Annotated in this window: 52 protein-coding genes and 6 pseudogenes (2 of these 58 running past the window's edge); 33 read left to right on the top strand and 25 right to left on the bottom strand. The window is 70.9% G+C overall.

Annotated elements, in window-relative coordinates; translation table 11 throughout:
- The 12 genes from OG390_RS05745 to OG390_RS05690 all read left to right on the top strand — a co-directional run.
- Positions 1–956, top strand: the 3' portion of a protein-coding gene (locus OG390_RS05745) for an SMP-30/gluconolactonase/LRE family protein (protein ID WP_406165505.1). Its footprint begins 25 nt before the window's first position; only the last 956 of its 981 coding nucleotides appear in the window; its start codon lies beyond the left edge, outside the window; its stop codon occupies positions 954–956.
- 658 nt (positions 957–1,614) lie between these two features.
- Complete coding sequence (crcB, locus tag OG390_RS05740) at positions 1,615–2,100, top strand: fluoride efflux transporter CrcB (protein ID WP_406165503.1); 486 nt, start codon at positions 1,615–1,617, stop codon at positions 2,098–2,100.
- A complete protein-coding gene (locus OG390_RS05735) occupies positions 2,097–2,498 on the top strand; it encodes a DUF190 domain-containing protein (RefSeq protein ID WP_406165501.1) in 402 nt (133 codons plus the stop codon). Before crcB (OG390_RS05740) ends, OG390_RS05735 begins: the two co-directional genes overlap by 4 nt.
- Positions 2,495–2,869: a fluoride efflux transporter CrcB gene (gene crcB / locus OG390_RS05730; RefSeq protein WP_406165499.1), complete on the top strand. Its 375-nt coding sequence runs from the start codon at positions 2,495–2,497 to the stop codon at positions 2,867–2,869. Before OG390_RS05735 ends, crcB (OG390_RS05730) begins: the two co-directional genes overlap by 4 nt.
- A gap of 84 nt (positions 2,870–2,953) precedes the next feature.
- Entirely contained in the window at positions 2,954–3,790 is an 837-nt protein-coding gene (locus OG390_RS05725; protein WP_406165497.1) for an undecaprenyl-diphosphate phosphatase, read from the top strand.
- A gap of 212 nt (positions 3,791–4,002) precedes the next feature.
- Positions 4,003–4,680, top strand: a complete 678-nt coding sequence (locus OG390_RS05720; protein WP_399089646.1) for a FadR/GntR family transcriptional regulator — start codon at positions 4,003–4,005, stop codon at positions 4,678–4,680.
- Positions 4,677–6,125, top strand: a complete 1,449-nt coding sequence (locus OG390_RS05715; protein WP_406165495.1) for an amino acid permease — start codon at positions 4,677–4,679, stop codon at positions 6,123–6,125. Before OG390_RS05720 ends, OG390_RS05715 begins: the two co-directional genes overlap by 4 nt.
- An 8-nt stretch (positions 6,126–6,133) precedes the next feature.
- On the top strand, positions 6,134–7,153 hold the full coding sequence (locus tag OG390_RS05710) for an asparaginase (protein ID WP_406177515.1): 1,020 nt from the start codon (positions 6,134–6,136) through the stop codon (positions 7,151–7,153).
- Positions 7,154–7,186: 33 nt separating this feature from the next.
- Positions 7,187–8,599, top strand: coding sequence for an aspartate ammonia-lyase (gene aspA / locus OG390_RS05705; RefSeq protein WP_406165494.1), 1,413 nt, complete (start codon positions 7,187–7,189; stop codon positions 8,597–8,599).
- A gap of 135 nt (positions 8,600–8,734) precedes the next feature.
- On the top strand, positions 8,735–9,676 hold the full coding sequence (locus OG390_RS05700) for a glutaminase (protein ID WP_399089452.1): 942 nt from the start codon (positions 8,735–8,737) through the stop codon (positions 9,674–9,676).
- Between the two features lie 214 nt (positions 9,677–9,890).
- Positions 9,891–11,279 carry a polyprenol phosphomannose-dependent alpha 1,6 mannosyltransferase MptB gene (gene mptB / locus OG390_RS05695; RefSeq protein ID WP_406165491.1) on the top strand — a complete coding sequence of 463 codons (1,389 nt, stop codon included), beginning with the start codon at positions 9,891–9,893 and terminating at the stop codon, positions 11,277–11,279.
- Between the two features lie 68 nt (positions 11,280–11,347).
- Positions 11,348–12,709: a glycosyltransferase 87 family protein gene (locus OG390_RS05690; protein WP_406177513.1), complete on the top strand. Its 1,362-nt coding sequence runs from the start codon at positions 11,348–11,350 to the stop codon at positions 12,707–12,709.
- A 35-nt stretch (positions 12,710–12,744) separates the two neighbouring features.
- On the opposite strand, the pseudogene OG390_RS05685 reads toward OG390_RS05690, so the two are convergent.
- Positions 12,745–13,659, bottom strand: a pseudogene (locus OG390_RS05685) (D-alanyl-D-alanine carboxypeptidase family protein); the annotation flags it as partial.
- Between the two features lie 89 nt (positions 13,660–13,748).
- Positions 13,749–14,897, bottom strand: coding sequence for a transcription termination factor Rho (gene rho, locus OG390_RS05680; RefSeq protein WP_406165489.1), 1,149 nt, complete (start codon positions 14,895–14,897; stop codon positions 13,749–13,751).
- 342 nt (positions 14,898–15,239) lie between these two features.
- Between rho and OG390_RS05675 the strand changes: the two genes are divergently transcribed.
- The 5 genes and pseudogenes from OG390_RS05675 to OG390_RS05655 all read left to right on the top strand — a co-directional run bounded on the left by OG390_RS05675 (position 15,240) and on the right by OG390_RS05655 (position 18,293).
- A complete protein-coding gene (locus OG390_RS05675; protein ID WP_406165487.1) occupies positions 15,240–15,404 on the top strand; it encodes a hypothetical protein in 165 nt (54 codons plus the stop codon).
- Positions 15,405–15,489: 85 nt separating this feature from the next.
- Positions 15,490–16,713 (top strand): cytochrome P450, encoded by a 1,224-nt coding sequence (locus tag OG390_RS05670; RefSeq protein ID WP_406177511.1) that lies wholly within the window; start codon positions 15,490–15,492, stop codon positions 16,711–16,713.
- Positions 16,714–16,781: 68 nt separating this feature from the next.
- Positions 16,782–17,641: pseudogene (locus OG390_RS05665) on the top strand (SDR family NAD(P)-dependent oxidoreductase).
- 6 nt (positions 17,642–17,647) lie between these two features.
- Positions 17,648–18,070, top strand: a complete 423-nt coding sequence (locus OG390_RS05660) for a VOC family protein (RefSeq protein WP_406165485.1) — start codon at positions 17,648–17,650, stop codon at positions 18,068–18,070.
- A gap of 13 nt (positions 18,071–18,083) precedes the next feature.
- Entirely contained in the window at positions 18,084–18,293 is a 210-nt protein-coding gene (locus OG390_RS05655; RefSeq protein ID WP_406165483.1) for a hypothetical protein, read from the top strand.
- Positions 18,294–18,970: 677 nt separating this feature from the next.
- Here the strand turns inward: OG390_RS05655 and OG390_RS05650 are convergent.
- From OG390_RS05650 to OG390_RS05640, 3 genes and pseudogenes are all read right to left on the bottom strand, one after another.
- Positions 18,971–19,195: pseudogene (locus OG390_RS05650) on the bottom strand (hypothetical protein); the annotation flags it as partial.
- 35 nt (positions 19,196–19,230) lie between these two features.
- Positions 19,231–19,548, bottom strand: coding sequence for a PadR family transcriptional regulator (locus tag OG390_RS05645; RefSeq protein ID WP_406165482.1), 318 nt, complete (start codon positions 19,546–19,548; stop codon positions 19,231–19,233).
- A 49-nt stretch (positions 19,549–19,597) separates the two neighbouring features.
- Positions 19,598–21,200: pseudogene (locus OG390_RS05640) on the bottom strand (alpha-amylase family glycosyl hydrolase).
- Between the two features lie 54 nt (positions 21,201–21,254).
- On the opposite strand from OG390_RS05640, the gene OG390_RS05635 reads away from it, so the two are divergent.
- Positions 21,255–22,025, top strand: coding sequence for a class I SAM-dependent methyltransferase (locus tag OG390_RS05635; RefSeq protein WP_406165480.1), 771 nt, complete (start codon positions 21,255–21,257; stop codon positions 22,023–22,025).
- A gap of 97 nt (positions 22,026–22,122) precedes the next feature.
- Here OG390_RS05635 and OG390_RS05630 read toward each other — a convergent pair whose 3' ends face one another.
- Positions 22,123–23,562 (bottom strand): sensor histidine kinase, encoded by a 1,440-nt coding sequence (locus OG390_RS05630; RefSeq protein ID WP_406165478.1) that lies wholly within the window; start codon positions 23,560–23,562, stop codon positions 22,123–22,125.
- Positions 23,559–24,245: a response regulator transcription factor gene (locus OG390_RS05625; RefSeq protein ID WP_406165476.1), complete on the bottom strand. Its 687-nt coding sequence runs from the start codon at positions 24,243–24,245 to the stop codon at positions 23,559–23,561. The genes OG390_RS05630 and OG390_RS05625 overlap by 4 nt, the downstream gene beginning before the upstream one ends.
- Before the next feature lie 155 nt (positions 24,246–24,400).
- Between OG390_RS05625 and OG390_RS05620 the strand changes: the two genes are divergently transcribed.
- The 5 genes from OG390_RS05620 (at position 24,401) to OG390_RS05600 (ending at position 29,417) form a co-directional block, all read left to right on the top strand.
- Positions 24,401–26,650, top strand: coding sequence for an MMPL family transporter (locus tag OG390_RS05620; protein ID WP_406165474.1), 2,250 nt, complete (start codon positions 24,401–24,403; stop codon positions 26,648–26,650).
- A complete protein-coding gene (locus OG390_RS05615; RefSeq protein ID WP_406165473.1) occupies positions 26,647–27,342 on the top strand; it encodes an LmeA family phospholipid-binding protein in 696 nt (231 codons plus the stop codon). Before OG390_RS05620 ends, OG390_RS05615 begins: the two co-directional genes overlap by 4 nt.
- A 118-nt stretch (positions 27,343–27,460) precedes the next feature.
- Positions 27,461–27,652 carry a hypothetical protein gene (locus OG390_RS05610; protein WP_406165471.1) on the top strand — a complete coding sequence of 64 codons (192 nt, stop codon included), beginning with the start codon at positions 27,461–27,463 and terminating at the stop codon, positions 27,650–27,652.
- Complete coding sequence (locus tag OG390_RS05605) at positions 27,642–29,105, top strand: MFS transporter (RefSeq protein WP_406165469.1); 1,464 nt, start codon at positions 27,642–27,644, stop codon at positions 29,103–29,105. The genes OG390_RS05610 and OG390_RS05605 overlap by 11 nt, the downstream gene beginning before the upstream one ends.
- A 138-nt stretch (positions 29,106–29,243) precedes the next feature.
- Positions 29,244–29,417, top strand: a complete 174-nt coding sequence (locus tag OG390_RS05600) for a hypothetical protein (protein WP_406165467.1) — start codon at positions 29,244–29,246, stop codon at positions 29,415–29,417.
- Here the strand turns inward: OG390_RS05600 and OG390_RS05595 are convergent.
- The 7 genes and pseudogenes from OG390_RS05595 to OG390_RS05565 form a co-directional block, all read right to left on the bottom strand.
- Positions 29,395–30,120, bottom strand: a complete 726-nt coding sequence (locus OG390_RS05595; protein WP_406165465.1) for a GntR family transcriptional regulator — start codon at positions 30,118–30,120, stop codon at positions 29,395–29,397. The two genes, OG390_RS05600 and OG390_RS05595, sit on opposite strands and share 23 nt — an antisense overlap.
- A gap of 144 nt (positions 30,121–30,264) precedes the next feature.
- The gene (locus OG390_RS05590; protein WP_406165463.1) at positions 30,265–31,431 is read right to left on the bottom strand and encodes a serine hydrolase domain-containing protein; all 1,167 of its coding nucleotides are present in this window, start codon (positions 31,429–31,431) and stop codon (positions 30,265–30,267) included.
- A 432-nt stretch (positions 31,432–31,863) separates the two neighbouring features.
- Positions 31,864–32,139: a hypothetical protein gene (locus OG390_RS05585; RefSeq protein WP_406165461.1), complete on the bottom strand. Its 276-nt coding sequence runs from the start codon at positions 32,137–32,139 to the stop codon at positions 31,864–31,866.
- A 134-nt stretch (positions 32,140–32,273) separates the two neighbouring features.
- The gene (locus tag OG390_RS05580; RefSeq protein WP_406165459.1) at positions 32,274–33,491 is read right to left on the bottom strand and encodes an RHS repeat-associated core domain-containing protein; all 1,218 of its coding nucleotides are present in this window, start codon (positions 33,489–33,491) and stop codon (positions 32,274–32,276) included.
- A gap of 568 nt (positions 33,492–34,059) precedes the next feature.
- Positions 34,060–34,461: a nuclear transport factor 2 family protein gene (locus tag OG390_RS05575; protein ID WP_406165457.1), complete on the bottom strand. Its 402-nt coding sequence runs from the start codon at positions 34,459–34,461 to the stop codon at positions 34,060–34,062.
- 8 nt (positions 34,462–34,469) lie between these two features.
- Positions 34,470–35,435 carry an acetylxylan esterase gene (locus OG390_RS05570; RefSeq protein ID WP_406165455.1) on the bottom strand — a complete coding sequence of 322 codons (966 nt, stop codon included), beginning with the start codon at positions 35,433–35,435 and terminating at the stop codon, positions 34,470–34,472.
- 112 nt (positions 35,436–35,547) lie between these two features.
- Positions 35,548–35,811 (bottom strand): annotated as a pseudogene (locus OG390_RS05565) (response regulator transcription factor); the annotation flags it as partial.
- 445 nt (positions 35,812–36,256) lie between these two features.
- On the opposite strand from OG390_RS05565, the gene OG390_RS05560 reads away from it, so the two are divergent.
- Positions 36,257–37,150, top strand: coding sequence for a universal stress protein (locus tag OG390_RS05560; RefSeq protein WP_406165453.1), 894 nt, complete (start codon positions 36,257–36,259; stop codon positions 37,148–37,150).
- A 21-nt stretch (positions 37,151–37,171) separates the two neighbouring features.
- On the opposite strand, the gene OG390_RS05555 is transcribed toward OG390_RS05560, so the two are convergent.
- Together OG390_RS05555 and OG390_RS05550 are read right to left on the bottom strand one after the other, a co-directional pair.
- Complete coding sequence (locus OG390_RS05555) at positions 37,172–37,927, bottom strand: ferredoxin reductase (protein ID WP_406165451.1); 756 nt, start codon at positions 37,925–37,927, stop codon at positions 37,172–37,174.
- 16 nt (positions 37,928–37,943) lie between these two features.
- Positions 37,944–38,549: a sulfite oxidase-like oxidoreductase gene (locus OG390_RS05550; protein WP_406165449.1), complete on the bottom strand. Its 606-nt coding sequence runs from the start codon at positions 38,547–38,549 to the stop codon at positions 37,944–37,946.
- A 260-nt stretch (positions 38,550–38,809) separates the two neighbouring features.
- On the opposite strand from OG390_RS05550, the gene OG390_RS05545 reads away from it, so the two are divergent.
- A complete protein-coding gene (locus tag OG390_RS05545) occupies positions 38,810–39,730 on the top strand; it encodes an NADP-dependent oxidoreductase (protein WP_406165447.1) in 921 nt (306 codons plus the stop codon).
- A 16-nt stretch (positions 39,731–39,746) separates the two neighbouring features.
- Here the strand turns inward: OG390_RS05545 and OG390_RS05540 are convergent.
- Both OG390_RS05540 and OG390_RS05535 read right to left on the bottom strand, forming a co-directional pair.
- Positions 39,747–39,887 (bottom strand): annotated as a pseudogene (locus tag OG390_RS05540) (GNAT family N-acetyltransferase); the annotation flags it as partial.
- A 160-nt stretch (positions 39,888–40,047) separates the two neighbouring features.
- Complete coding sequence (locus tag OG390_RS05535) at positions 40,048–40,530, bottom strand: MarR family winged helix-turn-helix transcriptional regulator (protein WP_406177510.1); 483 nt, start codon at positions 40,528–40,530, stop codon at positions 40,048–40,050.
- 174 nt (positions 40,531–40,704) lie between these two features.
- On the opposite strand from OG390_RS05535, the gene OG390_RS05530 reads away from it, so the two are divergent.
- The 5 genes from OG390_RS05530 (at position 40,705) to OG390_RS05510 (ending at position 45,789) form a co-directional block, all read left to right on the top strand.
- Positions 40,705–41,739, top strand: coding sequence for a hypothetical protein (locus tag OG390_RS05530; RefSeq protein WP_406177508.1), 1,035 nt, complete (start codon positions 40,705–40,707; stop codon positions 41,737–41,739).
- 176 nt (positions 41,740–41,915) lie between these two features.
- Positions 41,916–42,689 (top strand): putative protein N(5)-glutamine methyltransferase, encoded by a 774-nt coding sequence (locus OG390_RS05525; protein WP_406165445.1) that lies wholly within the window; start codon positions 41,916–41,918, stop codon positions 42,687–42,689.
- A gap of 65 nt (positions 42,690–42,754) precedes the next feature.
- Positions 42,755–43,081, top strand: coding sequence for a hypothetical protein (locus OG390_RS05520; RefSeq protein ID WP_406165443.1), 327 nt, complete (start codon positions 42,755–42,757; stop codon positions 43,079–43,081).
- Between the two features lie 52 nt (positions 43,082–43,133).
- Positions 43,134–45,149 (top strand): FAD-dependent oxidoreductase, encoded by a 2,016-nt coding sequence (locus OG390_RS05515; protein ID WP_406165441.1) that lies wholly within the window; start codon positions 43,134–43,136, stop codon positions 45,147–45,149.
- Positions 45,150–45,237: 88 nt separating this feature from the next.
- Positions 45,238–45,789: a PadR family transcriptional regulator gene (locus OG390_RS05510; RefSeq protein ID WP_399089600.1), complete on the top strand. Its 552-nt coding sequence runs from the start codon at positions 45,238–45,240 to the stop codon at positions 45,787–45,789.
- A 73-nt stretch (positions 45,790–45,862) separates the two neighbouring features.
- On the opposite strand, the gene OG390_RS05505 is transcribed toward OG390_RS05510, so the two are convergent.
- The 7 genes from OG390_RS05505 to OG390_RS05475 form a co-directional block, all read right to left on the bottom strand.
- A complete protein-coding gene (locus OG390_RS05505; RefSeq protein WP_406165440.1) occupies positions 45,863–46,420 on the bottom strand; it encodes a hypothetical protein in 558 nt (185 codons plus the stop codon).
- A 189-nt stretch (positions 46,421–46,609) separates the two neighbouring features.
- Complete coding sequence (locus OG390_RS05500; RefSeq protein WP_406165438.1) at positions 46,610–47,539, bottom strand: LysR family transcriptional regulator; 930 nt, start codon at positions 47,537–47,539, stop codon at positions 46,610–46,612.
- 21 nt (positions 47,540–47,560) lie between these two features.
- Complete coding sequence (locus tag OG390_RS05495; protein WP_406165436.1) at positions 47,561–48,550, bottom strand: fibronectin type III domain-containing protein; 990 nt, start codon at positions 48,548–48,550, stop codon at positions 47,561–47,563.
- Positions 48,551–49,028: 478 nt separating this feature from the next.
- Positions 49,029–49,445, bottom strand: coding sequence for a PTS-dependent dihydroxyacetone kinase phosphotransferase subunit DhaM (locus OG390_RS05490; protein WP_406165434.1), 417 nt, complete (start codon positions 49,443–49,445; stop codon positions 49,029–49,031).
- Positions 49,438–50,037: a dihydroxyacetone kinase subunit DhaL gene (gene dhaL / locus OG390_RS05485; RefSeq protein WP_406165432.1), complete on the bottom strand. Its 600-nt coding sequence runs from the start codon at positions 50,035–50,037 to the stop codon at positions 49,438–49,440. The genes OG390_RS05490 and dhaL overlap by 8 nt, the downstream gene beginning before the upstream one ends.
- A gap of 175 nt (positions 50,038–50,212) precedes the next feature.
- Entirely contained in the window at positions 50,213–51,205 is a 993-nt protein-coding gene (gene dhaK, locus OG390_RS05480; protein ID WP_406165430.1) for a dihydroxyacetone kinase subunit DhaK, read from the bottom strand.
- 454 nt (positions 51,206–51,659) lie between these two features.
- Complete coding sequence (locus OG390_RS05475; RefSeq protein ID WP_406165429.1) at positions 51,660–52,124, bottom strand: cyclic nucleotide-binding domain-containing protein; 465 nt, start codon at positions 52,122–52,124, stop codon at positions 51,660–51,662.
- A gap of 418 nt (positions 52,125–52,542) precedes the next feature.
- On the opposite strand from OG390_RS05475, the gene OG390_RS05470 reads away from it, so the two are divergent.
- The 3 genes from OG390_RS05470 to OG390_RS05460 all read left to right on the top strand — a co-directional run.
- Entirely contained in the window at positions 52,543–52,845 is a 303-nt protein-coding gene (locus tag OG390_RS05470) for a hypothetical protein (RefSeq protein ID WP_406165427.1), read from the top strand.
- A gap of 5 nt (positions 52,846–52,850) precedes the next feature.
- Complete coding sequence (locus OG390_RS05465) at positions 52,851–53,726, top strand: universal stress protein (RefSeq protein WP_406165425.1); 876 nt, start codon at positions 52,851–52,853, stop codon at positions 53,724–53,726.
- Between the two features lie 272 nt (positions 53,727–53,998).
- On the top strand, positions 53,999–55,621 hold the 5' portion of the coding sequence (locus tag OG390_RS05460) for a phosphoketolase (protein WP_406165423.1). The gene runs 762 nt beyond the window's last position; 1,623 of the gene's 2,385 nt are visible here — the first part of the coding sequence; it begins with the start codon at positions 53,999–54,001; its stop codon lies beyond the right edge, outside the window.

The following is a 55,621-nucleotide window of genomic DNA, read 5'->3' as shown; positions in this document are numbered from 1 at the left end:
GCCCCACCCCGCTCGTAGCCCGGCGCCTCGTCCCGCTCGACGGCCGCGGCCCGGAGGACGTGGTGGCCGACTCCCGGGGCCGGGTGCTGACCGGCCTGGAGGACGGCCGCATCGTGCGCGTGGAGGGAATCGGCGATCCTGACCGCACCCGCGTCCGGGTGCTCGCGGAGACGGGCGGCCGGCCCCTGGGCCTCGAACTCCTTCCGGACGAGGGCCTGTTGGTCTGCGACGCCCGGCGTGGACTGCTGCGGATCGGGCTCGACGACGGCATCGTGCGCGTCCTCGCCGACACGGTGGCCGGCGAACCCCTGCGTTTTTGCAGCAACGTGGTCGCACTGTCGGACGGCACGCTCTACTTCACCGTCTCCAGCCGGAGTTACCCCCTGGAGCAGTGGATCGGCGACCTCGTCGAGCACACCGGAACCGGCCGCCTGCTGCGCCTCACGCCGGGGGAGAAGGAACCCGAAGTGCTCCTGGAAGGGCTGCAGTTCGCCAACGGACTCGCACCCGCCGCGGACGAGTCCTTCCTCGTCGTCGCGGAGACGGGCGAGCGGCGCCTCACCCGTTACTGGCTCGCCGGGCCGAAGCAGGGCCGCGGCGAGACCTTCGTGGACGATCTGCCCGGTCAGCCCGACAACCTCTGGCGCGCTCCCGGCGGACCGATCTGGGTCGCGCTGGCCGGACCGCGCGTCGCCGCCCTGGAACTTCTCCACCGCCGGGGCCCCGCGCTGCGGCACACCGCCGCCCGCCTCGCGGTGCGCGCGCCGTTCCGTCCCCCGGGCGCGGCCGGGGTCGTCGCGGTCGACGACGAGGGCTGCGTCCTCCATCACCTCGAACGCCGCCGCGCACGGTTCCGCATGGTCACCAGCGCCTGCGAGGCCGACGGCCGACTCGTCCTGGGGAGCATCTGGGAACGGGGGATCGCCGTGTGCGACCTGCCCGCTGCCGCGGACTGAACCGATAATGCGGTCGGCCGGTCCTCGCGGAGGGAGCCGGTGCGCCCGGTGCACCCGGCCGGTCCTCGCGGAGGGAGCCGTTGCCTCTGATCGGTGGTTGGGGAGGGAGCTGCTGCCTCTGATCGGTGGTTGGGGAGGGAGCCGTTGCCTCTGATCGGTGGTTGGGGAGGGAGCTGCTGCCTCTGATCGGTGGTTGGGGAGGGAGCCGTTGCCTCTGATCGGTGGTTGGGGAGGGAGCTGCTGCCTCTGATCGGTGGTTGGGGAGGGAGCTGCTGCCTCTGATCGGTGGTTGGGGAGGGAGCTGCTGCCTCTGATCGGTGGTTGGGGAGGGAGCTGCTGCCTCTGATCGGTGGTCGGGGAGGGAGCCGTTGCCTCTGATCGGTGGTCGGGGAGGGAGCTGCTGCCTCCGATCGGTGGTCGGGGAGGGAGCCGCTGCCTCCGACCGGTCGTCGGGGAGGGAGCCGGTGGCCACGGGCTGAGCCGAATGTGCGCGGCCGGGACCCCCGGCGTTACCCTGTTCACCGGCCGCGATCTTGTGTCGCGGCGCGGCGGTGGGGCCCGCCGTACCCGAACCGCGGCAAGGCTGCCGCCAACGGTCCCTACTTGCGATGAGGTGCGCCCCGGCGCCCGGGGCCCGGCGAGTAGGAGAAGTACGTACATGACAGTCCCGCACCCCGAGCGGGTCGACGAACCCGACACCCCGGCGCCCGTCTGGCTGCCCAGGCGGAAGGCGGCGTCCCCCTGGCACGGCCAGGTATCCGTCGTCGCGGTGGTCGCGCTCGGCGGCGCCGTCGGCGCCACGGCACGTTACGCAGCGGCGCAGCTGTGGCCGGTGCAGCCGGGCGGATTTCCCTGGGCCACGTTCTGGGTCAATGTCGTCGGCTGTGCCGTGATCGGCGCCTTCATGGTCGTCATCACCGATGTGTGGGCGGCCCACCGGCTGGTCCGGCCCTTCTTCGGCACCGGCGTGCTCGGCGGATTCACCACCTTCTCGACGTACGCCGTCGACATCCAGAAACTTCTCGACGCGGGCCACCCCGGGACCGGGCTCGGCTACCTCGCCGCGACCCTCTTCGCGGCGCTCGCGGCAGTGTGGCTCGCGGTGACGGCGCTACGCCGTGCCCTGGCATGGAGGAAGCGATGACGAGGCTGACAGGCAGCGCCCTGCGGGTGACGATCTTCATCGGCGAGAACGACACCTGGCACCGCAAGCCGCTCTACACGGAGATCGTGCACCGCGCCCACGCGGCCGGCCTCGCGGGCGCCAGTGTCTTCCGGGGCATCGAGGGCTTCGGCGCCTCCTCCCTGATCCACACCTCGCGGCTGCTCTCGCTGAGTGAGGACCTCCCGGTGGCCATCGTGATCGTGGACACCGAGGAGCGCGTACGGGCCTTCCTGCCGAAGCTCGACGAGCTCGTCACCGAGGGGCTGGTGATCCTCGACGACTGCGAGGTCATCCGGTACGTCGGTCGGGGCGGCGCCTCCGAGGAAACCGGCCACAACCCCGACGCCGCGGCCGGAAAAGGTGAGAAGTCGTTGTGAACTGGCTGCTGGTGATCATCGGCGCCGCGGTCGGCGCGCCCCTGCGCTATCTGACCGACCGGGCGGTGCAGATGAAACACGACACGGTCTTCCCCTGGGGCACCCTCGTCGTCAATGTGACAGGCTCTCTGGTCCTGGGGCTCCTCACCGGCGCGGCCTCGGCGGGCCACGCCTCCCCGCACCTGCAGCTGCTGATCGGCACAGGCCTGTGCGGGGCGCTGACCACGTACTCGACGTTCTCGTACGAGACACTGCGGCTGACCGAGACCGGCGCGGCGTTCTACGCCACCGTCAACGTGATCCTCAGCGTGACGGCCGGCCTGGGCGCGGCATTCGCCGGGGTCTCGTTTGCGCAAGCTTTGGGGACCTAGGCGCCGGGCGCCCGCGCGCATAGGTAAGACTGTCCCCCAGCACCGTCTACAGCACTGTCGACCAACTCCTCAGAACTGGATCCCATGAGCGTCATCAACGTCGGTCAGGCCGTCGTCCTCGGAGCCGTCGAGGGGGTGACCGAGTTCCTCCCCGTCTCCTCCACCGGCCATCTCAAGATCACCGAAGGGCTGATGGGCATCCCCGTCGACGACAACGCCGTCGTCGGCTTCTCCGCGGTCATCCAGGTCGGCGCGATCGCCGCCGTGCTCGTGTACTTCTTCAAGGACATCGTGCGGATCGTCTCCGCCTGGGGGCGCGGCCTGCGCGACAAGGAGGAGCGTCACCACCACGACTACAAGTTCGCCTGGTGGGTCATCTACGCGACCATCCCGATCGTGGTCGTGGGCCTGGCGGCGAAACCGCTCATCGAGGGCCCGCTCGCCTCGCTGTGGGTGGTCGCGGCTTCGCTGATCGTCGGCAGTGGTGTGATGTGGGCGGCGGACCAGATGGGCCGGCACAAGCGCGGTGAGGACGACACCTCGTTCAAGGACGCGATGCTGGTCGGCAGCTCCCAGATCCTCGCCCTGCTCTTCCCGGGCTTCTCGCGCTCCGGCGCCACCATGTCCACGGCGCTCATCCTCGACCTGGACCGGGTCGCGGCCACCCGGTTGTCCTTCTTCCTCGGCATCCCCGCGCTGACCGGCGCCGGTCTGTACGAACTGAAGGATGCCCTGGGTACGGGCGTGGGCGCCGCGCCGCTGGCCGTCGGCACCCTCGTCTCCTTCGTGGTCGCGTACGGCTCGATCGCCTGGCTGCTGAAGTTCGTCGCCAAGCACTCCTTCAATGCGTTCGTGATCTACCGGGTCGTCATCGGCGTGGCGCTGTTCGGGCTGCTGGCCACCGGAGCCCTCGACAGCTGAGACGGTCGACTGATCGCGGACACGGCTGAAGCGGTCGGCCGGGCATAGAAACCGCTGATCACGGGGGGCGTAAAGCCGGTTTTCAGGCTTCACGCCCCCTGAATTTTTCTTTTCGCCGCCCTTGACAGCCCCCGCCGGTCACCCGGAGGATCACCTCCGTGAACCTGTCAGACAGCCAGACAGGTGGCTCGGTACCGCGGCGCGTCAGTGCCATGGAAGCGGTACTCACCCACCTCCGCGGCGCCATCGAGCGCGGCGAGTACGCCATCGGCGACAAGCTCCCCTCCGAGGCGGAGCTCTGCCGCCGACTCGAAGTCAGCCGCCCCGTGCTCCGCGAGGCGCTGCGGGCCCTGCAGGTCATGGGCCTGACCGTGTCCCGTACCGGCAAGGGCACCTTCGTGATCGCCAACACGGTCGAGGACCCCACCTTCGGCGACTACGCGGCGAGCGACCTGCTCGAAGTGCGCCGCCACGTCGAGATCCCCGTCGCCGGGTACGCGGCGGTGCGCCGCAGCCCGGAGAACCTCGACCAGCTGGCCCATCTGCTGGAGCGGATGGAGCGGGAGACCGACACCACGGCGTGGGTCGCGATGGACACGGTCTTCCACATCGCTGTGGCCGAGGCGTCCCAGAACCCGGTCTTCCGCCGGGTCATCGAGGAGATCCGGGACGCGCTGGCCCGCCAGTCGGCATTCCTGAACGAACTCGGCGGCCGGCGCGAGCAGTCCAACCGCGAGCACCGGGCGATCGTCGAGGCGCTGATCGACGGCAGTGAACACGACGCGGTGGAGGCGATGTCCCATCACCTCGACCGCGTGGAGACCACCCTCACCGACATCGTGCGCCCCGCGCACACGGACACCCCCACGGAAGGCGGACCCGAGGCGTGAGCGAGCAGTCCCTCCAGCAAGAGGCCCCATCGTCCGCGAAGCCGGCCGCGCACATCGACGCCGGCGACGCCGGCTACAGCAAGTCGCTGAAGTCCCGGCATGTCAACATGATCGCCATCGGCGGTGCCATCGGCACCGGCCTCTTCCTCGGCGCCGGCGGCCGCCTCGCCGACGCCGGGCCCTCCCTCTTCGTCGCCTACGCGGTCTGCGGCCTGTTCGCCTTCCTGGTCGTCCGCGCGCTCGGCGAACTCGTCCTGTACCGGCCCTCGTCCGGCGCCTTCGTGTCGTACGCCCGTGAGTTCCTGGGCGAGAAGGGCGCGTACGTCGCAGGCTGGATGTACTTCCTGAACTGGGCCACCACCGGGATCGCCGACATCACCGCCGTGGCCGTCTACACCCACTACTGGGGCATGTTCTCCGACATCCCGCAGTGGGTGATCGCGCTCATCGCGCTCGCGGTCGTCCTCACGGTGAACCTGATATCCGTGCGCATGTTCGGCGAACTGGAGTTCTGGTTCGCGATCATCAAGGTCAGCGCCCTCGTCGTCTTCATGCTCATCGGCATCTTCCTGCTGGTCACCCAGCACCCCGTCGACGGCCACAACCCGGGCCCGTCCCTGATCACCGACAACGGCGGCATCTTCCCCAACGGTCTGCTGCCGATGCTGCTGATCATCCAGGGCGTCGTCTTCGCCTACGCCTCCGTCGAGCTGGTCGGCGTCGCGGCGGGCGAGACCGCGAACCCCGAGAAGATCATGCCGAAGGCCATCAACTCGATCATGTGGCGCGTCGGCCTGTTCTACGTCGGCTCCGTGGTCCTCCTGTCGATGCTGCTGCCCTGGAGCAAGTACAGCGCGGACCAGAGCCCCTTCGTCACCGTGCTGTCCCACATCGGCATCCCCGCCGCGGGCGGCGTCATGAACCTCGTCGTCCTCACCGCCGCCATGTCGTCCCTCAACTCCGGCCTGTACTCCACCGGCCGCATCCTGCGCTCGATGGCGATGTCGGGCTCAGCGCCGAAGTTCACCGGGGTGATGAGCCGCAGCCAGGTCCCGTACGGCGGCATCCTGCTCACCAGCGGCATCTGCGTCCTCGGTGTCGGCCTCAACTTCGTGGTGCCCGCAGACGCCTTCGAGATCGTGCTCAACTTCGCGGCGATCGGCATCCTCGCCACCTGGGGCATGATCATGCTCTGTCACCTGCTGTTCTGGCGGAAGACCCAGAACGGCGAGCTGTCCAGGCCGAGTTACCGCCTGCCCGGCTCGCCCTGGACCGAGATCGTCACCATCGGCTTCCTCGTCTCCGTGCTCGCGCTGATGTACGCCGACGGGGGAGCGGGCCGCACGACCGTGCTGTGCCTCCCGCTGATCGTGGCCGCGCTCGTCGCGGGCTGGTACGGGGTGCGCCGCCGGGTCGCCGGGATACGCGACGGAGCAGACGCGTGAACCCGACCATGACCTACGGCAGTTCGCTCACCGCGGCCCCGGTGATCCGCGAACCCCTGCACGCGCCCGTCGCCCGGCTCGTACGCGGCGGCGTCGTCGAAGGCATCCACTACGGCTCGGTGGTCGTGCTGGCCGCCGACGGCACCGTAGAGCTGCAGATCGGGGACATCGAGGCGGCCTTCTACCCGCGCTCGGCGCTCAAGCCCGTCCAGGCCGTGGCCATGCTGCGGGCCGGGCTGCCGCTGGAGGGCGAACTGCTCTCGCTGACCGCGGCCAGCCACTCCGGCGAGGAACGGCATCTCGCCGGGACGCGGCGGATCCTGGAGCTGGCGGGACTGCCGGAGGACCGGCTGCGCAATGTCGCCGACCTGCCGTTCGACCCGGTCGTACGCGAGGCCTGGGTGCGCGACGGACGCATGCCCTCCCAACTCGCCCAGAACTGCTCGGGCAAGCACGCGGCCATGCTGTACACGGCCCACCTCAACGGGTGGTCGCTCGACGACTACCTCGACCCGGCGCACCCGCTCCAACAGGCCATCGCGGAGATCGTCGAGGACTTCACCGGACAGGCCATCGCCCGGGTGACCGTCGACGGTTGCGGCGCGCCCCTGTTCTCCGTCTCGCTGCACGGGCTCGCCCGCGCCGCCGCCCGGATCACCACCGCCGCGCCGGGCACCCCCGAGGCGCGGGTCGCCGACGCGATGCGCGAGCACGCCGAGATGGCCTCCGGGTCCGGCCGCGACGTCGCCGCGCTGATGCGGGCCGTGCCGGGGCTGCTCACCAAGGACGGCTTCGAAGGCGTGCAGGTCGCCGCGTTGCCGGACGGCCGGGCCGTCGCTGTGAAGATCGCGGACGGTGCCGACCGGGCGCGCGTCCCGGTGGCCGCGGCCGCCCTCGCTCGCTGCGGGGTCGATCCGGCGGCGCTCGCCGAGTTCGCGGGCGTGCCGCTCCTCGGGGGCGGCGCGGTGGTCGGGCACATCCGGCCGACCCGAGCCCTCGATCCCCTCACCCACCCCACGTACGCCTGACTCACCCCCTTCCGAAAGAAGACCCTCACCGATATGACCGCCGCAGCCCACCGCAGCGAACACGACCTGCTCGGAGACCGCGACGTCCCCGCCGACGCGTACTGGGGCATCCACACCCTGCGCGCCACGGAGAACTTCCCCATCACGGGCACCCCGATCTCCGCCTACCCGCACCTGATCGACGCCCTCGCCGCCGTCAAGGAGGCCGCCGCCCGCGCGAATGAGGAACTCGGGCTCCTCGAACCCCGCAAGGCGGCCGCCATCGTCGAGGCCTGCCGGGAGATCCGGGACGGCAAACTGCACGAGCAGTTCGTCGTCGACGTCATCCAGGGCGGTGCCGGCACCTCGACGAACATGAACGCCAACGAGGTCGTTGCCAACCGGGCGTTGGAGCTCCTCGGCCAGGGCAAGGGCGACTACCCGCACCTTCACCCCAACGAGGACGTCAACCTCGGCCAGTCCACCAACGACGTCTACCCGACCGCCGTCAAGGTCGCCACCGTCTTCGCGGTGCGCGGGCTGCTCAAGGCGATGGCCGTGCTCCAGGACGCGTTCGCGGCCAAGGCCGTCGAGTTCCGCGACGTACTGAAAATGGGGCGTACGCAGCTCCAGGACGCGGTGCCGATGACGCTGGGGCAGGAGTTCTCGGCGTTCGCGGTCATGCTGGACGAGGATCGCAGCCGGCTCGCCGAGGCCGTCGAGCTGATCCACGAGATCAACCTCGGTGCCACCGCCATCGGGACCGGGCTCAACGCCCCCGCCGGATACGCCGAGTCGGCGCGCCGGCACCTCGCGGACATCACGGGGCTGCCGCTGGTCACCGCCGCCAACCTGGTCGAGGCGACTCAGGACTGCGGTGCTTTCGTCCAGATGTCGGGTGTGCTCAAGCGGATCGCGGTCAAGCTCTCCAAGAGCTGCAACGACCTGCGGCTGCTGTCCTCCGGGCCGCGCGCGGGCCTCAACGAGATCAACCTGCCGCCGGTGCAGGCGGGTTCGAGCATCATGCCCGGCAAGGTCAACCCGGTCATCCCCGAGGTGGTCAACCAGGTCGCCTTCGAGGTGATCGGCAACGACGTCACCATCACCATGGCCGCGGAAGCCGGTCAACTCCAGCTCAACGCCTTCGAGCCCATCATCCTGCACTCCCTGTCCAAGTCCATCACCCACCTGCGGACCGCCTGTCTGACCCTCGCCGAGCGGTGCGTCGCGGGCATCACGGCGAACACCGAGGAACTGCGTGCCGCCGTGGAGAACTCCATCGGGCTGGTGACCGCACTCAACCCGCACATCGGGTACACGGCGGCCACCGACATCGCGAAGGAAGCCCTCGCCGGCGGCCGCGGAGTGGCCGAACTCGTCCTGGAGAAGGGGCTGTTGCCCGCCGAGCGGCTCGCCGAGCTGCTGCGGCCCGAGGTGGTCGCGGGCAGTGCCCCGGTACCTTCCTGATCGGCCGATGGGTGGCGCGACCACGCCGATCGATCGGGCGACGAGCAGCGGGTCCACATCGGCCGAACGGCCGGTGAGCAGCGCTACCACGTTGCCCGGGCAGTCATTGGGCAGCGCGACCGGCCTGGCGGCAGAATGGTGATCATGTCCGCCTCTCCGTCGTCCTTCACCTTCCAGCCGGTCCTGGAGCGCATCGCCACCGAGATCGCGCAGACGCCGGGGCGCGGGCGGCCCGCCGACTACATCCCGGCGCTCGCCGCCTGCGACCCGCGCCGCTTCGGCATGGCCGTCGCGGAGCTCGACGGCACGGTGTACGGCGTGGGGGACTGGCGGCAGCCGTTCTCCACGCAGTCCATCACCAAGGTCTTCACCCTCGCCCTCGACCTGGCCCGCGAGGGCGACGAACTCTGGGAGCACGTCGGCCGCGAGCCCTCCGGCAACCCCTTCAACTCCCTGGTCCAGCTGGAGTACGAGAACGGTATTCCGCGCAACCCCTTCATCAACGCGGGCGCCCTCGTCGTCACCGACCGGCTGCAGACCCGGACGGGTGACGCGGCGGGCACGCTCCTGGAGTTCCTGCGCGCCGAGAGCGGCAATCCGCAGCTCACCTTCGACAGGGACGTCGCCGCCTCCGAGGCCGCGCACGGCGACCGCAACGCCGCGCTCGGCCACTTCATGGCGTCGTACGGCAACATCGACAACCCGGTACCGGTGCTCCTCGACCAGTATTTCCGGCAGTGCTCGATCGAGGCGTCCTGCGCCGACCTGGCACTCGCCACCGGTTTCCTGGCCCGGCACGGTATCCGCGCCGACGGCTCCCGGCTGCTCACCCAGAGCCAGGCCAAGCAGGTCAACGCGGTCATGCTCACCTGCGGGACGTACGACGCGGCCGGCGACTTCGCATACCGCGTGGGTCTGCCCGGCAAGAGCGGGGTGGGCGGCGGCATCATCGCGGTGGTGCCCGGCCGCTGCACGCTGTGTGTCTGGAGTCCCGGCCTGGACCAGCGGGGCAACTCGGTGGCGGGGGTGGCGGCCCTGGACCGCTTCACGACACTGACGGGGGTGTCGGTGTTCTGAGGGGCTCTTTTGCCCCACGAGGCAGGGCGGCGCCCCGAAGGGGCGCCGGGAACTGTGCGACGAGCCACCACGGGCCGACAGCCAACGAACCACCGGCGGCATTCCGGCGAACCCGGCGGAGCGCCCACGCGGAGGTCACACGAAGGCCCCCACGCGGAGGGCCGCACGTCGCCTTGCGGCCACCCGGCGTTGACACGCTTTCCGAGTGTTGGCCATGGCTTTCCCCGTCGATCTCCGCCGCTGCCAGGCTCTGGGCCTGGCCGGTACCGCCTTCCTCGCGCTGGGAGGTGAAACGGCCGGGGCGCTGCCCGCGAGGGATCTCCTCGCCCCCGAGTCGGGGCGTGCCGTGCTCGGCCTGGTCGGCGTCTACTTCGGCGTCGTGCTGCTGATCGCCGCCTGGGCGCTCCTCGGCACCGTTGTACGCGGTCCCGAGCCGCCGACCCCGCGTTCCCTGCTGCTCGTTCTGGCCGTGTGGGCGACCCCGCTGCTGCTCGCGCCGCCCCTGTTCAGCCGGGACGTGTACAGCTATCTCGCGCAGGGCGCGATGGTCGACGCGCACATCGACGTCTACGCGCACGGACCGGCGCAGCTGGGCGGCCCGCTCGCCGACGAGGTCGCGCCGGTGTGGCAGCAGACCACGACGCCGTACGGCCCGGTCTTCCTCGCTGTCGCCTCGGCACTGTCCGGCCTGACGCGCGGGGAGATACCGGCAGGACTGCTCGGTATGCGCCTGGTCGCCCTGCTCGGCGTCGCCCTGATGGCGGCGGCGCTGCCCCGTCTCGCCCGGCACAGCGGCGCCGATCCGGCCGCCGCGCTGTGGCTGGGGGCGCTCAACCCCCTCGTCCTGCTCCACCTGGTGGCCGGCGCGCACAACGACGCCATCATGCTCGGCCTGCTCGGCGTCGGACTCGTGGCCGCACGCGGCCGGTGGCATGTCCTGGGCGTCGTCCTCATCACCCTCGCCGCGCTGGTCAAGGCGCCCGCCGCGCTCGGCCTGCTGGCGGTCGTCGCGCTGCGCGGACGCCGGGGCATGGTGAAGTCCGCCCTGACCACCACCGTGGTCGCCCTCGCCACCACGGTCGCCGCGACCGCCGCGACCGGTACGGGATACGGCTGGATCGCGGCCCTGACGACCCCTGTCTCGCCGCACAACTGGTCGCCCACCAGCGTTCTCGGCCGCGCCACCGGCGCCCTGCTGGAAAGGCTCGGCAGCGGCCTCGCACCGCTGGCCATGCCCGTCTGGCACGCGGCCGGACTCGCGCTGACCGTGATCGTGGTCCTGTTCATATGGCTGCGCCTACGGCCCGGCCCGATCTACGCGTTGGGCCTGAGCCTGGCCGCGGTGGCCGTGTTCGGCCCGGCGATCCGGCCCTGGTACGCGCTGTGGGGACTGTTCCTCATCGCCGCGGCGGCGCCCAGTGCCTCGGTGCGCCACCGTGTCGCGGCCGCCAGCGCGGTGCTCGCGCTCGCCGTGCTGCCGAGCGGGGGACCGCCGGACGGCGAACAGGTGATCCTGGCCGTCTCCGGCGGAGTGCTCGCGCTCGTCGTGCTCTGGCAGGCCCACCAGGCGGCGCAGACACCGGCGATCGGGCGGACGGCATGAGAGGCAGGGACGGCAAGAGAGGGCTGGACGGTGAGCGAGAGCGGGGCGGTACGCGGGTGTCGGCGGGCATGAGAGCGCTGAGCACCGATCGCCGGCGGTTGCTCCTCGTGCTCGGACTCGCCGCCGCCGTCGGCGCGTTCACCGCCACGGTGCCGCTGCTGCGCGACTGGTTCGACCTGCGCGTCTACTACGGGACGGTCGACGCCTGGGTCCACCACGGCGGCCGGATCTACGACTACCACGTGCCGGGGACGACGTACGGCTTCACCTATCCGCCCTTCGCGGCCCTCGGCATGCTGCCGATGGCGCTGGTCGGGCTGCGCACGGCCATCGCGGTCGAACTGCTGCTCAACCTTGCCGCCATCGCCGTCATCGTGTGGATCCTGGTGGGGCCCGCGCTGCGCCGCTACGGCTGGTTCGGCTACACCCTGACGGGCTGTCTGCTGGCCCTGTTCGAACCGGTCCGCGACACCCTCAGCTTCGGCCAGGTGAACCTCCTGCTCCTCGCCCTCGTGCTCAGCGACGCCTGGCTGCTGTCCACCGGACGGGGACGCCGGGCGGGCGTCGGCATCGGCCTGGCCGCGGCGGTCAAACTCACCCCCGCGCTCTTCATCGGCCTGTTGCTGCTTGCCCGTCGCTGGCGCGCGGCCGGCGTCGCCACGGCCGTCGCCGCGGCTGCCACCGCCCTTGCCGCCTGGGCGGCCCCGGACGCCTCACGCTTCTACTGGACCGACGCGTTGTGGGACACGACCCGCATCGGACGTCTCGCCTATGTCTCCAACCAGTCGTTGCAGGGCGTCCTGGCACGGCTCGTGGCACCGGACGAACCGAGCAGGGCCGCCTGGGCGACGGCTGCTCTGCTGGTCCTGTGCGTATGGGCGTGGCGGACCTCCCGCGCGCTGGCCGACGAGGACTGGACGGCCGCGTTCGCCCTCACCGGGCTCGCGGCCTGCCTCGTCAGCCCGATCACCTGGGTGCACCATCTCGTCTGGCTGCTGCCGTCGTTCGCCGTGCTGCTGCACCGGCGCCGGCTGCGGGTCGCGGGCGCCCTGTACGTGGTGCTGTGCAGCAGCGTGGTGTGGCTCTGGTTCGACGACGCGTCGGGCCTCGACGGATTCCTCGGCAGCAACACGTATACGTGGATCACACTGGGGCTGCTGCTGTGGCTGCCGGTCGGTCAGCCCCGTGTGGGCCGCCCGTTCTTGAGCCACAGGGCGAGGGCCACGCCGCCGGCGCCCAGTCCCACGGCGCCCGTGATACCGGCGACTTCGGGCCAGTCGGCCTCCGCGCTGTCCGGGAGCGCCGCAGGAGCGGGCCGGGCGGCGGGTCCGGCTGCTGGAACGCCACGCGTGTCGAGCAGCGATCCGACGGGATCGACGTGCCCGGCTGCCTTGAAGCCCCAGTCGAGCAGCGAGCGCGCCTCCTCGTAGACGGCGAACCCGCCGCCCGCCTGAGGGTTCATCACGGTGACGACGAGCGTGCGCCCGCCGCGTCGCGCCGCGGCGACGAGCGTGTTGCCCGCCTCGCTGGTGTAGCCGTTCTTGATGCCGATCAGGCCCGGGTACGGCTCCACCCCGTCGGCGCCGGTCAGCAGCCGGTTGGTGTTCTCGATCTCGTATGCGCCGTCTTCGCCGGGGAACATGGCCTCGACGGTGGAGCAGTACCGCGCGAAGTCCGCGTTGCGCAGCCCGGCCCGCCCGAAGACCGCCAGGTCGTACGCCGACGAGACCTGACCGGGTGTGTCGTACCCGTCGGGTGAGACGACGTGGGTATCGAGAGCGCCCAGCGAACGGGCCTTGGCCTGCATCCGGGCGGCCGTCGTCTTCCAGCCGCCGTTCATCGCGGCCAGCACATGTACGGCGTCGTTGCCGGAGTTGAGGAAGACACCGCGCCACAGGTCGGCCACGCGGTAGCTGTGGCCCTCGGAGACGCCCACCAGGCTGCTCCCGGCCCCCACGTCCGCCAGCTCCGCCGCCTTGACGGTGTGCCGGATGCCGCCGGGCAGCACCGGGAGCACCGTGAGGGCGAACAGGGTCTTCAAGGTGCTGGCGGGCGGCAGCTTGACGTGAGCGTCGTGGGCCGCGAGCACGTCGCCGGTGCGGGCGTCGGCCACCAGCCAGGACAGGGCGGAAACGTCCTCGGGGACCTCGGGCGCCCCGGCCCGCGGCCGCACCTGCGTTCCGGGTCTGTACAACGGCGGCTGCGACGCCGTGGGCCGGGGCGCGCCGGGGTCCGCGGCCGTCCGGGCGACGGCCGCACTCGGCGCGAGGGCCAGCGCGCCGACCACGCAGACGGCGGAACAGGAGACGGCGGCGCGAGCGAGGCGGGCGCGGGAGGCGGCGCGGGGGGTGGCAGTGCGGGATGAGAATCCGATAGTCATTCCGCCAACGTAGGAACGGAGTCGCCGTCCGCCGGGCTGCCAGGGCCGAGCGGCGGGATCCAGTACCCGGATGCCGCACGTGGGAGCTGTCAGGCGGCGGGCAGGGTCGGCTGGACCTGGCGGAGGAAGGTCGCGTTGTCCGGGGTGGCGCGCAGCCGCTCCAGAAGGGTTTCGAGGTTCGCCTGGCCGTCCCGCGTCTGCAGGGCGCGTCGCAGCCCTCGTACAGCTGCCAACTCGGCGGAGAGCAGCAGGAGTTCCTCGCGGCGGGTGCCCGACGGGGTGATGTCGACGGCCGGGAAGACGCGCCGGGCTGCCAGGGCCCGGTCGAGGCGGAGCTCCATGTTGCCGGTGCTCTTGAGTTCTTCGAAGAAGTAGTCGTCGGCGCGGGAGCCGGTCTCCACCAGGGCGGTGGCGAGGATGGTGAGCGAGCCGCCCTCCTCGGCGAGGCGCGCGGCGCCGAAGAACCGCTTGGGGCCGTGCACCGCGGCCGCGTCGACGCCGCCGCTGAGGGTGCGGCCACCGGAGGCGGCCGCGTTGTTGTGCGCTCGGCACAGCCGGGTGAGGGAGTCCATCAGGATGACGACGTCCTCGCCCTGCTCGACGAGCCGCTTGGCGCGTTCGATGACGAGGTCGGCGAGCGCGATGTGCTGTTTCGGCGTCTTGTCGAAGGTCGAGGCGTAGACCTCGCCCCGGACGGAGCGCCGCATGTCGGTCACCTCTTCGGGCCGCTCGTCGAGGAGCAGCACCATCAGATGGCATTCGGGATGGTTGCCCGCGACGGCGGCGGCGATCTGCTGGAGCAGCACCGTCTTGCCGGTCTTGGGCGGGGCGACGATCAGACCGCGTTGGCCCTTGCCGACCGGCGAGACCAGATCGACGAGGCGCCCGGCCGGACCGCTCGCCGGGTGTTCCAGGCGGAGCCGGTCGCGGGGGTGCAGTGGGGTGAGGTCGCGGAAGTGCGGGCGGCGGCACAGCTCTTCGGGTGTACGGCCGTTGATCCGCTCGACCTCGGCGAGCGCGCGGGGCCCGCCGCGTGCCCCTTCGACGGTGTCGCCCTTGCGCAGGCCGTAGCGGCGGATCAGCGCGGCGGAGACCTGGACGTCGGTCGGTGTGGGCAGGCAGCTGTCGGCGGCGCGCAGGTACCCTTGCCCGTTGTGCGCGATGTCGAGGACACCGGAGGCCGAGGCCCGGGCGGGGAGCTGCTGCTGTACGGGAGGGTGCTCGAGTGTGGTGGTCATGATGCGGGTCCTTTCAAGGACGGATTCATGAGGTCATGAGGAAGGGAAGGGGGATGAGCCGGCGGGGGAGGCGGCGTGCTCACGCCTCGGTGCGGCCAAGAGACAGCACCTCGTGTACGGCGGACGGGAACGACTACCCATGGCCGTGCTCAAGAGGTGGTGCCGAGAAGCTGGTCCGCGGGTCGGAGTATGACGGGCGTGTCAGCGAAATGAGGTGGAACCGGCACCGGCGCCCGAGACGGGGCGTACACAAGTGCTGACTGCACAGTACCACCCGGCGACCACTTCTGGCTGTGATGTGCGACTCAGCGGCTCGCGCTCAAGGCCGGACCAGTCCGCGTCGTGCCCGCGGCCGGACGCGCCACCCCGGGCCACGTCTTCGACTACCGCTGCGCGCAGGAACTGGCCGCCGGGATCGGCACCGACCTCCTCCACTTCCCCGGCGGGCACAACGGCAACATCACCCACCCCAAGGGCTTCGCCGAGCTGCTGCGTACGGTGCTGTGAGCGGGCAGAATCGATCGTCGTACGGCCCGACTCGGTACCTCGACAAGGAGAATTGGTGGACACCTCACCCGTCGCACCGCACCGTATGGACCCGGCGGGCGGTTGCCCGCACGCCGACAACGCGCGGCTGCTCGCGCGGGGTGCCGTCGCACCGGTGGTGCTGCCCGGTGAGGTGGCGGGCGTGGCGGTGCTCGGGCACGAGGCGTTGAAGGAGGTCCTCGCGCACCCCGAAGTCGCCAAGGGGGCGGAGCACTTCACGGCGCTGAGGGAGGGCCGGATAGCCGCCGGATGGCCGTTGACGACCTTCGCGACCGTACGGGGGATGACGACCGCCGACGGCGAGGACCACCGGCGGCTGCGGTCGCTGGTCAGCAAGGCGTTCACCGCACGTCGGGTGGAGCAACTGCGGCCCCGCATCGATGAGTTGACGGCCGGATTGCTCGACGATCTGCACTACGCGGCGGAAGACGGTGGGGGAGTCGCCGATCTGCGTCGGCACTTCGCGCTGCCGTTGCCGATGGGGGTCATCGGCGAGCTGCTCGGAGTCGACGCGGAGTACCAAGACCTGCTGCACCATTTGTCGAACCAGGTGGTCGCCACGGATATCGGCCCCGAGCAGGCCCTCGCCGCGAACCGGGAGCTGGTGGCCGTCCTGAGCGTCGTGGCCTCCGCGCGTGCCGAGGAACCCGGCGACGACCTCACCAGCGCGCTGATCGCCGCCCGGGACGAGGAGGGCGACCGGCTCAGCCAGGAGGAACTCATCGGCACGCTGGTGCTGATGATCATCGCCGGGCACGAGACCACGCTGAACCTCATCACCAATGCCGTACGGGCGTTGTGCGGCCACCGGGATCAACTGGACCTGGTCACGAAGGGCGAGGCGAGCTGGGCGGACGTCGTCGAGGAGACGCTGCGCTGGGACGCGCCCGTCAGCTACTTCCCGTTCCGGTATCCGGTGCGCGATCTCACCCTCGACGGAACCGTGATCCCCAAGGGCACACCGGTGCTCGCCGGTTACTCGGCCGCGGGGCGCGACCGAGCCGCGCACGGACCCGACGCCGACCGCTTCGACGTGACCCGGCCCGGCAGGCCCGGCGCCGCCCGGCACCTCTCCCTCGGGCACGGCGCTCACTACTGTCTGGGCGCCCCGCTGGCACGCCTGGAGTCCACCATCGCCCTGGAGCGGCTGTTCACCCGCTTCCCCGACCTCGACCTCGCCGTGTCCGAGGCGGAACTCTCCCGCCACTCCAGCTTCGTGGGCAACAGCGTACGAGCGCTCCCGGTGCGGCCGGGAAGCTCCCGCGGCTGACTCTACGAGCTGCAGGAAACCTTCGCGGCTGACCGGGCGCATACCAGCCATACGACACCGCGAAGGCCCTGAGCCGACCCTTTTCTTGTTCTCGCCAAACGCCGTACCTACGCTTCCAGCACCGCACACCGGCGGCACTGGACAAGGGACACGGCAATCATGGGTCGACTGGCCGGAAAAATCGCTTTCATCAGCGGAACGGGGGCTGGAATAGGCGGGCCGCGGCTCAGATATTCGCCGCGGAAGGCGCCACTGTATTCGGCTGCGACAACGACTCCGACGCCGCCGCCGAAACGGTGGAACTCGTCGAGAAGGCCGACGGAGTCATGCGGTCCCTCGCCCCGGTGGACCTGTCCACCGAAGCGGGCGCACGGGAGTGGATCGACGCGGGGATCGCGGCGTTCGGCGGGATCGACATCCTCTACAACAACGCCTCCGCCCTGCGGAACGGGCCGTTCGAGACCGTGCCGCCGAGGACTGGTACTTCACCATCAAGAACGAGCTCGACATCCCGTACTTCTGTACGCAGGCGGCCTGGCCGCACCTGATCGCCCGCGGCGGCGGGGCCGTCCTCAACGTAGCCTCGGTGGCCGCTGTGCGGGGCGCCCCCTTCATGCCGATGGTGCCGCACGGCGCCGCCAAGGGCGGGGTGCTGGCGATGAGCAAGCACCTGTGCGCGGCCGGTGCCCCGCATCACATCCGCGTCAACACCATCGCTCCCGGCATGACCCGTACCCCCGCCACCGCGCCCTTCCACGACGACCCCGATGGGCCGAAGGCGCAGTTGGAGGCGCGGATCCCGGTCGGGCGCGTCGGGCAGCCCGAGGACATCGCGCGGGCCGCGGCCTTCCTCTGGTCCGACGAGGCCGCGTTCGTCAACGGCGCCAGCCTCATGGTGGACGGCGGCGACAGCGCGATGGCGGGCTGAGCCCCGGTGAACACACGACTCGACCACATCAGCGTCGACGTACGCGATCTGGCCGCCCAAATCGCCTGGTACCAGGAGGCGTTCGGGCTGAAGACAGTCTTCGAGTTCACCCTCGAAGGACCCGGACTGAGCGGTGTCGTCCTGGAGCATCCGCACGGCTGGCGCATCGAGCTCCTCGCCCGGCCCGGTTCCACGCCCGGCCTGCGGGCGCGCGACCCGCTGGCCGCCGCCCTCACCGAGGGTTACGGGCACTTCGCGGTCACCACCCCCGAACTCGCCCCCGTCTACGCGGCCCTGGTGGCCCATGGGGCGGGCGAGGTCATGAAGCCCGGGCCGTCCCCCGAGCCGGGCATCCGGATGGCCTGGGTCGCCGACCCCGAGGGCAATCTCGTCGAACTGACAGAGCGCAGCACTACTTTTTCCGAGTGAGATGGAGTACGGGATGACCAATCTCGTGAAAAGACTCGACAGAGGCACGCTCATAGCCTGCTGTCTCGCAGTTGCCGCCGCGCAGCTGTGCATTACCGTTCCGTCCCCCATCAGTGGAGAAATCCAGGCCGCATTCGGTGCGTCGGGTTCCCAAGTCGCCTGGGTCACCTCCGCCTTCATTCTCCCCACCGCGATTCTTGAGCTGAACTCGGGAAGCAGCTGAGCGGGTGCGATCGTGCTGACGGTCGGCTAGGGCCTGCCTTTCGGATCACGCCGACTTCGGCTCATGGCGCCTGACAACTGGCCCGGGCGTGTTCCGAAGGACAGGCCATGGCCCGCGCGACCGAATCCGCAGCACGACGACGCCCCGCCTTCGGCTCCGAAGCGGGGCGTCTCGCTGCTTGCCTCTCACTCCCCGGGCGGGTCGTCCCGTGTCGCCGTGGCGAGCTCGATGCCGCGGATACGGCGGAGCCAGCGGGCCAGGACGTAGAGGGCGCCGCCCACGATCCCGCAGGGTTCCCAGACCTCCGTGACGAGGGCCGGGAGACCGCCGTGGCCGACGATGTAGATCGCCTGCGTGCCGACGACGGCTGCGATGAAGCCGTTCGTCCGTGACTCCACGCTCAGCAGCCAGTCCACCGGTGCCCACAGGGGAGCCGCGAGGTCACGGACGCGCAGCCGGACGGCCGCCCACAGGAAGCCGAGCACGTAACGCATCCGTGCGCGAGAGGACAGCACTATGCCCCGTTCCGGGTCACCGGCGAGGATCGCCGCCCACTCCTCACGGAGATGGGCGCGACGACGTCCGGCGACGAACGCGGCGAAGCTCAGCGTGCCGTTGCCCGCGCGGCTCGGGCGGCGCTGGGGGACGGACGGGGTGGGAGTGTCCGTCTCCTCGACCGAAGAGCTGCCGTTGCGGAGAGCCGTGAACAGCAGGCCGACCGCGGCGACCAGGATGGCGGCCGCCGTGACGGCCCCGAAGACCCAGCCAGTGGTGAGCAGGGTGGCGGCGACCGAGGGAGCCGGGCTCAGCATCTTCAGCGCGTAGCCGACGAGAAGGCAGACGGCGGCGAACGTTCCGGCCAGCACGGGGGCCAGCACCGCGACCACCGCGAACGGCCCGGCCGTCGGGACGGGCTCTTCGTGCCGTTCGTCCACACTCATGCCGCACCCCCGTCGCCGGCCGGGCGCAGCCCGAAGAGCCGCGGCTTTCGCTCGCTCGCGCGGTGGGTGGCCAGCCGCCCCGCGGCCGTGAGCTCGTAGTAGTAGCGCTTCGGGCGACCGGGATGCTCGCCGGTCTCGGCTCTGCGCACCGCCCATCCCGCGTCGACGAGCCGTTCGAGAATCGGATAGACCGTGCCGGAGCCGAGATCGGCCTCCTCGCAGATCCGCAGCCCCCACGCCGGGTTGTCGGGCGTGGCGCTCAGCAACACCTTGAGGACCTCAAGTGTCGGGCGAGTCAGGCGAATTGATGCCATATCACCAGTGAAGCACGCACCGAACCATATGTCGAGAACGACAGTTGGCTCAGCGCTCGGTCCGCCGACCGAGCTCGAAGATGCCATAGGCGAATCCCCCGGCGGTGAGGGTTCCGTCATGGACGTGGATGCCGGCGGCCTCCACGGGGCGTACTTCACCGGCGCCGTCGTACACGTAACTCGCCGTGTCCCGCTGCGGATTGACCACCACGAGATACCGCCCGTTCCCGCACGTAGACGAACGGACAGCCGCTGTGCAGGACCTCCACCGCGGCGCCCGGGCCCAGTTCCGGCGTGCCGGTGCGGAGCGCGACGAGGCGGCGTACGAGATGCAGGAGGGAGGTTTCGTCGACGCGCTGGGCCGCGACCGTCGGGCGGTCCGGGGACGGGTCGAGCGGGAGGTAGAGGTGGTCGTGCGCGGCGGTGGAGAAGCCGGCGTTCGGGCTGTCGTCCCACTGCATCGGGGTGCGGGAGCCCGCGCGGTTGTAGCGGGGTCCCAGCACGCTGCCTTCCTTGTCGGGCAGGTCCGCGACGTAGCGCATCCCGATCTCGTCGCCGTAGTAGATCGCCGGGAGCGTCGGCCAGGTGAGCTGGAAGGCGAAGGCGGCGGGCAGCTGATCGGCCGTGCGGGGGCCGCAGTTGAGGCGGGAGAAGTCGTGATTGGCGGTGGGCAGGGAGATGAAGCCGCTGTCGCCGACAGCCGCGGACGCCTGGTGCCAGGCCTCGACGAAGGGGCGCGGCGAGCCCTGGCCGCTGGGGTCGAAGAAGCAGTCGAGCGGGTCCCAGGCCTCGTTGACCGTGCCCTCGGCGTTGCTCCACAAGGAGCGCAGGGCGCGACCGTCGGTGGGACCGCCGAACTGGAGGAAGAAGTCCGCGTGGAAGCCCGCGGGGACGGACACCTCCGGCTCGCCCCACTCCGAGAGCAGCACCGCCTCCGGATGGGCGCTGTCCAGCCAGTGGCGCAACTCCGCCCAGATCCTGGCGGTTTCCTTCTTGTCGGCGTCGTCCTTCACCAGCGACGCGGCCATGTCGACGCGGAAGCCGGACAGGCCGAGACCGAGCCAGTGGTCCATGATCGCGCGCAGGGCCGCCCGGTTGACGCGCGGGCCCTCGGCGTCGACCGGGCGACGCCAGGGTTCGGCCGGATTGTCGCGTGCGTAACCGAAGTTGAGGGCGGGCTGGAAAGCGAAGAAGTTCGGAAGGTACCCGCCCGGGCGGGTACCGGGGGAGGGGACGAAGCCGTCGGGCCGGCCTTCGGGCGCCCAGATGTACCGGTCGTCGGTCGGATCGTTCACGGCGGTCCTGAACCACGGGTGCTCGTCGGAGGTGTGACCCGCCACGAGGTCCAGCAGGACGCGAATGCCGCGGCGGCCCGCTTCGTCCACCAGCTTGGCGAGGTCGTCGTTCGAGCCGTAGCGGGGCGCGGCGGCGAGATAGTCGCAGATGTCGTATCCGGCGTCGCGGAATGGTGAGACGAAACAGGGGTTGAGCCACACGGTGTTGACGCCCAGCCACGCAAGGTGGTCGAGGCGCTCGGCGATTCCGTTGAAGTCGCCGATGCCGTCGCCGTTCGAGTCGGCGAACGACTGCGGGTAGATCTGGTAGAAGACGGCGTCGGCCAGCCAGGCGGGGGCGGGGCGGAACGAAGTCATGCAGGGGACCATAGATCAGCGCACACCGCGCCCGCTGCCCCTAAGCTGAAGGCGATGTTCACCCCGCAAGGTCCCACCCTCCGCGAACTGGCCGTCCAGGCCCTCTCGTCGGTCGAACGCGGCTACGACCTGCTCGCGCCGAAGTTCGACCACACGCCGTTCCGGACGCCGGACTCGGTCCTCGACGCGGTGGGACGGGCGCTGCGCCCCATGGGTCCGTTCGACGCGGGACTCGATCTGTGCTGTGGCACCGGGGCCGGCATGGACGTCCTGGGCACGCTGTGCCGGGAGAGCGTCACGGGCCTCGACATCAGCGCGGGAATGCTGGCGGTGGGGCGCGGGCGGCCGGGTGGCGCCGGCCCGTCGTCCACTGCGGCCCCGCCGCCCCGGCCCCTTGTCACGTGGGTACGCGGCGACGCCCGCGCCCTCCCCTTCGGCCCCGCCTTCGACCTGGTCGTGAGCTTCGGCGCCTTCGGGCACTTCCTGCCCCGCGAGCTGCCGGGCCTGTTCGCCCAGGTCCACTCCGTGCTGCGTCCTGGCGGGCGCTTCGCCTTCCCGATCACGGCCCCGCCCCGGCCGAGCTCGCCCTGGTACTGGGCCCTGCTGGGCTTCGACGCGGTGATGCGGGTGCGCAATGCCCTCTGGCGTCCGCCGTTCGTCATGTACTACCGGGCGTTCCGGCTCGGTGACGTGCGGCGGGAGCTGACGTGGGCCGGTTTCGAGGTCGATCTTCACGCGCTGCCCGAATTCGGGTATCGAAGGGACGGGAGCCCGCGGTGCCGGATGGTGGTGGCGAGGGTTCCCTCGGCCGGGCGGGGTCGGTGAGGGCAGCGGCAGGTGGGTGATCGTATGGGCCGTCCCGCACGTCATCGCCGGCATGCGCAGGATCGGCATTGCCGGCAGGCGCAGGATCTGCCCCCTGTCAGGTCCGTGTCGGCCGAGGGCCCCGTGGCAGCCGAACGGTGAAGCAGGCCCCGCCCTCGGGGCCGTGTCCCCGCGCCGTCACCGAACCGTCCAGCCGCTGGGTGAGACGGTGCACGATGGCCAGGCCGAGGCCGGTTCCGACCGGACGGATGCCCTGGTAGCGGGCGTGCAGCGTGCCCCGTTCGAAGGCGATCACGGCGTCTTCGGGTGTCAGCCCGGGGCCGCCGTCGCGCACCTCGAGACGTGCTCCGTCGCCGTCCGGTGCGAGGGCAAGCACCAGCGGTGCGCCCGCGGGGGTTACCCGCAGCGCGTTCTCCGCGAGGCCGTCGATCACTTGGCGGACCCGGACGCCGTCCGTGTCGACGGTCAACGGCCTGCCCGGCCGCTCTACGCGGAACCGCACGCCGTGGCGTGCGCAGCGGTCAGCCCAGACCGTGCCGGCCTTCGCCACCAGCGCGTCGAGATCGACCGGCTGTGTCTCGACACGGAAGTCGTCGGCCTCCAACTGGGCGAGATCCAGTAGATCCTGCACGAATCGTTCCAAGCGTCTGGTCTCGCTGAGCAGCGTTTCGCCGACCATGGGCAGTTCCTCGGGCCCGACCACTCCGTCAGCGAGCGCCTCCGCGTAACCGAGGGTCGCGGTGAGCGGGGTGCGCAGCTCGTGCGAGACGGAGAGCAGGAACTCGCGCTGCCTGTCCTCACTGCGCGTCAGCGCCTCGTCCAGAATGTTCAACGCCCCCGTCAGATCGGTGAGTTCGCGCGGTCCGCCGGGTGCCGCGCGCAGGCCGCGTTCGCCGTCGGCGAGCCGTCGCGCCGTGGTCGCGGCAGCGGTGACAGGGCGTGAGAGCCGTCGGGCCAGCAGCAGGCCGGCCAGCCCCGCGCCGACCAGGCCGACCGCGAACGGGAGCGGCAGCGCTCGACGCATGCGGCTCACGCTGTCGCCCACGACCGTGTAGGGCTGTGTCAGGACGACGGCGCTGCCCGCGTTCGCGGGGCGGCCCTCCACCAGGACGTGCTCGCCGCCCAGATACGCGTCCGTGGAGACGGACTCGCCGTCGAGCAGGCTCGCCCGCGTTCGGGCGTCCACGGCATCGGCGGCCGGCCCGACCGTGTCGCCGTCGGGGGTGATGACGGCGATCTGTTCCCCGTTCGACCCGGCGAGCCGTTGCTCGCGGTCGAGCAGAAGCTGTGAGATGGCGGGGGTCCGGCTCAACACCTCTGCCTGGCGCCCGAGTTGGTCCCGCTGCTGCGCCTCCGCGCCGGTGCGGATCAGGTACCAGCTGGTGATGCCGGTGAGGAGTACGGCGACCAGGGCGACCGCTGTCGTCACCACGGTGATGCTGCGCGTGACGGTGCCCGGCCGACTCCACAGGCGACCGGTGCCGAACCGGCGGAGGCGACGGGCGAGGGCGCCGAGCCGTGGTGCGCGGGGCTTCACCGCGCGGGGTCCGCCGCGCTGTAGCCGACACCGCGCACCGTCCGGATCGGGCTGGCGTCGCCGAGCTTGGCGCGCAGCTGCGCGACGTGCACGTCCACGGTCCGGCTTCCCCGGTAGTCGGCCTGTCCCCACACCTGGGCGAGCAACTGCTCCCGCGGGAAGACCCGGCCGGGATGGCGCAGCAGATGGGCGAGCAGATCGAACTCGGTGGCCGTCAGTTCCACGGGCTGCCCATCCGCCTCCGCCGTACGGCGCACCGGATCCACCACGACCCTGCCCAGGCGCCGGATCGTCCCGCCGGGCGGCCCGGAGGCTCGTCGCAACACGGTCTTGACCCGGGCGACCAGTTCCCGGGGCGAGAACGGCTTCGTGATGTAGTCGTCCGCGCCGAGCTCCAGGCCAAGAATGCGATCCGCCTCGTCGTCGCGGGCCGTGACCAGCAGGACCGGCGTCCAGTCGCCGTCCTCGCGCAGCCTGCGGCACACCTCGACGCCGTCCAGACCGGGCAGCGCGATGTCCAGGACGATCGCCACGGGCCGCAGCCGCCGCGCCGCCGCGAGCCCTGCCAGGCCGTCCGCTTCTATGTGCACCCCGAAGCCCTCGCGCGTCAGGTACAGCCGCTGGAGGTCGGCGATGTGCCGTTCGTCCTCGATAACCAGGACGAGGCCCTTGCTGTCCGGCATGCCGTCCCCCTCACCTCCACCGGGATTCGAATCCTTGTACCGGCGATGCGATGCTAGCCCGGTCCCACGTGCCGCGGAGACCGCGACGGGACGCCCTGACATTCCTCGAACATTCCGCTGATCCGCCGCACACCTGCGGCTCACAGGATCACGCCATGACTGTTTCCGCACCGGACACCGCGTGCCCCGTTCCGTCCGCTCCGCCGCCCGGCGCCCTGCACCGTGTCGGACGGTGGTGTGCCCGCAACGCCCGGTGGGTGATCGTGACCTGGCTGCTCGTCCTCGTCGCCGCCTTCGCCGCCGACAGGGTCTGGGGCGGTGTCTACGAGGACGAGTTCTCCCTGCCGGGAACCACCGCGCAACAGGGCGCCGACCTGCTGGAGGAGCACGGCTCCGACCTGAAGGGCGTCGGCGCGCAGATCGTCCTCGAGGCGGACGACGGGCTCGGCGCCCACCGGACGTCCGTCGAGGCCGCGCTGGACGAGCTCGACCGCCTGCCGGACGTGTTGACTGTCGCAGACCCGTTCACCACACCCGGCGCCGTCTCCGCGGACGGCACGATCGGCTACGCCACCGTCCGCTTCGCCGAGAACCCGGCCACCTTCGACCCGTCGTACGTGGACCAGGTCGACGAGGCGGTCGCGGACCTGCGCGACGATCACGTGAGCGTGGACTACGGCGGTCCGCTCGGTCAGCTCGCCCGTCCGGAGGCCGCCCACGGCCTGTCCGAGACGATCGGCCTGGTGACCGCCGTGGTCGTGCTGCTGATCGGCTTCGGCAGCATCGCGGCCGCCGGGCTGCCGTTGGTCACGGCGGTCGTCGGACTGGCCGGGGGACTGGCCGTACTCGGCCTGGTCGCCGCGGCCGTCACCTTCGGCGCGGCCGCACCCACACTGGCCACCATGATGGGGCTGGGTGTCGGCCTCGACTACGCGCTCTTCCTCACCACACGGCACCGCGGGTTGCTGGTCTCCGGCGTCCCGCCCGAGGAAGCGGCCGGGCGTACGCTCGCCACCAGCGGCCGTGCGGTGCTCGTCGCCGCGGCCACGGTCGCCATGGCGCTGGCGGGCCTGTACGCCTCGGGCGTCTCGTTCATCGGCACCCTCGGCGCGGCCGCCGGGATCACGGTGCTGGTCGCCGCGCTCGCCTCGCTCACGCTGACACCGGCACTGCTCGGACTCGTCGGGCACCGCATCGACCGCTGGAACGTACGCCCGCCGGTGGCCGAACCCGGGGGCGGCGATGACACATGGCGACGCTGGGCAGCGACCGTGGGCCGCAGGCCCTGGCTCTTCCTCATCGCGGGCCTGCTGATCCTCGGCGTACTCAGCGTCCCGGTCGCGTCGATGCGGCTCGGCCACATCGACGCGGGCGCCAGTCCGGCGGACTACACCGAGCGCAGGGCGTACGACCTGATCGCGCACGGGTTCGGCGCGGGAACCAACGGCCCGCTCACCGTGGTCGTGTCGCTGGACGCAAGCAATGCGGACCGGGACGAGGTCGCCACCGACGTGCGCGCTGCCCTCTCCCGTACCGCCGATGTGGTCTCCGTCTCCGATCCCGCCCCCACCCGGGACGGTGACCTGCTCACCTCCACGGTCGTCCCCCGTCAGGGGCCGGAGGACGAGTCGACCACCGACCTGGTGCACAGCCTGGACGACCAGGTGCTGCCCGAGGCGCTCGCCGGCACCGGCGCGGACGCCTACGTCACCGGCACCACCGCGGTCCAGACCGCCTTCCGCGATGCCATGGTGAACCGGCTTCCGTGGGTGGTCGCGGTCGTCGTCGGCGCCGCGTTCCTCCTGCTGCTCTGCGTCTTCCGCAGCCTCCTCGTCGCGGTCAAGGCGGCCATGCTCAATCTGCTGTCGATCGGCGCGGCCTACGGTGTCGTGGTCGCCGTCTTCCAGTGGGGCTGGGGCGGTGCCCTGTTCGGCGTGACGGAGCCGGTGCCGGTCGAGTCGTACGTCCCCATGATGATGTTCGCCATCGTCTTCGGTCTCTCGATGGACTACGAGGTCTTCCTGCTCTCACGGATCCGCGAGGCGTGGCTGGAGACCGGCGACAACCACGCCGGGGTGGCCGACGGGCTGGCGGCCACCGCACGGGTCATCAGCTGTGCGGCGATCGTCATGACCAGTGTGTTCCTCGCCTTCATGCTCTCGACCAACGTCGTGATCAAGATGCTGTCGCTGGGTCTCGGCGTGAGCGTGGTCATCGACGCGACGGTGGTGCGCCTGCTCCTCGTCCCCGCCACCATGTACCTGTTCGGCAGGGCCAACTGGTGGCTGCCGCGCCCGCTCGACCGCGTTCTGCCGCACCTGGACCCGGAGGCGCCCCCTGCAGTACTGGAGCCCGGACAGCGCCGGGAGCCGGACGCCGCCGAGGAGTCGGGGGCATCGGCATGAGGCGCCGCACCTGGATCGCTCTGGCCACGGCCGGAGTGCTCGGGGTCGTTCCCGTCGGCGCAGAGTTGCTCGCGCGCTCGGTGCTCCGGGACCGCGTACGGACCGCGGCGTCGCGGGCGTTGGACGGCGACCTCGACATCGGTCTCGCGTCCCGCCCGGCACTCCTCCAACTCGCGGACAAGCGGCTGCCGTTCGTCGAGGTGGACAGCGCCCACGCGCAGTTCGGCCGGGTGCTCGACGCCCAGGTCCACGCGCGGCTCGACGACGTACGCCTCATCGGGGGCGATCCGGGACGCGCCACGGTGGCCGCGGCCCGTGTGGCGGTGCTGATTCCTCCGAGCACCGTGGCCGGCATGGTGGGGGATTTCGGCGGCATGCCGGTCACCGGAGTGCGGACCGATCCCCGCGCGGACACCTTGACGCTGGTGATGGGGCGGGCGGGCCTCGGAACCGTGACCCTGCGGCCGGAGATCAAGGACGGGCGGGTCAGGACGACGGTCATCGCGGTGGAGATCATGGGCAGGACCGCGCCGGACGCGATGACCGACCGGATGCGTGAGGCCGTCGAGGGGCGGGCGAAGGAGCGGGACTACCCGCTCGGACTCGAAGCCACCTCCGCACGGGTCGAGGGCGACGGTATCCATGTCCGCCTCGGGACGGACTCGCCCGCCACTCTGCCGCGGACAGGTTGAGCCGACATGCGCTGGAGCAAAGTCCATTTGTTTTTCAAACTCGCACGGTATAGTGGGTCTGGTTTTCAAACTGACTACCTCATCTCACCCTTCGGGACCGACCGTGCGAGGAAACCCCATGAAGGCCCCTCTGCCCGACAGCACGCATGCGACGGATGACGTCGTGGCCCGCATCGACCCCTTGTGGTCGTCAGGGGAAGGAGGCGCACAGGGCGGCCGGGCCGCGTTCGTCGATGCCGGCGTGCTCGCAGACGACGTCACCCGCCAGGTCAAGGCCACGCTGTCCGGTGGGGTGCCCGATGGCGTCTGACCTGCGCGACACGGCGACCGAGCCGCGACTCGCCCATGGGGAGCGCCCGTTGCCGGTCCTGATCGCCGCCTGTCTGGGCCTGTTCACTGTCTTCCTGCAGACCACCCAGACGATCGGCACCCTCAGTGCCGTCCAGGACGACCTGCACATCGCCGCGGCCGACCTCGTGTGGGTGCCCAGCATGTACACGCTGGTCGTCGCCTCCTGTGTGCTGGGGGCGGGCGCGCTCGCCGACCGGTGGGGACGGCGGCGCGTCTTCCTCGCCGGGGCCGCCGCGATGGCAGCGGGCGGAGTGGTGCTGGTCTTCGCCGGGAACCTGACCGTCGTCCTCGCCGGGCAGGCGGTCGCGGGCCTCGGCGGCGCCCTCGTCACGCCCAGCTCGCTCGCGCTCATCACCCACGCCGTCCCCGACCCCCGGCGCCGTGCCGGAGCGATCGCGGCCTGGGCGGCCACCTCCGGACTCGGCCTCGCGATCGGCCCCGTCACCGCGGGCCTGGCCCTGCGCTGGTGGACCTGGCACACCGCGTTCTGGCTCAACCTGGTCGTCGCCGCGCTCGGTGCGGCGGTCGCCCTGCGCCATGTGGAGGAGTCGCGCAACCCTTCCCAACGCCTCGACTGGGCAGGCCAGTCGACGGCCATCGGCGGACTCGCCCTCATGGTCTTCTGGCTGATCGACGGCGGCCATCACGGCTACGGATCCGGACGGGCCCTCGCGGCCGCCGCCGCAGCGGTCGTCCTCCTTGCCGCATTCGCCGTGGTCGAACTGCGCCGTACGGCCCCCATGGTCGACCTGCGTCTGATGCGCGACCCGTCCTACGGCGCCTCGCTGCTGCTCGCCGCGGCCGTCCTGTTCGGCTTCGTCGGCCTCTCCCTCCTGGAGGTGCTCTGGCTGCAGCGGGTGCGGGGGCTGACGGCGCTGGAGGTGGGTGCTCAACTCCTGGCGGAATTCGGCACGTTCATCGTCGCCTCGGTGCTCGCCGGAGTGCTCGTACGACGTCTGGGGCCGCGCACCCTGATCACCGCGGGTCTGCTGCTCGCGGCCGTCGGAGCCACGCTCTTCGCGCGCGTCGATCCCGGCACCACGTTCGGCGGATACGCCGCCGCCCTCGTCGTCTTCGGTCTCGGCTGCGGTCTCGCCAACGCGCCGTCCACCGCGCTCGCCGTCAGTCATGTCCCGCGTGGCCGCGAGGGGGAGGCGGGCGGCACGGTGAACGCCGCCCGTCAGATCGGCGCCGTGCTCGGCACCAGCGTGCTCGGCACGCTGATGACCTCACGTTTCGACGATCGCGTCCGCCAAGTCCATGATCCACGGGTCGCCTTCACCGACGCGGTCGGCCGTGCGTCGTGGGTCGTGGTCGCGGTACTGCTGGTCGGCGCGGGGGTCTCGCTGACCTCCTCGCTGTGGTCCGGGCGCGCCTCGGCCGCCGCCTCCGGGTTGGCCGAGGAGAGCTGAGCCGGGTCTGCCCCCGCACAGGGCGGGGGCAGATCTCTCCCGTCCGCGAACGCGGAGGCGGCGAGGGAAGGACGTGGGGACGGTCGATACGGGCGGGGTCCTCGGCGAAGTCGGTCCGGGCGAGGATGTGCTCGCGTCATGGCCCCCACCCTCCTCATGCTCCCCGAAGAGTCCAGCGCGTCCCGCAGCGCGGAACGCGGGCAGGCGCCCAGCTTCGGGAAGAACGTCGCCGAGGAACTCGGTCCCACGGGCTCCACCGTACGCATGTACTTCCGTCGCCCGGCGGAGGTCATCCGGCCGCCGGCAGGGTGAACTCGTATACCAGGGCGTCCTGTTGGGCGTCCACCACCAGATCGGTGATCTCCAAGGGCCGGTCGTACTGGTCGTGCACCCGCCGGGTGACCCGCACGGACTGCGGGAGCCGGGTGATCGAGTCCCGGTGGTGCAGGGTCAGCCCCGCCTTGCGCATCCAGTCGTACGCCCGGCGCAACTGCGCCTCCGCGGTGCCGTCCGCGCGGTCGCGATAGCGCGCCAGCTCCTCGACCTCGGTCACCGCGACCGTGGAGAAGGAGGTCACGGCCGTCCGCAGCCCGGTGCCGTCCGCTGCCGCCGATTCGTAGCGGTGGACCAGCGTCGGGCGCCGCGGGGCGAGTCCGAGCTCGTGTGCGTGTTCCGGTGGTGGAGCCTCCCAGTTCACCCTGGTCCGCTGGACGGCGCACGGTTCGGTGGTGTGCGCGCCGACGGGGAAGTCGAGGGACGGGACGTGCTCAGCGGTGGTGCCGGGCAGCGTGGCGTGGCTGCCGCGCCGGTCGGTGGAGACCAGACCGCTGCGTCGCAGCATCTGCAGCGCCTGCCGTACGGTTTCCCGGCTCACGCCGAAGCGGGTGGCCAACTCCCGCTCTCCCGGAAGTCGTTCGCCGGGCGGAATGGAACCGTCGCGCAGTTCGCCGAGCAGTTGCGTGGCGATCCGCGAGTACAGCGGTTCATGGTCGGATGGATGGGTGGTGCGGGCCATGTCCGCGCCTCCTGTGTGGTGACAAGACGTAGCCGTGCGGGCTCATTGCGGCACCACATCTAGCATTGGTCTAAACCACCAGGAAAGACCGGCTGGGCAGTTCGGCCGATTTCAGCCCGCACCCTCCGTACGGTGCGGACATGCTCAGAGCGCGCCGTACAGGGCGTCGACGAGCGCCATCTTCCTTGGGTCGTCGGCGATGTGCGGGCCCATGCGGTTCATGACGTACCCGAGGGAGACGCCCGCCTCCGGGTCGGCGAGACCGCAGGAGCCGCCGAAGCCGTCGTGTCCGAAAGCGCGCGGGTTGGGTCCGTACGACCCGTTGGGACCGCTCAGCCACAGCCCGAGCCCGATCTCCGTCTCGTTCTCGAACCCGGCGCCCAGCACCAGGTCACGGCAGCTACCCTGCCCCTCGCGCACCCGCTCGGCGGCCTCCGGCGAGAGCACCTGCCGGGAGCCGTACGCGCCTTGCCGGGCGAAGATCGCGTACAGCGCGGCGACCGCGCGGGCCGTCCCGTGGCCGTTCGCGGCCGGGATCTCGGCCGCTCGCCACTGCGGCGTGTTCGCCTCGGCCGCGCCGACGAGCGGATTGGCCAGCGCGGACAGTGCTGCGGGCGCCAACTGGGCGAAGATCGCGGCCTGTTCACTGCTGGACGCGGCCGGCGGATGTACCAGCTCAGCCGCCCGGTCGGCCTCCTTCTCCGGCAGTCCGATGGTGAAGTCGATGCCGAGGGGCCCGGTCACCTCCCGCTCCAGGAACGCGCCCGGCAGCAGCCCCGAGACCCGCCGTACCACCTCGCCGACCAGGTGGCCGAACGTGAGCGCGTGATAGCCGGACTGCGACCCGGGCTCCCACCAGGGCTCCTGGGCCGCGAGGCGCTCGACGGTCACCTCCCAGTCGCAGAGCTGTGCGAGCGTGTGCGGCTCGCGCAGCCCGGACAGCCCCGCCCGGTGCGACAGCAGATGCCGCACGAGGACCGACTCCTTGCCCGCCGCCGCGAACTCCGGCCAGTACGTGGCCACCGGGGCGTCGAAGTCGAGCAGCCCCCGATCGGCCAGGATGTGGGCACACAGTGAGGTCGGTCCCTTCGACGTCGACCACACGTTGACCAGCGTCTCGCGCTCCCAGGGGCGGCTGCGCGCCGCGTCGGCCCAGCCGCCCCACAGGTCCACCACGGTCTCCCCGTCCAGTGTGACGGTCACGGCCGCTCCCAGTTCGCCGCGCTCGCGGAAGTTCTCCTCGAACGCGGCGCGCACCGCCGAGAAGCGCGCATCGCAGTGGCCTTGAACATCAGGCGCGTACTGGGACATGGGACCTCCGTCATGCGTCCGCGGATGAACCCGGAAGGAGCCGGGCCCGTTGAACGTACCGACTGGTCGGACTGGAGGGAAGCCGCTGGACCGCATCTGTCGTTCGGCCGCGGAACCGTACCCACTGCCCGCCGACCCGTCCCCGGGCGTGCCGAGGAGGACGGCGGGCCGATGGGCCTGCCCAGGTGAGGAACAGCGAACCGGAGGGCTCCTGATGGCCCGTGGCGGTGTGCGCACCACCTTGGTGGATGTAACCCTCCCTCGTCCGGTCCTCGCATTCCCGCCTCAACGGCAGCAACGATCCGACAGAACGCCATGATCGGTACCAGTTACACCGGGGCGTAACTGGTACCGATCATGGACAATTGCGGCTGTGCGTTGTCGGTGTCGGGTGCCGCGATTCGGATCGATCTCGGAGTTTTGGATCCTCCTTCAGTCGACGAGCGTCAGCTCCACGCCGTATCGCTCCTTCACATCTGTCACGAAATCTGTGCGCCCTACCGCCGGGAGCGACCGCCGCCACCACCGATGCTCTTCAGGCCGAATGAGCGGACCGCGGATCAGGAGAACCTTGAACCCTTCATCGATGCTCGCGAGCTCGTTAGCGAACCACGAATACTCGGGGAGTGACTGCACTGATGGGTCGTCTGAGACCCGCTGGAGCAGGTCACGGACAGATAGATCGTTTAAGTACTCCGACACGTCCATGTCGTAACCGTGTGCACATTCATCCACCATTTCTTCCCAGCTGCGCAAAGCCTCGCCAGGAAGCAGTATGACAGTCCACCCCGCTTCCCTCGCGATTCTCCGCAAGTGGTCCGCCAGGGTACCTTCGTGCGCAGTCACTTGAACTGCTCCCAGAAGTACTGCATTGGGTCACTATGCGGGCGAAAGAAGGTTGAAATGGTCCCAGACGAGTTCATGTAACCAAAGTATCCCGTACTCGGGTCCACCCGGAAGAACGATCCCGGCGAAGTGCCGGGCAAGGTGATTGATCCGCGAGGGCCACTTCCCGACATGAAGGAACGGGCCGCATTCCTGTACTTATCGAATCCCCCTACGCCGCGGAATTCCGGCATGTTCGCTGGCTGCTTAGACGGGCCAGAGACCTTACCCTTGCCATTGATCCTCACGCCGAGGACATGATCACTGTAGTGCCTCACTGCCGAAAGGCGCGAGTTGAAGTCGGGCAGTATTGCAATTTCCTGCGACCCAGTAAGCGCAGCCCCAGGATTGACGAAACGGTTGCCAGTCAGCGTCTTCGTGCTACCAGTCGTGCCCGCCGGAACCCTTGGGCCGGGCAGGAAGAGCAGCCCGAACTGCCCCACTGCGCCGAGGCACTGGAACGTGCCATTAACAGCGTCTCCTTGCTGGAAGGAATCGACACCGCGCCGCGCAGCGCCCATGCCTGTGAACTCGTCGACGCAGCCGGTCCATCCCCATCGGCCGTTGGCCTTCGCATAGTCGGATCCGGAAGTGCAGGTGTCGACGATGGAGTTGCCAATCCACTTCATCGCAGGTTCGAAGGGGATGAGCTCGGTTCCAGGGATTTCCGACGTCCAGCAGCTTCCATCGCCGCTCCCTGGGATCCACCAGCAGGTGCCTGCGGGGTCGTACCGGTGGGTGGGCCCGTTGCCGACGTAGGCGTAGGGCGATTCTGCCGGGGTGTCCTGGCCTGCCGTGTAGGAGTCGCGGCTGGTGAAGCGGCCGGTGTCGGGCGCGTAGTTGCGAGCGCGGAGGTAGTAGCCCGCAGCGCTGGTGGTGGGCTCCTTGTACTCGCCCGTGTAGGTGAAGCGGTTCGTGGGCGGGCTGGTGGCGACGTCGGTCTGCGTGCCTTCGCCGAAGGCTGTGTAGCTGTAACTCCTCTGCAGGGCGCCGTTGGTGTCGGTGATGTCGGTTACGGAGCCGAGCAGGTCGTGGTGGTGGTAGAAGGCTCCGGCGCTGGTGGCCTCGCCCTGGATCTGGTCGACCGGATTGTACTGATAGTCGGCGATGAGGCTGCCGCTGCTGCCGTTCTCGGTGACCAGGAGAGGCAGCTGGTTGTTGAGGTCCCAGGTCATAGTGCGCAGCGCCGAGCCGTTCTCAAGGACACGATCGGCTTCTTCTAACTACCCAGTCCACAGGTCTTGACGATTACTCCATCCCCTGCAACCTCCCACGCGATCGGGAGCGGGGACGACGGACCCGGCGGCGCGGCCGGTCACGACCACTTCGGCCGCAAAAGGGGCGCGGCTCCTCGGATACCCCGGGGGCTCCCCTCCCGAGAGAGGGGCCGCGCTTCACAACCCCATACCGAGACCGGGTCACCCCATCAGCCCTGGAAAGCGAAGGGTGGCCCGGCAGGGGACGCGACGGTCCCCGGTGCCTGATGGTACCGGGGCCGCCGTGCTGCATTTCTGCCCTGGGACAAGGAAGTTGACGATCCATTACCTAGATCAGGGCAGAGGTTGGCAAGGTGACTGGCGCGGGTGAGGACTGGCTGAGCGACGGGCTCGACGTTGCGGGCGCGAGGGCCAGACTCCCCTGATGTAGCGTCAGAGGAGATCTCGCCCTCGGTCTCTTCGGTGGACAGTCGGGCCAAGCCAGCCCAGTTCTGTCCCTCCAGATTCTCCCAGTGCGCTCGCTGTACTAAGTCATCTCCCATCGGAGAGAGGCTACGTACGCCGGGGTGCTGTGCCAGTAGTCGCGCGTCTCCACGGCCAGGCCCGCCGCGTCGAAGCGTACGAAGACGCAGCCCGCCGGCGACGACGGCTGACCGTCCTCCTCCGCCAGGACGCGGAATTCGGCGACGGCCAGACCGTCCTGCCCGACGATCGGTTCGGAGAATCGAACGTCGGTCGTCTGCTCGGCCGTGAAGGACCACCGTACATACGCAGCGAGTTCGCTCCGGCCCCGGTGCGGCTCACGGAACGGCATGGAGCGGTGAACGCAGTCGGTGGCGTACAACTCCAGGATCGCGTCGACGTCGTGGGCCGCCCAGGCCCGTTCCCACACCCTGACGAAGCGCCGCGCCGCCTGAGCCGTGTCCATCGCGGGCCTCAGAGGTGGTCGGGCAGCCAGCGCAACTGGGCCGCCTCCTGGTAGGGGCCGCCGCCCTCGTGGTCGTTGAAGTCGTACACCTCGATGTTCTTGTCGTCGTGCGCCCACGCGTTGAACGCCGCGAAGACCGTTGACGGTGGGCAGGTCTGGTCCTCCAGGGCGACCGAGAACAGGGCGGGTGCCCGGCCGCGCGCGGCGAAGTGCACTCCGTCGAAGTAGGAGAGCGTGCGCAGCGCCTGGTCGGTGCGGCCGCGGTGGGTCTTGAGGTAGTTGCCGATCTCGCGGTAGGGGTTGCGGTCCGTGATCACCGTGGCGCGCGGGAAATCGCACAGGAATGGCACATCGGGCACGATCGCGGCCAGGTCCGGCACCAGACCGCCCACCGCGAGGGTGATACCGCCGCCCTGGCTGCCGCCGAGGGCCGCCATGCGCGCCGCGTCGACCAGCGGATGCGAGCGGGCGGCCTCCACGGCGCGTACCGCGTCGGTGAACAGCCGCCGGTAGTAGTAGCCCTCGGGGTCCTCGATCCCGCGCGTCATGAAACCGGGGTACGCGGGCGCGCTGCCCACCGGGTCCGGGGTCTCGCCGCCGCCCCAGGCACTGCCCTGGCCGCGCGTGTCCATCACGAAATGCGCGAAGCCCGCCGAGGCCCACAGCAGATGCGTGTGCGCAAGGCCGCGTCCGCCGCCGTACCCGACGAACTCGACGACGGTGGGCAGGGGCCCGTTCGACCAGGCCGGGACGGTCAGCCAGCCCTTGACCGGGTGCCCCCCGAAACCGGCGAAGGTGACGTCGTACACCTTGACGGTCTTCAGGGGGGTCTCGAACGCCTCGAAGCGCGCGGCGAGGTCGTGCTCACGGGACTCCTGGAGCGTCTTGGCCCAGAAGGCGTCGAAGTCCTCCGGCTCGGCGGACGCGCTGTGATAGTCGCGGAGCTCGTCGAGGGGGAGGTCGAACAAGGCCATGAAGGACCACCTTTGACATCAGAGGTGCGGATGATCACACCGTACGTGTGCCGCCGGAGGTCGCCAAGCCTTGCCTCCCACCGGTGTCCGAGTGGCCCCCGCGGTGCGGGCGCGCCAACCCCGGCATCCGCGACCGCAGTTCACGGCAGACGGTGATCCCGTCGCTGTCCGGGAGCCGGACGTCGAGGATCGCCACGTCCGGCCGCAGTGCCGGTCCACGGACCAGCGCCGGCGCGCTTGTTCCGGCCTCCCCGACGACCTCCATGTCCGGCTCGGCGTCGATGAGGTCGTGCAGTCCCCGGCGGACCACCTCGTGGTCGTCGAGGAGGAACACCCGGACGGGTGGCGAAGGCGGCGCGTGCTGCGGTTCGTCCATGTCCACTGCTCCCCGGACGCTGCGGCCCCGGAGGCTGGGGCCCACGATCGATCGTCGCGTACTGCGGCATACGTCGACAGGGCCGAACGGTCCCTTCACAGGGGGTGTGTCGCTGCCCCAGGGGGGAGTGCGCCGCACGCGTCACGCCGTTCGTCGCGTCCACTGCGGTTCGGCTCGCGCGCCGACGACGTCGGAGCGGCACCTCCTCGTGGGCCTGTGCCGGGCGGCCCGTCCGCCCCTGCGTCGCGGGCCGAACGGCCCCCGGGGAGAGGCCGGTTCGCCTCTCCCGACGGACCGCGCACGGCTGCCGGCGTTCACAGGGGACCCCGCGCCGATTGCGGCGCCGTGCGACTGAATCGCGCCCGCTGTGGAACTTGCCCACCACTCCGCCGGCGAACGGCAGCCCTGGACCGGCTGACCGCCGAACTCCCGGAAGGCAGGAGCCATGACCATCGGCACCCGCACCATCACCGTAGGCATCGACGGCTCGCGCGCCAGTCTGGACGCCGCCGACTGGGCCGCCCGCGAGGCCGGGCGCCGCCGTCTCCCCCTGCGCCTGCTGCACGCGGGGCCGGAACCCGTCGTGCCCGCGCGGATCCCGGACGTCGACGTCCCGGCCGGGCGTACCCGCTCCGCACTCGACCGCGCGGCGATCCAACTGTCGTACGCCCACCCGGCGTTGGACATCATCGCCCGTACCACCGACACCCCCGCCGTCCCGGCGCTGCTCGCGGAGGCGGCGGAGGCCGAGACCCTGGTCCTCGGCTCACGCGGCTTCACCGGGTTCGCCGGGTTCCTGATCGGTTCGGTGGCCCTGGGCGTCGCGGCCCGCGCCGAACGCCCGGTCGTCGTGGTGCGCGCGGGCGAAATCCCCGAGGACGAACGGATGCCCGCCGTCGACGGCACGTCACCGAGCGCCGCCCCGTACCTTCCGGTGGTCCTCGGCCTCGACCTGGACCATCCGGCGGACGACCTCATCCGCTACGCCTTCGACACGGCCGCGTTCCGCTCGGCGCCGCTGCATGTGGTGCACACCTGGACCCTGCCGCCGCTGCGCGGCTATGCGCCCGTGGTGCCCCTGCCCAGCGACACGGCCGAGCGGGAGGACGGCAGGTGGCACGTGCTGGCCAGCACCTTGCAGCCGTGGCGCCACAAGTTCCCCGAGACACCCGTCTGCGAGCAGGTCGTCTACGGTCACCCCGGACACCATCTGCTGAAAGCGTCCACCCTGGCCGGCCTGCTCGTCATCGGGCGCCGTTCGGGCGGGGGCCTGGGCCGTGCCGCGCACTCACTCATCCACCACGCCACGTGTCCCGTGGCGGTCGTGCCGCACAACTGACGGCGTGACCCGGCAAACTTTTCAGCCGAACCGCTCGATACGAATCCGGTCCACGGGCTGACCTGCTTCCACCAGCAACCGCGAGGCGTGCTCCGCGAACCCGTTGGAGCCGCACACATAGGCCTCCCACCCACCGGGAGGCTGATCGGCCAGGAGCGGCTCCACATGGGCGGCCGTCATACGCCGCACCGGCACACCGTCCAGCGCGCGGCGCGTGAACACGGGCGTGGTCTCCGCTCCGTACTCCCGAGCGTAGATGAGCTCTCCGGGGCTGCGCGCCGAGACGAGCAGCCGCAGCGGGACGTCCAGGGCCCGCGCGCGGCGGTGGCGCAGCATCGACATCAGCGGTACGACACCGGAGCCGGCGCCGATGAGCAGCGCGGGCCGGTCGCCGGGCCAGGCGAAGAAGCCGCTGAGCGGGCCGCGCACCTCGACCGAGTCGCCGGGCTCGGCGACGGTGTGGAACCAGCCGGAGACCTCACCGCCCTCGACATGATCGAGCGTCAGCTCGATGTGCCCGGTGTCGTCGGGCGGCGACGCGATGGAGTAATGGCGTTGCGCCACATACCCGTCCTCGGCGGTCAGCCGCAGCATCAGATGCTGCCCGGGCAGATGCCCCATCCACCGCGGAACCGCGAAGCGGAAGGTGGCGGCGTGCGGTGTCTCCTGGCGGATCTCGGTGAGCGTGGCCGTCTGCCAAGTGGCCGCTGCACGATCGCTCACGGCGATCCGCCCGGGCACGGCGAAGGCCGTCGGAGGTATGAAGGTCTCGGTCATCGGGGATACGGCCGTCTCAGTCACCGGAGTAGCGCTGCTCTTCCCAGGGGTTGCCGCGTGCGTGATAGCCGTTCTGCTCCCAGAAGCCCGGCTCGTCATGGTCGAGGATCCTCAGGCCCGCGATCCACTTGGCGCTCTTCCAGAAGTACAGATGCGGCACGATCAGCCGCACCGGGCCGCCGTGCTCGGCCGGCAGCGGCTTCCCGTCGTACTCCCACACGATCCAGGCGCGGCCGCCGGTGAGGTCGGCCAGCGGAAGGTTCGTGGTGTACCCGGTGTGCGAGTACGCCACCGCGTGGGTGGCGGTCGCGTCCGGATGTACGACGTCGAGGAACGCGTCCAGGGACACACCCCCGAAGCGCACCCCGAACTTCGACCAGCTCGTCACGCAGTGGATGTCACCCTCGTACGCCGAGGCGGGCAGCGCGTGCGCCTGCTCCCAGTCCCAGGTACGCGGCTCGGCCACCAGACCGTCGATCCGGAAGGTCCAGTCGCCGGGCGTCAGGTCGGGTGTGACCTCGGCGGACAGGACCGGCCAGTCCTCGCCCGCGTCGTACTGCCCCGGAGGCAGTCCGGTGTTGTGGGCGCGCGGACGCCCGGTGAAGCCTCGCGTGACATTCATACGGGTGGTGCCTCCAGGCCGTCCGGGACGGCGGCCCGCGGATCGAGCGTGACCATTGCTTACGCGTTCAACCGTACGGGGTGGTGCACCGTGCTCCGGGCCAGGGCCCCGATCATTGCGGACGTATGAACTCTCCCGAAGCCGGGGAATAGCCTCGCCGCGATCTTCCTTGCCGCTAGAGCCAGTCCGGTGGTCCGTACAACTACAACCGGTGACAGTGGCCCCGTGACTGGTGACAGCGAAGGAGAGTGAGGGAGCAGATGCCCAAGGCGTACGTCTTCACGCGGTACGGCGGCCCGGAGACCGAGGCCCTGGTGGAGCAGGACCGGCCGAGCCCGGGCCCCGGCCAGATCCTCGTCGCGGTGCGCGCGGCCGGTGTGAACCCGGTCGACTGGAAGCAGCGGACGGGGTACCGCCGCCCGGGCGTCCCGGAGCCGGAGCTGCCCGTGGTGTTCGGCAACGAGGTCGCCGGGGTCGTCGAGGAGGTCGGCGCCGATGTGGCCGGCTTCGGCCCGGGAGACGAGGTCTTCGGCAACCCGGTGGCCGGCGGATACGCCCGGTACACGCTCCTTCCCGTCGCCGTCACCGCGCACAAGCCCGCCCAGTTGTCGTTCACGGACGCCGCGGCCCTGCCCGTCGCGGCGGCGACCGCGTACGACGGAATCCGCCAGCTGGACCTTCCGTCCGGCGCGACCGTGCTGATCACCGGCGCGGGCGGCGGGGTCGGGGTCGCCGCCGCACAGATCGCGCGCGCCTTCGGGCTGCGCGTCGTCGGGGTCGCGAGCGACGCCAAGAAGGACTTCGTCGAGTCGATCGGAGCCGTGCACGTCCCGTCGGGGGCCGGCCTCGCGGAGCGGGTGCGCGCGGCGGCGCCGGACGGCGTGGACGCCGTGTTCGACCTCGTCGGGGGCGAGGTGCTGGAAGCCGCGGCCACGCTGCTGGCCGACCGTACGAAGCTGATCACGGGTGCCGACCGGGAGACGGTCGCCCGGCTCGGCGGTGTACCCGTCGCACGGGCCCGGACCGCCGCCGTGCTCGATGAGGTGGCGCAGCTCGTGGTCGACGGAAAGCTGCGGCCGTTCGTGACGCGGACGTTCCCGCTCGACCGGGCCGGTGAGGCACTGCGCACCGTCGAGGACGGTCACGCGCGCGGCAAGATCGTGATCGAGGTGTCCGCATGAGCGCGCACTCGCCGGGGGGGCCGGGTCTGGTCCGCTCGACCAGGTCGAGCATCTCGGGCACGTCGGCGGGGCCGAGCCGCACGGCCTCGGCGTCCGGCGCCGTGGCGAGCCCGTCGTCGACCAGTTGGACGCCCTCCACGCTGAAGGTCACCTCCCACTGCGCCGCACCACTCGTTTCATGGCGGCGCGTGTGCCGGAGCGGCTGGGGGACGAGCGGGTCGTCGGAGCCCGATGACGACTGGACCGGGCGAACGAATGACGACGAGGACCCGGCGACCTGACGACGAGGACCCGGAGACCGCGGGCGGGAGAGCTCCTCAGCTCGCGGCTCCCTTTCTGACGGGCGGTTCGTACCCCGTGTTGTAGTGCACGAGATACGCGGCGAACCGTTCCAGATCGTCTTCCGCCCAGCCCGAGAGCCGCTCCCGGAACGCGCCCCGGCGGCTCTCGGTGACCTGGGCGAGAATCCGGCTGCCCGCCTCCGTCAGATGCAGTACCTGCACCCGGTGGTCCTCGGGGTCCAGCCGGCGCTCGATGAGCCCGGCCCGCTCCAGCGCGGCCACCTGACGGCTCACGGTGGACTTGTCGAGCGCGTAGTGCGAGGCCAGGTCGGTGGCACGGCAGCCGCCGCTCTCCTCCAGATGACCGAGCAGCGTGTACGAGACCAGGGACAGTTCGGGGTGCATGCGCCCCGCCAAGGACCGGGCCCGCCGGGCGAAGATGGTCATCTCGCGCTGGATGGTCTCGACAGCCGTCTCGGCGGCCGACGCTGCGGACACCGGCCCGTCGGCCGTCGGCATACCAGCCGTGTCCGCGAGCGTGCCGGCCGTGTCCGTCGGCGCGCTGCTGGTGACAACCGTCTCATCGGACTCTTCGGGTGCCTTCACGGGACCTTCCTCCACTCTTCTGGTTGTATAGTACAACTTGATAGAGGGTTGTATTTGCCAACCAATGGAGGACCCGTGGTCACCGGCCTGCGTTCCCCGGCCCTGCGCCATGTGCTCACGCACCTGGTCACGCCCCTGCTGATGTGTCTCGGCATGGGGCTGGCCTACATGGGCGCGTTCGTGACGCCGGAGCCGCATCACCTGCCCGTCGCCGTCGTCGGCGCCGGCCCCAAGGCGAAGGTGTTCGCCCAGACGGTCAAGGACAAGGCGGGGGACAAGCTCGACGTCCGCACCGTCCCGGACCGCAGCGAGGCGGTGGACCTGCTCAAGTCCCGCGATATCACCGGTGCTTACGTGCCGAGCGCTAAGTCGCCTGAACTGGTCGTCGCCACCGCCGCGTCCGACATGGGCGCCATGGCGGTCGAGAAGGTCTTCACGCCGGTCGCCGCCCAGCGGGGCGAGGTACTGAAGGTCACCGACGTCGCCCCGCCGGTCGACGACGACCCCACGGGCCAGGGCCTGTTCTTCCTGCTGATCGCGGTGAGCATCGGCGCCTACGCGTCCGTCGCCGCGCTCGGTGCCGCGGGCGCGGGGCTGCCCCTGCGGATACGCGCGCTGCTGGCCGTCGGGGTGTCCGGCGTCGTGAGCGTCATCGGCGCGGCGCTCGCCGGACCCGTCTTCCACCTCGCCCACCACGACCTCGCGACCGTGTGGGCGATGAGCTGGCTCTACTCCGCGGGCATCCTTTTCATCGGCGTCGGGCTGCACACCTTTCTCAAGCGGTGGACCACGCTCGCCATGATGGTGCTCTTCGTGATGCTCAACTTCACCAGCTCCGGTGGCCTGTTCCGGCCGGAGCTCCAGAACGGCTTCTTCGGCACCCTGCACTCCTTCTGGAACGGCGCCGGATTCGTCGAGGGCATCCGTAGCCTCCTCTACTTCGACCGCGACGGTCTGTCCGGCAACGTGGGAACGCTGGTCGCCTGGCTGGTGGTCGGCCTGCTGGTCACCGCCGTCGCCGGCGCCGTCGAGCGGGCACGTGCCCGTGGCTCCGTGCGGGAAGAGGCCGTTCCCCAAGTGGAGGAAGCCGAGGAAGAGCCGGCGGAGTCGGTCGCCGTCTGACGGTGCCTGTAAGGTGGCTGTCCCGGCTGCGGACCGCCCCAGCCGAGGAGTTGTCGAGGGGGTGAGACCCATTACCGCTGTGTCAGGTCGGGTGCTCTCACCTCGAGGCAATGCGGCTCACCGCCTGTAGGTGAGCGCGAGAGCGCCCTTCGGCCCCTCGAAAGGCTCTCGCATTCATGGCCCCTCTTTCTGCTTCCGTTGTCGCCACGCTCCGTTCCGCAGGCTGCGTCTTCGCCGAGGACGAGGCGGAGTTGATCCTCTCCAGCGCCCGCACCGCCGACGAGGTCACCGCCATGGTGGACCGGCGCGTCGCGGGACTCCCCCTCGAACACGTCCTCGGCTGGGCCGAGTTCCACGGTCTGCGCATCGGCGTGGAACCGGGTGTCTTCGTGCCTCGCCGCCGCACCGAGTTCCTCGTCGACCAGGCCGTGGCGCTCGCGAAGAACGCGTCCGTCGTCGTGGACCTGTGCTGCGGCTCGGGCGCGGTGGGAGCAGCTCTGGCCGCGGCCCTCGGCGGGCCCGAACTGCACGCCGCCGACGTCGACCCTGCCGCGGTGCGCTGTGCCCGCCGCAACGTCGCGCCGTTCGGCGGACTCGTCCACGAGGGCGACCTCTTCGCCGCCCTGCCCGACACGCTGCACGGCCGCGTCGACGTCCTGGCCGCCAATGTGCCCTACGTCCCCACCGAAGAGGTCGGCCTGCTGCCCTCGGAGGCCCGCGACCATGAACCCCTGATCGCTCTGGACGGCGGCGCGGACGGGCTCGACCTCGTGCGCCGGGTCGCCGCCGAGGCGTCCCGGTGGCTGGCCCCCGGTGGCTGTCTCCTCGTCGAGACGAGCGAACACCAGGCACCCCTGGCCGTCGAGACCTTCGCCCGCAGCGGTCTGATCACGCGGCTGGAGGTCTCGCGGGAGATGTACGCCAACGTCGTGATCGGCGTCCGGCCGTAGTCACGGGGGCCGGTGCCTCCGACGTGCCGTGTTCGGTAAGGGATCGCCGAGTTCCCCCGTCCGGCGTGCCACTCCGCGGCTGTCAGGGCTCCGAGGTCGGGCAGCCGCCCCGGACGGTCGGCGACGACGGGCGCCTTGGGCTCGTCGGGCGCCGAGAAGGCCGGCGACACAAGGACGAGCAGGCCAGCGAAGTGGCCGCCGGCCGCAATCCCCACGGCCGGCTGATCGTGGCGGAACGGGCCGCACTCGACGCCGCCCCCAACGTCACGATGGTCGCCGTCCCCGATGCGGGCCACCTGGTGATGGTCGACCGGCCCGCACCGGTCGGCGCACTCGGCGCCCGGCCGGCCCTCGGCCGAGTGACGCTCCTCATTGTGCAACTAGTTGCATAAAGCGCGGCCTGTCGTCTACAACAGACACACGACACCGCGCACGGAGGGCCCGATGAGCCGTTACCCGCACCTGCTGAACCCGCTCGACCTGGGCTTCACCACGCTGCCCAACCGCGTGCTCATGGGCTCCATGCACGTGGGCCTGGAGGAAGCCGAGCGCGGCTTCGAGCGGATGGCGGAGTTCTACGCCACCCGGGCGCGCGGCGGCGTCGGCCTCATCGTCACCGGCGGCATCGCGCCCAACGAGGCGGGACGGCCGTACGAGGGCGGCGCCAAGCTGACCACCGAGGCGGAGGCCGAGCAGCACGCCGGGATCACCGCCGCGGTGCACCGCGAGGGCGGCAAGATCGCGATGCAGATCCTGCACTTCGGGCGGTACGCCTACCACCAGGACCTGGTCGCCCCGAGCGCTCTGCAGGCACCGATCAGCCCCTTCCCGCCGCACGCGCTCAGCGACGCCGAGGTCGAGCAGACCATCGACGACTACGCGCGCGCCGCCCGCCTCGCCCGGCGGGCCGGGTACGACGGCGTGGAGATCATGGGCTCCGAGGGCTATCTGATCAACGAGTTCATCGCGGCCCAGACGAACCGGCGCGAGGACCGCTGGGGCGGCTCGTACGAGAACCGCATGCGCTTCCCCGTCGAGATCGTCCGGCGCGTACGCGAGGCGGTCGGCGAGGACTTCATCATCATCTACCGCCTGTCGATGCTCGACCTGGTGCCGGGCGGCTCCTCCCTCGACGAGGTCGTCACGCTCGCCAAGGCCGTCGAGGCCGCCGGTGCGACCATCATCAACACCGGCATCGGCTGGCACGAGGCCCGTATCCCCACCATCGCGACCTCGGTGCCGCGCGGCGCGTACGCCTGGGTGACCAAGAAGGTCATGGGCGCCGTCTCCGTCCCGCTCGTGACGACCAACCGCATCAACACCCCCGAACTGGCGGAGCAGTTGCTCGCGGACGGTTGCGCCGACATGGTGTCGCTGGCCCGCCCGATGCTCGCCGACCCCGACTTCGTCGCCAAGGCGGAAGCCGGTCGCCCCGAGGCCATCAACACCTGCATCGGCTGCAACCAGGCCTGTCTCGACCACACCTTCAGCGGCAAGATCACCTCCTGCCTGGTCAACCCGCGCGCCTGCCACGAGACCGAGCTCGTCCTCTCGCCGACCCGGCTGCGCAGGCGCGTTGCCGTCGTCGGCGCCGGTCCCGCCGGGCTCGCCTGTGCGGTCAACGCGGCCGAGCGCGGCCACGACGTCACCCTCTACGACGCCGCCCCCCAGATCGGCGGCCAGCTCAACGTCGCCCGCAAGGTCCCCGGCAAGCAGGAGTTCGACGAGACGATCCGCTACTTCCGTACGCAGCTCGAACTGCACGGCGTGGACGTCCGGTTGAACACCCTCGTCGCCGCGGACGGACTGGACGGCTACGACGAGGTCGTCGTCGCGACGGGCGTCAGCCCCCGCACCCCCGAGATTCCCGGCGTCGACCACCCCAGCGTCCTGGGCTACCTCGACGTGCTGCGCGACGGCGCTCCCGTCGGCGACCGCGTCGCGATCCTCGGCGCCGGCGGCATCGGCTTCGATGTCGCCGAGTTCCTGACCGACAGCGGCGACAAGGCGAGCGAGGACCCGGCGACGTACTTCCGCAACTGGGGCGTCGACATGGACTACCGGGCCCCGGGCGGTCTCGCCGCGCCGGAACGGCCCGCGCCCCCGCGCACCGTCCACCTTCTGCAGCGCAAGACCTCCAAGGTCGGCGCCGGACTGGGCAAGACCACCGGCTGGATCCACCGCACCGAGCTCAAGCACCGGGGCGTCACCATGGTCCCGGGCGTCCAGTACGACCGGATCGACGACGCCGGACTGCACGTCACCGTCGAGGGGCACAGCCAGGTCCTGGAGGTCGACACGATCGTGCTGTGCACCGGACAGGAGCCGCGCCGCGACCTGTACGAGGAGTTGCTCGCCGCGGGGCGCAGCGTGCACCTCATCGGCGGCGCGGACGTGGCCGCCGAGTTGGACGCCAAGCGTGCCATCAAGCAGGGCACGGAGCTGGCGGCGGCGTTCTAGGGACGGAGAGGCGGGAAGGCCGTGGCGGCGTCCGGCGGGCCGCGGCCGGGCGCCCGGTCCCCGGGGCGGCCCTCCCTAGGATGACCCCATGTCACTCCCGCACGCGATCCTCACCGCCCTGCTCGAGAAGCCGTCGTCGGGCCTCGAACTGACCCGGCGGTTCGACAAGTCGATCGGCTACTTCTGGTCGGCGACGCATCAGCAGATCTATCGCGAGCTGGGAAAACTGGAGGCCGAGGGCTACATTCGCGCCCTGCCGTCCGAGCAGCCGGCCCGGGGACAGAAGAAGAGCTATGAGGTCCTGCCCGCGGGCCGCGCCGAACTCGCCCGCTGGACCGCGGCCTCCCAGGATCCGAAGCCGCTGCGCGACACGATGCTGCTGCGGCTGCGCGCCTCGGCCGTCGTCGGCACCGCGGGCGTCGAGGCCGACCTGCGCCGTCATCTCGCTCTGCACCAGCGGCAGTTGGCGGAGTACGAGGAGATCCAGGAACGCGACTTCCCGCCGGACAAGGACACCCCACAGGACCGCCTGCGGCACCTCGTGCTGCGCGCCGGAATCGACCTGGAGACCTTCTGGACCCAGTGGCTGACCCACGCGCTTGAGGAGTTCGAGCGGCCGCCCGGGCCCGCGCCCAAGTAGTGGTCACCCGCACCGGCGGCCGTCCCTCCGACCGGAGTCGGGTGGACGGCTGCCGGTGTGACGGTCCCTTGAATCAGAGCCGGTTGGGCTTGGCCCGGCGGCGCAGGTACCAGGCCGCCGCCACGATGCCGGCGCCGACCAGTGCGCCGCCGCCCACCAGGGTGAGCGTGCCGTAGTCCCGGACGGCTCCGCCGAAACCGCCCATGACTCCGCGCGACGGCGAGGCCGTCGAGGAGATCGTGGGGGCTTTGGGGGTCTTGGGGGTCGTAGGGGACGAGACGATGATGGACTGGGTGCCCGCCGTCGTTCCGTTCGCGCAGACCACGATGACCGTATAGGTGCCGGGGCTCACGCCGGACCAGTTCGCGGACTGACTGCTGCTCGTCCCCGTCAACGACGCTTGGCGCCCTTGGGAGAAGTTCGCCTGTCCACTGGTGAGCAGGGCGGCGTTGCCGAAGCTGCTGCCGTTGCTCGGGCACGCACTGGTGGTGACCGAGACGTTGGTGCCGGTGGTGCTCACGGAGATTCCGGAACCGTACGCGACGGCCGACGGAGCGGCCAGGGTGAGCGGCAGCGCAGCGGCGGCGGCCACGGTCAGGCCGGAGCGGAGAAGTATCTGAGTAGTTCGCATTTGGACTGCCCTCCAGCGGCACGGTTGGCGGTACTTCCCATGCGCCGCCGAGGATTGGAAAGGCCCGTGCTGCCTCAGGGAGAGCCAATGCGCCACCGGCCCGGTCCGCACCCGGAGGGGGACCGGGCAGGTGATGAATTCCTTCGTCCGGCCGACTGTCGAGCGTTTGTCACGGCAGTGGACCGTCGGTCACCACGAGCGGCCCGCCTGCAGCAGTCGCTCCCGGACGAGTGCCACATGGGGGTTGTCCGAGGCGCCGGGCCGCTGGGTGAGATACCCGGTGTTGATCGGCGGATCCTCGGGCGACAGCAGGGGCACCAAGGCGCCGGAGGCCAGCTCGTCCAGGCACAGATACCGGGGGAGCACCGTGATCCCGGCGCCGGCGGCGACCGCCGCGAGGACGCCGCGCAGATCGGGCATCGTGATCGCGGCCTGCCCGGTCAGCCGTACGCCGAAGACATGCCGCCAGTAGCGGCGGGCGATGGGCAGATCCTCGGCGTACGTCACCAGGGGCGCCCCGTGCAGGGCGGCGGCCCCCTCGGCAGCCACTCGCTCCGGGCCGATGCGCTCGGCCCACGCCCGGGAGGCGACGAGCACGAACTCCTCGTCCATCAGCGGCACGGATGTCAGGGCGCGCCCGCGCGGCCGGGTCGTGGCGATCACCAGATCGAAGCGGCCGCCGCGCAGTCCCTCCAGGAGGTCGTCGGTCAGCCCGGTGCTGATCCGCAGCCGCACGCCCTGTTCCGTCAGCGGCGCAAGCGCGGGCAGCGCCTTCGCGCACAGCAGTTCGGCCGGACCCGCCACATGGACCGGGTCCGGCGGCTGGTCGGCGCCGAAGCCGCCGCGGTCCGCGACCGCCGCGAGCGCGTCGAGCGGCGCCGCGACCTGCGCGGCCAGCTCGTCCGCCACCGACGTCGCCACCACGCCCCGCGGCCCCCGCTCGAACAGCTCCCGGCCCAACTGCTCCTCCAGCGACCGCATCTGGGTCGTCACCGTCGGCTGGGAAAGGCTCAGCAGCCGCGCGGCCGCCGTGAAGGAGCCGGACCGGTGCACCGTGAGGAACGTGCGCAGCAGGGAGAGATCGAGGGGTGCGGCAGCATTGATTTCCCTATGGGACATGCGACCAACTCTAGGCCGTGGCTATGGCCGGCTTCCCGTAGCCACCGTGCGCTCCGCCGAGAATCCGCCCCATGTGCCGTCCGGCAGCTTCGCCCTGATCCGCACCCGGTGCCCGACCCCGGCATCCCGGCCCACGTAGAAGCTGTACGTGGACTTCCCGCGCGGCGGGCTGCCGCCCCACACGAGCGAGGTCACCGGACGCCCGTCGAGATGGATCTGGTACTCCGTGATCACTCCGTCCACCTCCGGTGCGTCCCACGACAGATCGAGGTAGTACGCCCCGGCCGCGCGGTGGGTCGTCGCGCGAAAGCCGGTCGGTGCCGTGCCCCGGCCGTCGTCCGACCCCGGCGCGGTGGTGAGCCGGACGGGGTCGCTCCTCGGCGAGAGGTTGTCCGCCGCGTCCCGCGCCCGCACGGTGAAGGAGTAGTGGGTGCCGGGCCGCAGCCCGGTGACCACCGTCGCCGTCTGCGCGCCGCCGACGCTGTGGATCTTCGAAGTGCCCTGATAGATGTCGTACGAGGCCACGCCGCGGTCGTCCGTCGACTTCTCCCAGGACAGCTGGGCCGCCCGGCTCCCGACCGCCTTGCCGTGCGGTCGGCCGGGGCGGGTGGGCGCCGTCTGATCGGCCGCGGCCGCCGCCGGGGTGGTGGCGCGCACCTGCTTGCTGGGCGGCCCGGAGTTCCCGGCGGCGTTCCGGGCCCGGACCGTGAAGACGTATGTGGTGGACGGTTGGAGTCGGGTGACGTCCACCATGTGCTCCGCGCCGAGCACTTCTTTGACCTTTGTGGTGCCGCGATACACCTCGTAGCGGGTGACCTCGGGATCCTCGGAAGCCAGGTTCCACATGACGTGCACGCTGGTCGCACTGCCCGCCGCGGCGGTGACGCCCATCGGCGCCGAGGGGAGTCGTTCGCCCTGGCCGTCCTGGTGCGCACCCCACCCGCAGGACGCCAGGAGGAGCAGTGACCCGCACATGAAGCCGCGGAGCAGAGCAAGGGGAACGCGTCGCACGGGCCTGCCTTCCCTCGACGGGATTGGTCTGTACCTATAAGACACGGCTGGCGCGGTCGCATCAAGAGGATGGGCGGCTGTTGGCCGGACCGTCGCGGGGGTACGTATGCTGATTCCTGACGTGACGTGAACTCGCCCTTGTCTCAGGGGAGTTCACGTCCACGGCGCGGACCGCTGTCGTCGCTGATCCCGCGCCGGCGAGAGCGGTCGAGTGGCCCGAGCCGACTACGGCTCGGGCCCTCGGCCGCACGGCGCCCGCCGGAGCGCCCGTGCACACCGTCCGCGCGGCTGTGTCCCCGTCTCGAAGGGGCACTACCGGCCCTGCGTACGGCGGTCGAGCACTATGCGTGGCGCACCGACGAGGAGGAACCCGACGCCGAGACGGCACAGGCCGAGCTGGTGGCGACCATTCGCTCGGCCCTCGCCGTCGCGGCCGAAGGACTTTCCTGATCAGGCCCGGGACCCGTGCTCGCGGGGCTCACGCCTTCCGGTACGTGTAGGCCTCCACGGCCGCCGCCTCGACGGCGGCGAGGTCCGCGCCCGCCGAAGCGGTGACGACCGCGGCCACCGCACCCTCGATGAAGGGCGCGTCCACCAGACGGGTGTTGTCGGGGAGTTCGCCGCCCTCGGCGAGCAGCGCCTTCACGGTGAGCACCGCACTGCCCAGGTCGGCGAGGACGGCGATTCCGACGCCACGGTCCGCGGACGCGGCCGCGGCGGCGATCAGCTCCGCGCTCGTGCCGAGACCGCCGTCCACGGTGCCGCCCGCCGGAGCGACCGGAGCGGTCGTGCCGCCGCCGGCGAGGCCCGTCGCCAGCTCGGCCACGGAGGCGGCGACGGCGGCACTGTGAGAGACCAGGACGATCCCCACGAGCTTGTCCGTGGAGTCACTCACCGGCCGCCTCCACGAGCGCCGCGATCAGGAGAGCCGAGGACGTGGCACCGGGATCCTGGTGCCCGATGCTGCGCGCGCCCAGATAGCTCGCCCGGCCCTTGCGGGCCTGCAGCGGGATCGTCGCGACAGCGCCCTCCTCGGCGGCGGCCTGCGCCGCGCCGAACGAGTCGGCGAGCGCGTCGACCGCGGGCACCAGCGCGTCGATCATGGTCTTGTCGCCGGGCGCGGCTCCGCCCAGCGCCATCACCGCGTCGATGCCCGTGCGCAGCGCGTCCGTGAACTGTTCCTCGGTGACCTCGGCGGTATCCCCGAGCGCCTTGCCGGTCCGGCGCAGCAGGGTGCCGTACAAGGGTCCCGACGCACCGCCGACCGTGGAGACCAGCTGCCGCCCGGCGAGCATCAGGACGGCGCCGGGCGTGTCCGGCGCCTCCTTCTCGAGCGTGGCCACCACGGCGGTGAAGCCGCGCTGCAGATTGCTGCCGTGGTCGGCGTCGCCGATCGGTGAGTCCAGGGCGGTGAGCCGTTCCGCCTCGCGATCCACGGACGCGGCGGTAGCCGTCATCCAACGGCGGAAGAAATCGGCGTCGAGCACGGAATCTCCTTGCGTGGTTGCCTGCTGCGAGCGGTCACTGTGTGGAGCGAGCGTGGGTGGCGGGGGGAGCGTTGACGGTAGGGAAGAGCGTTGAAGGCGGGGAGCAGCGTTGACTGGGCGTTACGAGCTTCGGCCGGTTGCCGATCGGCGGTGGCCGGCCGCCTGTTGACCGGGTTCACGCGCCCCAGCGCAGGCCCGGCGTCTTCACCGGAGCGTCCCACAGCCGCAGCAGCTCCTCGTCCACCTGGCACAACGTCACCGAGGCGCCGGCCATGTCCAGCGAGGTGACGTAGTTACCGACGAGCGTGCGCGCCACGGGGACTCCGCGCTCGCCCAGCACCCGCTGCACCTCCGCGTTGTAGCCGTACAGCTCCAGGAGCGGAGTCGCGCCCATGCCGTTGACCAGCAGCAGCACCGGGTTGCGCGGGTTCATGTCCTCCAGGATCGCGTGCACAGAGAAGTCGGCGATCTCGCTCGAGGTCATCATCGCCCGCCGCTCGCGGCCCGGCTCGCCATGGATACCGACGCCCAGTTCCAGCTCCCCGGGCGGCAGGTCGAAGGTCGGGCTGCCCTTGGCCGGAGTGGTGCAGGCACTGAGTGCGACGCCGAAACTCCGGGAGTTCTCGTTGACCTGCCGGGCCAGCGCCTGGACCCGCTCCAGCGGCACGCCCTCCTCGGCGGCGGCACCCGCGATCTTCTCCACGAACAACGTCGCGCCGGTGCCGCGCCGCCCCGCCGTGTAGAGGCTGTCGGTGACGGCCACGTCGTCATTGACCAGGACTTTCGCGATCTGGATGCCCTCGTCCTCGGCGAGTTCGGCCGCCATGTCGAAGTTGAGCACGTCGCCCGTGTAGTTCTTCACGATGAACAGCACGCCCGCACCGCTGTCCACGGCGGCCGCCGCACGCACCATCTGGTCCGGCACCGGAGAGGTGAACACCTCTCCGGGACAAGCCGCCGACAGCATTCCAGGACCCACGAATCCGCCGTGCAGCGGCTCATGCCCCGAGCCGCCGCCGGAGACGAGGCCCACCTTTCCGGCCAACGGGGCGTCCCGCCGTACGATCACCCGGTTCTCGACATCCACCGTCAGCTCCGGATGCGCCGCCGCCATACCCCGCAGCGCGTCCGCGACCACCGTCTCCGCCACGTTGATGAGCATCTTCATGGGAACCTCCTGGTGAGATTTTCAGCTTAGCCTCTGACCGGTATCTCTCCTGGTCAGCGCACGTACGGCCGGTTGTTGATCTCGATGGTCCGCGGCGGCCGGGAGGGGGTTTCGGCGGGGTTGTCGCCGACGCGTCACCGCTTTCCTGACGGGTTGTCATGGATCTGGTGCTGTGCACGTGAGGGAGTCGAGTAGTCCACTCCCGGCAGTATCGGCGCTCAGGGAGCCGTGGTCACCTGCAGCGACAGTCATCGATTTGTGAAGGGCGGTATCCGGCCAGGCCGGGGGGGGCCGCCGGGCCGCGCCGGGACCCTCCACCAGGGCGGAGGTACGGCACGACCGCCGCGCGGAATGCCTCCGCGATGTCCGCGTCGTCTCGGAGGAACCTCCCGCGTCAGGTCTGCGGGGTGCCGTGCGGGTGGCTCCTCGGTCGTCGCGTCGCTTCACTGTTCGATCATCGGGGACTGCCGCTGCCGTACGGGGCATACAGGTCCAGGAGCCGGGTGCGGGCCGAGCGCAGACGGCGGGCGACGATGCCGCCCACCCACTCGGCGACCGCGAGGCCCAGCGCGGGGTCGTCGTGGCAGAGCGCCCGTACGGCCATGGCATCGAACTCGTACGCGCGCACCGGGGCAGTCGTCTCGGCGCCCAGATGCCAGCAGTGCGGCGCGAACAGCCAGGACCAGCCGACGAGTTCGTCGGGTCCTAGGGTCTCGATGACGGCCGCCCGGCGGCCGGGCACGCGCATGTCGAGAGCGATCGTGCCGGAGCGGATGATCCAGAACCGGTCGGCGCGTCCGCCCTCGTGGAAGAGGCGGATTCCCTCGGGGAACGACACCTCGAGGGCGATATGCATCAGTCGCTGTCTGTACTCGGCGGGCAGTGCCCGCAGCATGCCGGCGGTGGGGGGAGCGTTCATGACCGGCCTCCCGGACGGATGTACGAACCTGCCGATTCCATTGTGTGCCAGTGCCTCGACCGGAACCACGCGGCGCCTGGCCCCACACCCGGTCCATCCGGCACCACACGCCGGTTTCGGCAAGCGCATGCCTCGTCCAGCGTCAGCGGCCGTACGTCGTGCCGCGCGCCCGCGCGGACGGCCGGATCCCCCGGCCGAGGCGGCTTTGCACGTTGCCGCCGCGGCGGCCGGTCATAGGGCCGATCGGCCCCCGCCGAGTACCTCTGGCCCCTCCAGCGCGAACACCCTGGACACGACGCTGGAATCGGATGCCCCGATTTCAGGAGGTGGAGACCATGCCCCGCGCCGTACTCCACCATGCCGCGGCCCCCGCGGCTGTCGTCCCGCACCACTGATTCGTCCCGAGGAGAGACAGAACATGCAGGCAGCCGTCGTACCGGCCTTCGGAAAGTCCCTGGTGATCGAGGAGTCCCGCGATCCGGTGCCCGGCGCGGGCCAGCTCCGCGTTCGTGTCGCGGCCCCGGGGTTGTGCCACGGCGTGATCGACTCCGGCGTGGGCATCCGGCAGAACCCCGACGAGGTGTTCCTGCCGCACGCGGCGGGGCACACCCGGGTGATCTCCCTGTCCCGCCCCCTGGCCTCGGTCGACGAATCCTTCCAGGACGTCTCGCACGGCCCGCTCGAGGCGCGGAGCGTCTACCCGTTCCCCGACGGAAGGTGAGGATCATGGAGCTGCCTCTGGTCGTGGGCGTCGACGGTTCCGAGTCGAGCCTGCGTGCCGTGGACTGGGCGACGGACGAGGCCGGCCTGCACGGACTGCCGCTCCGGCTGGTGTACGCCTCGCTCTGGGAGCGCTACGAGGGCACCTCGCTCGCTCAGGGACCGGACCGCCCCTCGGAACAGGTGATGGCCGAGGACATCGTCGACGCAGCCGCTCGGCGGGCACACCGTCGCGACGTGGAGGTGAAGGTCTCCACCGATCTGCTGCCCGAAGAGCCGGTCTCCGCACTGCTGCGCGAGAGCCACAACGCCACCGCACTGATCCTCGGCGCCCGCGGCCGCAGCGCCATCGCCGAACTGCTGCTCGGCTCGGTCGGCCTCACCGTCGCCGCCCGCGCCCACTGCCCGGTGATCGTGCTGCGCGGCAGCCACGACAACCAGGCGAAGTCCGGAACACGGCAACGCATCGTGCTGGGAGTCGGCGAGGAGCCGCAGAACTCCGCGGCCGTGCGCTTCGCCTTCCAGGAGGCGGAGAAACGGCAGGTCACTCTGGAGGCTGTAGGGTCCTCGCGCCGCCCTGCGCACGAGGCCACCGGCGGCCCGCGGCCGGCCGGGGACTGCGCTGATCTCCACGAGCAGGGGGTCGCGGACACCCTCGATGCCGCGCTGCGCGCCGCTGCGGCCGACCATCCGTCCGTGGAGGCGCACCGGCGCACCGTCGAGGGCTCCACCCGCAAAGCCCTGCTCGACGCCTCGGTCACCGCCGACCTGCTCGTCGTCGGGGCCGAGCGTCGCCACGGCCATTTCGGGCTGGGCCGGGTCGCGCACGCCGTGCTGCACCACGCGGCCTGCCCGGTCGCCGTCGTACCGCAGCTGGTGTGAACGCCGTGACCGACTCAGGGGCGTGCCGCATGAGCGGAGCGCAGAGATCCGGATCACGCGGTCGGGCGCATGAGCCCGACACCGGCGAGGCCCGCCGCCCGGGACGGTTCACGGCACGGTCCGCGTGACCCCGGGGTCTCGGGCGCCCGGGGTCTTGGATGCCCGGGGTCTTGGATGCTCGGAGACTCCCTTTGCTCGTGCCGCCGGCCACGCCGTCTGCTCCGCTCGACGCCGTACCTCGATGACGTACCTCTACGACTTACGGAGTGACCATGCCCAAGGTCGAACACCAGGACAGCACCGTACTGACCGATGAGGAACTGCGCACCCTGGACGCCCACTGGCGGGCCGCCAACTACCTTGCCGTGGGCCAGATCTACCTGCTGGCCAATCCGCTCCTTACCGAGCTCCTCACACCCGCGCACATCAAACCGCGGCTGCTCGGCCACTGGGGCACCTCACCGGGCCTCAACCTCGTCCACACCCATCTCAACCGCGTCATCAAGGCGCGCGGTCTTGACGCGCTGTGCGTGTGGGGCCCCGGCCACGGCGGGCCCGCCGTCCTCGCCAACTCCTGGCTGGAGGGCAGCTACAGCGTGACCTACCCGGACGTGACCCGGGACGCGGCGGGCATGGCGAGGCTCTTCCGGCAGTTCTCCTTCCCGGGCGGCGTCCCCAGCCATGTCGCCCCCGAGACGCCCGGCTCGATCCACGAGGGCGGTGAGCTGGGCTACTCGCTGGCGCACGCCTATGGCGCGGCCTTCGACAATCCGGACCTGCTGGTGGCCTGCGTGATCGGCGACGGTGAGGCGGAGACCGGACCACTGGCCGCGTCCTGGCACTCCAACAAGTTCCTCGACCCGGTGCACGACGGCGCCGTGTTGCCGATCCTGCACCTCAACGGCTACAAGATCGCCAACCCGACCGTGCTCGCCCGTCTGCCCGAGCACGAACTCGACGAGCTGCTGCGGGGATACGGCCACGAGCCGATCCACGTCACCGGCGCCGACCCGCACCAGGTCCACCGTGCCATGGCCGCCGCCTTCGACCAGGCGCTGGATCGCATCGCGCTCATGCAGGCCACGGCTCGCGAGGGCGGCGTGACCGAGCGGGTGCACTGGCCCGTGATCGTGCTGCGGACGCCGAAGGGCTGGACCGGGCCCGCGGAGGTCGACGGGGTACCCGTGGAGGGCACGTGGCGCGCCCACCAAGTCCCGCTGGCCGGTGTCCGTGAAAACCCGGATCGCCTACGGCAGTTGGAGGCCTGGCTGCGCTCGTACCGTCCCGAGGAGCTGTTCGACGCCGAGGGGCGGCCCGTCGCCGACGTCCTCGCCTGCGTTCCCGACGGCTCCAGGCGACTCGGCGCCACCCCGCACGCCAACGGCGGCCTGCTCGTCCGTGACCTGCCGATCCCGTCGCTCGACCGCTTCGCCGTGCCCGTCGACAAGCCGGGGGCCACGCTGCATGAGCCCACCCGGGTCCTCGGCAATCTCCTCGAGCAGGTCATGAGGGACACGGCCGACCGCCGCGACTTCCGGCTGGTGGGCCCTGACGAGACCGCCTCCAACCGTCTGGACGCGGTCTTCGGAGCCAGCGGCAAGGCCTGGCAGGCGCAGACCCTTCCGGTGGACGAACACCTGGACCGCCACGGCCGGGTCATGGAGATCCTCTCCGAACACCTCTGCCAGGGCTGGCTGGAGGGCTATCTGCTCACCGGCCGGCACGGGCTGTTCTCCTGCTACGAAGCCTTCGTGCACATCGTCGACTCGATGGTCAACCAGCACATCAAGTGGCTCAGCACATCACGGAAGTTGGCCTGGCGCGCCCCGATCGCCTCGCTCAACTACCTTCTCACCTCGCATGTGTGGCGCCAGGACCACAACGGCTTCTCCCAC

This window comes from Streptomyces sp. NBC_00996 (assembly GCF_045162675.1).
Classification (GTDB): Bacteria; Actinomycetota; Actinomycetes; order Streptomycetales; family Streptomycetaceae; genus Streptomyces.
The sequence above is the reverse complement of the archived record's forward strand: the minus strand, read 5'-3'. Positions and strand labels throughout refer to the sequence as shown.

Excerpts from the sequence above, each read along its gene's own strand:
- OG390_RS05735 (WP_406165501.1), top strand. The coding sequence starts at position 2,097 with ATGACGAGGCTGACAGGCAGCGCCCTGCGGGTGACGATCTTCATCGGC.
- OG390_RS05710 (WP_406177515.1), top strand. The coding sequence starts at position 6,134 with ATGACCTACGGCAGTTCGCTCACCGCGGCCCCGGTGATCCGCGAACCC.
- OG390_RS05645 (WP_406165482.1), bottom strand. The coding sequence starts at position 19,548 with ATGGCATCAATTCGCCTGACTCGCCCGACACTTGAGGTCCTCAAGGTG.
- dhaK (WP_406165430.1), bottom strand. The coding sequence starts at position 51,205 with ATGAAGATGCTCATCAACGTGGCGGAGACGGTGGTCGCGGACGCGCTG.
- OG390_RS05620 (WP_406165474.1), top strand. The coding sequence starts at position 24,401 with ATGACTGTTTCCGCACCGGACACCGCGTGCCCCGTTCCGTCCGCTCCG.
- OG390_RS05605 (WP_406165469.1), top strand. The coding sequence starts at position 27,642 with ATGGCGTCTGACCTGCGCGACACGGCGACCGAGCCGCGACTCGCCCAT.
- OG390_RS05690 (WP_406177513.1), top strand. The coding sequence starts at position 11,348 with ATGAGAGCGCTGAGCACCGATCGCCGGCGGTTGCTCCTCGTGCTCGGA.
- mptB (WP_406165491.1), top strand. The coding sequence starts at position 9,891 with ATGGCTTTCCCCGTCGATCTCCGCCGCTGCCAGGCTCTGGGCCTGGCC.
- OG390_RS05515 (WP_406165441.1), top strand. The coding sequence starts at position 43,134 with ATGAGCCGTTACCCGCACCTGCTGAACCCGCTCGACCTGGGCTTCACC.
- OG390_RS05500 (WP_406165438.1), bottom strand. The coding sequence starts at position 47,539 with ATGTCCCATAGGGAAATCAATGCTGCCGCACCCCTCGATCTCTCCCTG.
- OG390_RS05525 (WP_406165445.1), top strand. The coding sequence starts at position 41,916 with ATGGCCCCTCTTTCTGCTTCCGTTGTCGCCACGCTCCGTTCCGCAGGC.
- OG390_RS05725 (WP_406165497.1), top strand. The coding sequence starts at position 2,954 with ATGAGCGTCATCAACGTCGGTCAGGCCGTCGTCCTCGGAGCCGTCGAG.
- rho (WP_406165489.1), bottom strand. The coding sequence starts at position 14,897 with ATGACCACCACACTCGAGCACCCTCCCGTACAGCAGCAGCTCCCCGCC.
- OG390_RS05670 (WP_406177511.1), top strand. The coding sequence starts at position 15,490 with ATGGACCCGGCGGGCGGTTGCCCGCACGCCGACAACGCGCGGCTGCTC.
- OG390_RS05550 (WP_406165449.1), bottom strand. The coding sequence starts at position 38,549 with ATGAATGTCACGCGAGGCTTCACCGGGCGTCCGCGCGCCCACAACACC.
- OG390_RS05505 (WP_406165440.1), bottom strand. The coding sequence starts at position 46,420 with ATGCGAACTACTCAGATACTTCTCCGCTCCGGCCTGACCGTGGCCGCC.
- crcB (WP_406165503.1), top strand. The coding sequence starts at position 1,615 with ATGACAGTCCCGCACCCCGAGCGGGTCGACGAACCCGACACCCCGGCG.
- OG390_RS05700 (WP_399089452.1), top strand. The coding sequence starts at position 8,735 with ATGGTGATCATGTCCGCCTCTCCGTCGTCCTTCACCTTCCAGCCGGTC.
- OG390_RS05625 (WP_406165476.1), bottom strand. The coding sequence starts at position 24,245 with ATGCCGGACAGCAAGGGCCTCGTCCTGGTTATCGAGGACGAACGGCAC.
- OG390_RS05615 (WP_406165473.1), top strand. The coding sequence starts at position 26,647 with ATGAGGCGCCGCACCTGGATCGCTCTGGCCACGGCCGGAGTGCTCGGG.
- OG390_RS05595 (WP_406165465.1), bottom strand. The coding sequence starts at position 30,120 with ATGGCCCGCACCACCCATCCATCCGACCATGAACCGCTGTACTCGCGG.
- OG390_RS05545 (WP_406165447.1), top strand. The coding sequence starts at position 38,810 with ATGCCCAAGGCGTACGTCTTCACGCGGTACGGCGGCCCGGAGACCGAG.
- OG390_RS05600 (WP_406165467.1), top strand. The coding sequence starts at position 29,244 with ATGGCCCCCACCCTCCTCATGCTCCCCGAAGAGTCCAGCGCGTCCCGC.
- OG390_RS05720 (WP_399089646.1), top strand. The coding sequence starts at position 4,003 with ATGGAAGCGGTACTCACCCACCTCCGCGGCGCCATCGAGCGCGGCGAG.
- OG390_RS05475 (WP_406165429.1), bottom strand. The coding sequence starts at position 52,124 with ATGAACGCTCCCCCCACCGCCGGCATGCTGCGGGCACTGCCCGCCGAG.
- OG390_RS05580 (WP_406165459.1), bottom strand. The coding sequence starts at position 33,491 with ATGACCTGGGACCTCAACAACCAGCTGCCTCTCCTGGTCACCGAGAAC.
- OG390_RS05510 (WP_399089600.1), top strand. The coding sequence starts at position 45,238 with ATGTCACTCCCGCACGCGATCCTCACCGCCCTGCTCGAGAAGCCGTCG.
- OG390_RS05465 (WP_406165425.1), top strand. The coding sequence starts at position 52,851 with ATGGAGCTGCCTCTGGTCGTGGGCGTCGACGGTTCCGAGTCGAGCCTG.
- OG390_RS05535 (WP_406177510.1), bottom strand. The coding sequence starts at position 40,530 with ATGCCGACGGCCGACGGGCCGGTGTCCGCAGCGTCGGCCGCCGAGACG.
- OG390_RS05655 (WP_406165483.1), top strand. The coding sequence starts at position 18,084 with ATGACCAATCTCGTGAAAAGACTCGACAGAGGCACGCTCATAGCCTGC.
- OG390_RS05635 (WP_406165480.1), top strand. The coding sequence starts at position 21,255 with ATGTTCACCCCGCAAGGTCCCACCCTCCGCGAACTGGCCGTCCAGGCC.
- OG390_RS05585 (WP_406165461.1), bottom strand. The coding sequence starts at position 32,139 with ATGGACGTGTCGGAGTACTTAAACGATCTATCTGTCCGTGACCTGCTC.
- aspA (WP_406165494.1), top strand. The coding sequence starts at position 7,187 with ATGACCGCCGCAGCCCACCGCAGCGAACACGACCTGCTCGGAGACCGC.
- OG390_RS05575 (WP_406165457.1), bottom strand. The coding sequence starts at position 34,461 with ATGGACACGGCTCAGGCGGCGCGGCGCTTCGTCAGGGTGTGGGAACGG.
- OG390_RS05470 (WP_406165427.1), top strand. The coding sequence starts at position 52,543 with ATGCAGGCAGCCGTCGTACCGGCCTTCGGAAAGTCCCTGGTGATCGAG.
- OG390_RS05590 (WP_406165463.1), bottom strand. The coding sequence starts at position 31,431 with ATGTCCCAGTACGCGCCTGATGTTCAAGGCCACTGCGATGCGCGCTTC.
- OG390_RS05610 (WP_406165471.1), top strand. The coding sequence starts at position 27,461 with ATGAAGGCCCCTCTGCCCGACAGCACGCATGCGACGGATGACGTCGTG.
- OG390_RS05560 (WP_406165453.1), top strand. The coding sequence starts at position 36,257 with ATGACCATCGGCACCCGCACCATCACCGTAGGCATCGACGGCTCGCGC.
- OG390_RS05570 (WP_406165455.1), bottom strand. The coding sequence starts at position 35,435 with ATGGCCTTGTTCGACCTCCCCCTCGACGAGCTCCGCGACTATCACAGC.
- OG390_RS05555 (WP_406165451.1), bottom strand. The coding sequence starts at position 37,927 with ATGACCGAGACCTTCATACCTCCGACGGCCTTCGCCGTGCCCGGGCGG.